Consider the following 48,775-nt stretch of genomic DNA (forward strand, 5'->3'; position numbering starts at 1 on the left):
CGTATACGCAAACAATAGAATCTTCATCATTAACCGTGGATCATAGGCTGGCCGCCCAGTGGCGGCAGTTGCGTTCATGACGTCTTTTAAAGGAATAGAGTCTACGAATCGGCTTAACACCGTGACCACATGATTTTCACTAGGCGTAAAATCTAAATTCACTGCCAAACTGGTTTGATTATTGTTATAATTCTTGTACATGGAGATAACCTCGCTTTCTAATTGTTTAGTCGCTGTTGGATGAGCAGAGAATTGTCTCTGTGCCTACATAATAGTACGAAAATAAGGTTCGAAATCAAAAAACGATTTCGAACCTTATTTTTTATTCAAGAGTTTTGTCCCAAACTCTTTTAATTACCATAGATTATTTTTTTGATAACGGGTTGGTCTTGGCAGCGCTATCATGATACGCTATGACTACCCTTAGAAAGGTGGTTTAACTCACTATGACTATTAAAATGATTGCGACTGACATCGACGGCACGTTTATTACTAATGATCATGAATTTGATCATATGCATTTCAAACGTGTACTAGATCAGCTTGAGCAACGTCACGTTTGCTTCGTCATTGCGAGCGGCAATCAGCTTAAACATCTAACCGATATGTTTGCCAATTACGACAATATTGCGTTTCTGGCTGAAAACGGTGGTCTTGTCAGCTTAAATGATCAGGTCATTTTTGCGGATACCGTGTCGACGGCCGATCTCAATCAAGCACTCACCATGATTCACACCGACCCAGTGTTGACCGGCGGTATGGTCATTCTTTCTGGTCAACATGGTGCTTATGTTGAACGTAATACAAACGCAGAATTGATGGCACAGGCCAACTATTTCTACAGTGGTCTCCAGTTGTGTGATCGTTTGACCGATGTTCATGATGATATGTTCAAACTGGATTTGGTGTGGCTGGACGATCAGGCAGGCCAGCGAGCTGATTATCTCAACCAACACTTGCCGAAAACGTTATCTGCGACAGCAAGTGGGTTTGGTGGTTTAGACATTATTCCCGCTCATATCAACAAACAGGTCGGCTTGCACGCACTTGAACAATACTGGCACATCAGCCCCGACGATGTGATGGCATTTGGCGATAATGATAACGATATCGCGATGCTGGATCACGCCGGCCACAGTTATGCTATGGCGAACGCGTCAGCCAAAGTTCAGCAAAGTGCCAAGGCCGTTACTAAATGGACCAACGACGATGACGGCGTGTTACGGACAATTGATATGGTCCTCGGTTTAGCCAATTAACGCTAAGACGCATTAACAACCGCAAACAACTCACTGGCACGCTTATTTAAGCGCGCTAAGGTGATCCTGGACAACCTGCACACAGGTGTTAATATACTGTTCTATTTGATCCAGCGACAGCATTACTAATTGACGTTTGGGAACCGGTTCGAAATCTTCCCGCAAGTCTCTGACTACCTGTGGCACGTCACCTTCACCAATTTCACGCACGCCCTGAGCACCTGCAAAATCGTGTTTGAAATCTGGAACTGGCAAGGGTTGCAGTGCGTAGCGCTCAGCAATCATGAGATTCAGTGTATGAAAATCAGCGTAGTAAGCAGCCAGTTTTTGCTCACGCTGTGTGCCTAATTGCGGTCTGATGACTGGATTGAATACGGTGTCCAACCACACCTTGTCCTCTAATAGATGTGCATAATAGCCACGAACAAACATATTCAGCAATAATTGTTGTTGATACTCTTCGGCAAACATCTCCGGATGAATCGAACGGGTTTTACCATCATCATTTAGGGTCATGTAGTGGGTCTGCGATTTAAAGTCAAAATTGTGACCACTTACATCTGGCGCCAAACTGCCAATCGAAAAAGCTGTACTTTCAGGTGCTAGTTGCTGTGCAATGGCATAATGCATCATTCTTGAACCCATTTTTTCTGCCACCTTTCTGGTCAATTGCATCGTTTCATGGTTAAATTAAAACACTAACCAACACAATGTCACTTTTCCTGTTTTAAATACAGTCTTTTCAAGTGACTTAATTTAGGCTTGATAAATATCAGCCAATCAAAATATTAAGGATATTATGAAAACAGATACGTACCACTATTTTTCACTACCTGCTACTGATAAAGCAGCGATAGCCGAACTCAGCCATCATTATTGGCCCAATGTCGAGGACGCTGACGAAAACGATTTGCGCTACTATCTTGAACAACAGATTGTCGTTGTCATGCATGACAAAAACGGGCAACTGGCGGGATCCCTGAAAATTCCAACCACGTCCGTCACGCTTAATGATCAACGCTATCAAGTTAGCGGCCTATCTGAAGTGATGATTGCCCCTCAATATCTTCATAAAGGGTTCGGCACGTCACTCATCATGACTGCCTTTGCCTTAATTCAACACGATGACGCCGACTTTAGTATCTTCACGTGTCCACCAGACTTAGTCCCATTTTATGAACTCGGTGGTTGGACAACTTCGCCTCAAACCGTTTTGATTGGCGGTTCATCAAGTAAGCCCATCAAAAGTGATAACATTGGCACCGTGTCAATGTTAAGTTGCTTTACGCCTGTCGCACTCGATCACCAAGAGCAAATTGCTAACTCAACCATTGCCCTAAACGTCGGTCCTAATGTGATGTGGTAATCACTAAAATCGCCGGTGACGAGAAATTCGTCCTTCTTCGCGATCTAAATTACGTTTTTTAAGAAGATCAGCATCCAATTGACGATGCTGATCTTCTTTTAGTTGGTCCATTCCTTGGCGAATGGCTGCTAATCGTGTTTGTGCCGTATCACTGAGCCGATCTGTTGGTAGCCAGTCAATTAATTCATCCAGCGCTACTAGACGTGGCGTCACCCTTTCACTAATCACCGCATCATAATCCCGCTGTGACCGGCTGTGCTTCTTTAACCGATTCGTTTCATTCAGCAATGACGTCACGCTTAACCACAAACCATCGATGATTTCGCTAATTGCGGCTGACGATAACATATTTAGCCTCCTCGAAATTTACCTTTATTAAATAACTAATATTGTCTTTACACAAATGATACATAATTAACACAAAAAACTGTAGTTAACCTTTACATTGTTTTGCCAAACTTAAGCCGTATAAAGTCGTTAGCAATACTTTCATTAGCATTTTCCTGTCGTTTAAACTCAGAATCATCACCAACATGGAGGGGTATTTGGGATGAAGAGAAATCATTGGTTAACCTGGTTACTTGCAGTACCGTTGTTAGTTGGCTTTGCAACAGCAATCAGACCGCAAGCGGCATCTGCCAGCCAAACAAAGAAGCGGGTCAACATCACTCTGTGGCATGCCATGACGGGGCCGTCAGAAAAGGCATTAGCAGATATGGTTACAGATTATAATCACGCTCAATCCAAAGTCCACGTCACTGCACTATATCAAGGAAACTATGGCGATCTCCAGAAGAAAATCATGGCCGCTGGCAAATCAAATACGTTACCTGCTCTTGGGCAATTAGGTTACTCTGCCGTCCCAGATTTGCAAAGCCACCAACTGATCCAACCCATTACTAAATTAGTGAATGGCAAGCAAGGTCTAACTAAGAAAGACTTTGCTGATTTATATCCCACATTCACTAAAAATATGACTTACAAAAAGAATTACTACACAACCCCACTCAACAAGTCACCACGGTTATTATTTTATAACAAGACGCTTCTCAAAAAGTATCATTTAGCTGTCCCCAAAACATGGCAGGACATCGCTAATGACGGAGCCAAAGTTAAGCAGGATAATATTGCGGCGCTGGGTATTGATGCTGGTTTTGACATCGAATTTGCCGGGATTGCTCAAGAATTTGGCAGTCCGATTATCAATAATCGTTTGAAACCACAAATGAACAGCAAAGGACCTAAGGCTGCCAGCGCCTACTTTGTTGATAACATCAAAAAAGGCTACATCAAGCCGGCTGGGTCTGACAAGTATTATTCTGGCGCATTCACGCAGGGAAAATCACTCTTTTACATCAGCTCCTCAAGTGCAATTCAAGCCATTCAGACGCATGCACCAAAGGATTTTAGCTGGGGAACGGCGGAAATGCCTGCTTATAAATCGACCCGTTTATCCGCAGTTGGCGGTGCGGATTTAATGATGTTTAAGGGTCTGTCCACGGCCAAACAAAAGGCCGCTTGGGACTTTATGAAATACTCCATGTCTACGAAGGCCAGTGCCAAATGGTCACAAGCATCTGGTTATGTACCAGTCAGAAAATCGTCAGTTAAATTGGCCAGTTACAAACAGTATCTGAAGCAAAATCCAAACCAGCAGACGGCCGTTGATTCCTTGAACATTGGTGTTCAGCAACCAACGTTCAAAGGATACTCTGCTTTCCGCCAAGACTATATCACTGCTATTGATGATATGTTTTCACTGCGTAAAACACCAAAACAAGTTTTACCAGATCTGCAAAACAAGGCGCTGGCAGCACAGAAAAATGGCGACTAACTTGCTTCTCTACAAACAGGTTTCCCACCAACATGGAAGTTTTGGACACTCTGTTCTCGTTAGCCAACTCAAAAATGCCGCTCCTGATTTTTAAGGAGCGGCATTTTTAAGGTAAGGATTCTTCATTACTGACAAATATTACTTAGTTGGTAATGCCCTCATGTGTGCCATTCAATATTGCTCTCATGCTCGTACCACATCGATACTTGGCAATCCGATGTTCTGGTACAGTTGCTGGCTGACCACTAATGTCACTGATGACACGTGTTTTATTTGTATGAACGACAAACGTGCCAAAGCGACGCAATTCAACGTCTCGCCCAGCAGCGAGCTCCTCACCGATGCAATCAAACAAAGCATCAATCACTTGTTGTGATGTGCTTTGCGAGACCTCCGCATGTTTGGCGACCATTTTAACTATTTCTTTTTTCGTTGTTTTCTCTTTCATTATTTTTATACCCCTTAAATTTTTGGCCTTGAAACGTGACTATAACATTTCGTGCTTGGCAAACTTGGCACTGTTTAATCCATGCGTGATTTCAATTTGAACGGTTACGTGACAAATATTGAACCGTTGCTGTAACAGCTGTGTTTCTTGAGCGGTAATCCACTCAATATCTTCAATCGCGTCAGGCGTAATGTTCACATGAGCGGAAAAGATGATGTCCTTCTCGTCTTCCATCCACGCGTGAAGGTGATGCACGTCGACCACTCCGGGCACCCGCGTCATCGCTTCAGTAATGGCGTCATAATCCAGTACCGGGGCGTTTTGTAGCAAGATTTTGGATGTTTGTTTCACGACATCAACGGTCTCATAAATAATGTAGAGCGAGACCACAATAGTTAACGCTGCATCGATCCAATAAATATGAAATGCCAACACCATCAAAGATCCAATGATCACCGCAATTGAAGCTAAGGCATCCGCCAATAGATGCAAATATGTCGCCTTAATATTCAAACTTCCCCGTGAATCCGCATGCATTAACAAAGCGGACCCCATATTAAAGCTGAAACTAATCAGTGCAGTCCAAAACATGACATATCCATTGATTGGTTGTTGGTGTAACAGTCGTTGAATCCCCTCCCACACCAACACAATGGAAATCAAAATCAGCACGAGACTGTTAACAAATGCTGTTAAAATTTCAACACGATGGTAGCCAAATGTCGCACGCTCGTCTTGGTCGCGTTGGCCAATCCGCTGTGCTGAATAACTCAACACAATGGACAATGAATCACCGAAATTGTGAATGGCGTCTGTGACCAGGGCCAACGAACCTGCTAATAAACCACCAACGATTTCAACAACCGTAATAGAGATGTTGAGCATCGTCACAAACGCAAATTTACCACCCGTAAGCGGCCGTTCATGTTCTTCCATAATCATCTATCTTTCTGTGCGTCACACGTTAAAGGGACAGTTTCAAGTAAATTCACACTATTATTACTAATTAATTTGATGCAAAAAGTTCCACTAAGTTTGTTTGCTTAACCCATGCTGGTTAAACCTATGTACACTGACCTACGCAATCAAACTTAATGTTGCTTTTTTATTATCGTCGAAAGTAATCCAAGCCATGATCCCAATATGAAAGGCATGGCGCCTTTACTAGCATGCCATCTCCATTTAACATCATCGATTCAGGAACCTGTTGCATAATTGCGCCAACCGTATCGCATCGTTTGTGTAATGTACGAACCTTGTCGCGGCCAAGTTGAGTCAATGTATACATTTTTCCGTCCCTAGTTTCGTTCAATAAACGACGCTTTTTCAATAATGAAACCGTTTTTATAAGTCTATTGTTATCCGCTCCTAAAAATAGTACTAGGTTCGTCTCACTTGTTTTGTGCCCCGATAGTGCCAAGATATCAACGGCTAGCAAAATTCTGTTTGATAGTAAAATGACTTCCGCATCCTTTCATTTAATTTTAGCCATCCCTTAAAAATAATATACCTAATTTTAAATTGAGTGTCCACAAATCTAAAAAAATGTTGTATTATATTCGGGTACCAAAATTATGTGAGGAGGTATTTGCTTTTGGACACAACAAGCAAAAAACCGAAAAAAGAGCATTTGATTCATTATGCTAACGGCCGTTCGCTCGAAGAAATTAACGGTACCGTTAAAGTTCCGATGGGAAAAGGATTCTGGAAAACCTTGCTTGCGTACTCTGGACCTGGTGCATTAGTTGCCGTGGGTTACATGGATCCCGGTAACTGGTCAACTTCTATCACCGGTGGTCAAAACTTCCAGTATCTGCTGATGTCCATTATCTTGATATCAAGTTTAATCGCAATGTTGTTACAAGCCATGGCGGCTAAACTGGGTATCGTGAGTCAAATGGACTTAGCACAAATGATTCGTGCCCGTACGAGTAAGGCACTTGGTATCGTGCTTTGGTTAATGACAGAATTTGCCATTATGGCAACGGATATTGCCGAAGTCATTGGTGCCGCAATCGCGTTATATCTTTTATTCCATATTCCACTGGTTATTTCAGTTTTCATTACCGTTTTTGATGTCTTGCTATTATTGTTATTAACTAAAATCGGTTTCCGTAAAATTGAAGCAATCGTTGTCGCATTGATCGTCGTTATTTTCGTCGTCTTTGCCTATCAAGTTGCCTTATCAAACCCTGACTGGGGTGCTGCTATTGTGGGCTTGATTCCTAGCGCCAAGACCATTTCAAAAGGCCCCGTTATTGGTGGTATTTCACCACTAACTGGTTCACTTGGAATTATCGGTGCCACGGTTATGCCACATAACCTATACTTGCACTCGGCCATTTCCCAAACGCGTCAGCTGGATCACAACGATGAAAACCAAGTTGCACAAACAGTTCGGTTCACCATGTGGGACTCAAACATTCAGTTAACGGTTGCCTTCTTCGTTAATGCATTGCTGTTAGTCATGGGTGTTGCCGTATTCAAGAGTGGTGCCGTTAAGGACCCGTCATTCTTCGGTTTGTACCAAGCCTTGAATGATACTTCCACCATGAGTAATGGTGTGCTTGCCAGTGTTGCTCGGACAGGAATCCTGTCCACACTGTTCGCTGTCGCTCTGTTAGCTTCTGGTCAAAACTCAACCATCACTGGTACCTTAACTGGTCAAGTTATCATGGAAGGTTTCATCCACATGAAGATGCCACTATGGATGCGTCGTTTAGTGACCCGTTTAATTTCCGTTGTTCCTGTTTTAATCTGTGTTGGTTTGACTAGCGGTCAATCAGCGGTTCATCAACATGAGGCGTTGAATGACTTGATGAATAACTCTCAAGTTTTCTTAGCCTTCGCCCTGCCATTTTCCATGCTGCCATTACTGATGTTCACCAACAGCAAAGTGGAAATGGGTAAGCGATTCACCAACCACTGGTACACTCAGATTGCAGGTTGGGTCGCCGTGCTTCTCTTAATCGGTTTGAACATTTACAACATGCCTGCTCAAATTCAAGCATTCTTCCCAGCAAAAGACGTCAACATCGCAAACGTTGTTGCCTACATCGTCATCGCTGCCATTGTTGCTTTACTCGTTTGGATGGTCATTGATCTCTATCACGGTAACAAACGGTACGAAGCACAGCTTGCCGCAGCAGCAAAAGAAAACGATGCCACTGCTGAAGCTAAGTAGTCGATTTCAAATCTAATTTGAGGAGAATGAATAGACATGTCAGAAGATGTAGATAAAGTTTTCAAACGAATTTTAGTCGGGGTCGATGACTCAGCCGATGCACAATTAGCCTTCAAGTATGCCGTTCGTCGTGCTGCTAAAGATGGCGCCACACTGATTATTACTTCCATTCTGGAAAGCGATGATATGAACGTCTATCAAGCACTCACTAAGGACTATGTTCATGGTGAGCATGATGAGTTAGTCGCCCACGTTCAAGGTTATAAAAAGATTGCCGAAGATGGTGGCGTTGAAAATGTTGAAGTCATTGTTGATGAAGGCGATCCAGGTGAAACAATCGTTAAAAATGTAATTCCTGAGGTCAGCGCTGACCTGCTGATCATTGGCTCGTTATCTAAAAAGGGGATTCGTAAGTACTTCGGTTCTCAAGCCGCATATATGGCAAAGTACTCGCCCATCTCCGTTATGATCCTGCGTTAATTTGAACCACCCCTGCTGTTTAAATGTACGCAAATAAGGTATCTAAGAAGTCTAATCACTTCTCAGATACCTTATTTTACTTTTATTCTGTGTAACGAAAGTTAGATGAAACTTGCTACTATTTAGCTGGAGGGCGTCAACATTGATACCGAGCCGTGAAAGTAACGTTAATTCGGTGGTTTATCCGAATTTAGGTTACGGACGGTCGCATAGACTCGGAACTTCACGAGGCTGTGCGGCGAGGTGAAAGACTCCGAACTTGGGAGGCTTGAACCGGTCCCACGGCGAGCGTGTCAATGTTGACAACCGCAAGCGAACTCTAACTCTAAGCCTCTATTTTCAGCAAACGTCACCAAGCAATGTTGAAGTTAGTTGACCCAAGCTTGATTGGCATGGTGAATCTCAGCCAACTGTGACTTCCGAACCAGCCACAATCCAATCAGAAGAACTGGCAAATAATGAACCGCGTCACTGATCAAAGAAAACACCAACTCCTCCCCTGGCATCGAACCACTCAGAATGTTGGCGTGTTCTGCAAACTCAAGGTAGAACGATGGTAAATCAAACGTTGCATGCATCACCATCGTCCAAAATAATGAGCCGGTGCGCAGTGTCACCGCAGAGAAGTACACCCCCAAACAAATGGCATAACCAATCTGAAGCGTTGTGTTAATCCCACTTTGACCAAAGTTATCGAAAAAGTGACCGGCATGCATAAGTCCAAAGAGAACACTGCTGACCAAAACGGCATTCACAATGCGATAACGGCCCTTAAAGTTATGCACGAGCTGACCTAAAATAATGCCCCGAAAGAAACTTTCTTCATAAAAGCCGACGAGCAATGACATGACAACTGCTTCAATCCCTGGCACAAATTTTGTATTAACAAAGTAACTACCAATGAATACCCCACCGTTAATAAAAACGAGGAGTAATCCCAGCCAACAAACGTTCCAAAACAAGCCATGCGTTTGCCAACGGTAAGATAACGGCACGTGGAGCCAATATTTATTTATAACCACAATGGCAATTACAGCAATCAGCTCAACGCTTAACTCCCACGCCGTCTTATCCATAAACTGACCAAACAAGCGTCGAAGAACGATTAAACCAATCATCATCGCCACCGTAATGCCTGTCAGAATGCTAATTGTTTGGCCTGCAGACCATTTTTTCATTGCAACATCTCCAAGGACAAATTTCACCCATTTTTTTAGTTCACGTTTACAATATTCTCAATACAGTAATAGTAATGGAGGCGTTTGTGATGCAAAAACAAGCCATCAATACTGCGACAAATAACTGGTGGGTGCTCGTCGCCATTGGCATTTTCGCATTTATGTCCAATCTGGACGCCAGCATCGTTAATATCGCCATCCCCGTTATGGGACGTCAGTTAAACATTCCCCTAAATCAAGCGGAGTGGGTAGTTTCACTTTACCTCATTTTCATGTGCGCGTTACTACTTTTCTTTGGCCGTCTTGGCGATATGTATGGAAAAGTGCGTATTTTCCGCATTGGTACAGGGGTGTTCATTCTTGGGTCCCTTTTAGCAGCCGTCAGCACAACATTTTGGTTGCTACTGTTGGCACGCATCGTCCAAGCGTTTGGTGGTGCTTTAACCCTTTCCAACACGTATGGCATTGTAACCAGTACGTTTGATATCAACCGGCGAGGCCGAGCAATGGGATTTGTCGGTACATTTGTCGCGCTTGGTTCGGTCGCCGGACCAGCACTAGGCGGACTTATCTTAGCGACGGGGTCTTGGCACGACATTTTCTGGATCAACGTTCCAATTGGCTTGATTGCCATCATAATCGGTGTCTTTGCACTGCCTAAAACCGAATCACGGCCAGGTGGTGAGATTGACTGGTTTGGCTTGATTAGTTGGTCAATCTTCATTATCGGTCTGTTCGGCGGTGTATTCATCGGCCAACAAGTTGGTTTCACCACCGCCGTACCGATTATCGGTTTTATTTTGGCACTAATTGCCATCGTGATTTTTCTTCAGCGAGAATGGCACACATCAGCGCCAATGATGTCGCTGCACATTTTCAGTAATCGGCCATTTACACTAGGCGTGAGTGCTGCCGTCTTGATTTTCTTATCAAACTTTTTTAGCGTCGTCCTCATGCCATTTTACCTGGAAAACGCTCGTCGATTCACACCTGGACAAGCCGGAATTTTACTGATGGTCTTCCCAATCACGCTGGTTATCGCCGGACCAATTGGCGGTTTTCTGGCGGACAAACTGTCACAGGCGACTGTCGCCAGCACTGGTCTCGGCATTATTGCACTGTCGCAATTAGGCTTCGTTTTGTTTTTGAACGGAACTACGCCAATTTGGCAGTACATTTTGATCACAATTGTCATGGGATTAGGAACTGGTCTGTTTCAGTCGCCCAACGGCGATATCGTCATGTCGGTTGTCGATAAATCGGAACTTGGCATCGCAGGCAGTATTAATTCGTTAGCCCGTAACTTAGGTATGGTTACTGGCACAGCGGCCGCAACCACGACCTTATTTGGGGCAATGAGCCACTTCATGGGCTATCATGTCACCACTTATTTGCCAGCCCATCCAGAAGCATTTTACTACGGCCTGCGTGTTTCATTTGTTGTATCTTTCATCATGATTGTCCTCGCGTTGTTGACCTCACTGCGTTTATCTCACGTACTACGTGGTCGCAAATTAAAGTAGATCCTGTAATTGTTGACTCTTGGCAATTTTGACGCGCAATAAAGTTTTCCGTTTGTCTTCGGCCACCCGTCGAAAATCAGACAGGTAAATCTCTTTGTGCGCTTTTTCTGTGCGTTCATAACCTTCGTTGTGAAGAAAATAGTCGAGCCGCTCGAAATCTTCCTGTTCAGTGTCAAACGAACCAACGTGTAACAGCATCCCCACGAGACCTTCAGTAACCGTTGTGAGTTTCATCTCTGACAATAATGCTGCAGACACCTTATCCTTAACCATCGTCTTCGCTTGCGCCAACACCTGTTCGTCCACAAAGGCTGGTTGTTTGATCATGATCGTATACAATAATTGTGTTTTATCAATTGTCGGTTGATTATAACCCTCTGGCAGAGTCCAGCGGCCTTCAAGCGGATAAACGGTGTAATCAAACGCACCGGGGAAAACAACGTCCTTTTTAGGTGCCATTTTAATGGCGTAACTGATCGCGTACAGTGCAGCCACCTTATCGCCAAACGGCGCGGTGTTTGGATCTCCTTGCCCGGTTAAAGTAATAAACGTTTGTGCCGGGATAGTCGTAATCGTTGGTCGCTTCATGGTTGGATAAATTTCTCGCTCAGATTTACGCCATTCATATTTGTCTGCCATTCTTAGGCCTCCACAAAATTCAAACTCGGATTATTTGGTAATGTCACGCTACTTTCATTATACTGTTGCTAGAGTGTCGTAAACCACACGACAGTACAAATTGTAAACGAGGAGTAATTTCACATTATGAAAATTGGCATTATCGGGGCTACAAACCGAACGGGTAACGTTATCTTACAGGAAGCACAGTCACGAGACATCGACGTTGAGGTAATCTTACGCGACCACCGTAGAGTATCTTCAGACGCCGAGGTATTGGAAATTGAACCTACGTTATTAACCAGTGATGATATTGAAGATTTGGACGTGCTCGTTTGCGCGTTCGGCACAGGTAAATTAAATGATAGTAGTCGTTTATATCCAGCCTTGATTAAACATTTAATTGAAATCACGAAGCAATCTAGCGTTCGGTTGATGGTCGTGGGCAGTTCCAGTTGTTTGTACACGGATGCCGAGCGCTCACAGCGGTTGTTTGACGAGCCAGGATTCCCAGAAGCTGCCAAAAATTCAGCAAATAGTTTAAATGACGTCCTCAAACTTCTGCGGGCTAGCGATGGCGTTGATTGGACTTATATTTCACCAGCAGAAAAGTTTGTCTTTCGAGCACCTCGCACCGGTCACTATCAACTGGGAACTGATTTCCGCAGTTATAATGCCGCCGGTCTAAGTGAAGTCAGTTACGCAGATTATGCGATTGCATTCGTCGATGAGATTCAGAATCACCAACATATCAACGAACACATTTCTGTCGTTTCACGTTAGTTTTCAAAAATACGCCTTTTACCTGTTTCGTTTGCGAAATTACTCGTACACTGGCCACTCAGCCTGCGTTACAATCTTAAGTGACGCAAAAAAATCTGAGGAGGCCTTTTTATGTCTAAAGCTTTTGAAATTGAACCCGCATTCTGGAACCTATTTCCTGATACAACGATTGGCATTGCCACGTTGCACAACTTCGACAACCACGGTGAATTTCCCCAGGCTGTGCTGGATGACGCTAATCAGCAAGCACAACAGTTAGTTCCCGAAACACCCATCGCTCAAAACGGTGTGGTTGCCGATTGGCGAGAGGCCTACCGCAAGTTCAAAACGAAAAAAGGTGCCCGTTCATCCATCGAAAACCTGCTCAAACGTGCGCAACAGGGCAAACCAGTTAGCAGCATCAACCCACTAGTTGATCTGTACAACGTGATTTCACTGCGGCACGCCCTCCCTTGTGGTGGCGAAAACATCGATGCTATGGTTGGTGACATCAAACTGACCGTGGCCGATGGTGGTGAACCTTTCCACCCACTGGGTGAAGATGACGAAGAACCTGCGCTGCCAGGCGAAGTGGTGTACAAAGATGACGCTGGTATCATCTGCCGCTGCTGGAACTGGCGTGATGGTGAGCGAACCATGCTTACTGAGGACACGACTAATGCTTTTCTATGCTTAGAATGTGTCAATCCAGAGCGGAAAGACGTACTGGAAGCGGCATTAGCCGACTTAAAAGAATTGACCAAAACCTACCTCAACGCCGATGCTGAAACCAGTATTTTAACAATCGATCAGCCACGAGTAGCCATTAACTAACATGTTTGTTGGCCAATTGGCTTTTACAACATATCAATTTGATTGAAATAAAGCGGAACTGTGGATGCGTTGGGCATCAACTGTTCCGCTTTATTGTGTTGGAGAAAAATTGATTATTTACATAACATTGAATTATGCCTTCAGTTGTCGACATTGACACACTCACCGTGGGACCGATTCAAGCCCGAAGCTCACGGTCTTTCACCTCGCCGCACAGCCTCGTGAAGTTCCGAGTCTCCGCGACCGTCCGTGTTGTAAATCCGAGAGAACCATTCGGATTAACAACACCTTCACGGCTTGGTATCAATGTCGACGCCCTCCAATCGGTATAGTAGACGCTTTTGTGTAAACATCATGTAACGCTTACATTTTTTATGGTTCCACCTATACTCGGCCAAGCCTGCTGAAATCAAAGTCAACAGGTTTATTCCTTTTAAATGAATAACCTTTAAATTTGTAGCAATTAAATGATCCGTTTTATCTTCAAATTAAAAAAGGCGGCTTCAATGCCGTCTTCATCGCTTATGCCAAATACAGTTGTTTTAACATTTCAATTTTATCCGACGTCAGTCCGATCTTATCAGTTAGATAATGTTTCATGTCACCTGACTGAATCTTGACCTCTTCCATGGCAGCATCGAAGTAGTCTTCGCTAACGGTCCACAAAGCAGTCACGTTATCTTTTACCGCCTGTGATGCCCCTTCGTCTTCCAAACGTTGTTGGTTTTCTGCCAGCATTGCTTTTGAGGCCAACCGAGTCAGCAAATAATCTTCTAGAATCGTTTCCTGAGGGACGTCTAAAGCAGATAGCAGCATGATTGCGCCTAAACCAGTTCGGTCTTTTCCTGCCGTACAGTGGAACAGCACGGCACCACTTTGATTGGCCAATAAGTAATCAAAGAACATGCGGTAGGCATTTTGTGAAAAGTCGTCGGCAACCATCTCATGATACGTTTGGACCATTTGGCGATGGCCGTATCCCGGTTCGCTCAAGTCATCACGTAATTCTTCACGTGAGGCGGAACTGCGCGTATCATCAACGGCCAGAATCGGCGTATGGTAATCCTTGGCGCCGCCGGGAACACGATCCGGTGCGCTGAGCAATTCTTTGTTCGTTCGAAAATCAAGAATGGTGTGAACACCATAGTCAGAGAGTACTTGAAGATCTGCTCGATCAAGTGTGTTTAACTTAGCCGACCGAACAACGCGCTGCCAAGCGGTCGTACGACCATCGTTTGTCTGATAACCACCCAAATCCCGGAAGTTGTGCCCATTCTTAATTGGTAATATGCGTTCGATAGTTGCCGCCTCCTAAAGTTTTTCATTTGCTTTACCATTATACCTTTTCGGACGGAACCTTGTACAACCACAAACGTGGCAACTTTCAATTAAACTGCGACTTAATCAACACATTTGGTCAGCAAGCGTCTTCATTCATTAGAAAATGTTCATAATGTGCGAAAGCGTTTTCTTTTTGGCCGATTTTTTAGTATGATGAAAGAGAACCGTCGGTAGCGTCAGTGAGCGTTACGCCACGGAAGAATATACTGGAGGAATCATATTATGACTTATAAAGTAATTATGGACACTGACCCAGGTATTGATGACGCAGCTGCTTTATCAATGGCTTTAAACGACCCACAAATCGACCTGCAACTCATCACTGCTGTGGCCGGTAACGTTACGGTTGATAAAACGACGAAAAACGCACTGACCATCGATAACTTCTATGGCAAACACGTTCCTGTTGCGGGTGGTGCCAAGACACCATTGATTAAAGAATTCGAAGATGCTGCTCGCATCCACGGTGCTTCAGGAATGGCCGGATACGACTTCCCTGAACCAACTGACAAAGCAATCGACAAGTCTGCCGTAGAAGCTTTGCACGATGCCATTATGGCTAGCGATGAAAAAATTATCCTTGTGCCAACGGGTTCATATACAAACACTGCGCTATTGTTTATCCAATACCCAGAAGTTAAGGATCACATTGAAAAAATCATCGCCATGGGTGGTTCGTTAGGTCACGGTAACATGACCAGTGCCGCAGAATTCAACGTCTTCACTGACCCACACGCTGCCAAAATCATGTACGATTCTGGTGTGCCAATTGTGATGGTTGGTTTGGACGTTACCATGAAGGCCTTGATTACCGACGAAACGTTGGAAACCATCGACAAGTTTGGCCGCGCAGGTCACATGTTGCACGAAATCATCAGTCATGACTTCGATCACAACGAAAACGGAACCGCCGTTCATGATGCCAACACCATCTTCTACCTCCTGCACCCCGAAGCCTACACAACCAAGGATTACTGGGTTGATGTTGTGACAGATGGTCCAGCAAACGGTGAAACAGTTGCCGATGTCCGTGGCGCCTACCACGATGGTAAGACTAACGCCAGCGTCTGTGTCGACGTTGATGCAGCTGCCTTTAACAAGTGGTTTATTGACGAAGTTAAAAACTTTAAAAATTAATTTGAAACACAGTTTCTGTAAAAGGGTCGTCCAATCGGGACGGCCTTTTTTGATTCAACAAACGGTGGCTAAAAATACAATATTATCTGCTATGAGGATGACTAGAAACTTATTTTTATTTTCCTGCTGATAACCTATCGATACTGTCATCACGAAATCACTAAGTGAGCTGAAGGGCGTCAATATTGATACCGAGCCGTGAAGGTGTTGTTAATCCGAGAGAACCATTCGGATTTACAACACGGACGGTCGTAAAGACCCGGGTTTCCACGGGGCTTTGCGGCGAGGTGAGAAACTCCGGTCCTCAGGAGAGTCGAACCGGTCCCACGGCGAGCGTGTCAATATTGACAACCGTAAGCGGCATTTAGATCCACATCCTACATCCCAATTGATACCAAAGTTTGAAATCGCTCTAATGATAAATCCATGCACTTTCACCCACGAAGAAATATACTAGTGGCAGTTACTTTATTGTGTTGGAGGCAGAACTATGGACATTGACTTAATTGGAGCTGGACCCCGCGGACTGGTAGCCGCCGAACGCTTAATTGAATGGCAGCGTCAGACAAACCAGTATGACCACCTGAATTTAACATTTATCGATCCATATGGTATCGGCGGTCGGGTATGGCCAGTTGGTCAGCCCCACGAATTGCTCATGAATACGAATCCAGATTACATCACGCTGTTTACAGATGACAGTGTCCAAATGGAAGGTCCAATCGTCACCGGCCCAAATTTATACGAATGGGCACATAAGCAGGCACCAGCCTTTCTGTTTAGTCACCAATTACCTAACCGAGCTGACCTACTTACCGAAGCAGCGGCGTTAGTGCACAACGGCTACGCATCCCGTAGCCTCTTTGGTGCTTATCAACTGTGGTTCTACGATTATCTACAACAACGTTTGCCCGAATCAGTTTCACTAATTCTCAGAAAAGAGCAGGTCCTGTCAATTCGTCATATCGAAACCACGAATCGCTACCTGTTAAAAACAGCTGTTGATCGTTTTCAAACGAACGCCGTCATCATGGCACTTGGTCATTATGAGGATGCGCTGACCGATGAACAACAGTCGCTGTTGAACTTTGCAGACGAAAACGACTTGCACTACACGACGCCGACACAGCCACAAGAATATGATTTCACTAATTTAAAAGCCGGTGAAAACATTATTTTGCGCGGGTTGGGACTGAGTTTCTTCGATGCGGTGACGATGCTCACACAAGGTCGTGGCGGCCATTTCAATCAGGGCCAAGAGGGCGAACTCACCTATCAGCCATCTGGCATCGAGCCTCATATTATTGCCGGATCGCGCCGTGGTTTTCCCCTGCGAGCCAAGGGACGTAATGAAAAGGGTTATGGTGAACTGGATCGGCCACATTTTTTAACTCCAGATTGGTTCTCCCACTATCAAACGACCGGATCCTTAATTGGCTCTCGCTTTATCGAACAATTTCACCATGAGGCGGAGTACGTTTACTATCAACGTTTGCTTGCCTTAAAGTATCCACAGGTGGATGCTGATGAGTTCCTGCGTGAATTCGTTGCGGCCAAGGAACCATCAGCTATCGTCTTTCGCTCACCAATCGTCGAAAGCGACTATCTCAATTGGAACCAACTATTGAACCCAGCTGAATTTGTTACCAACAGCGACGATCCTAAAACCATGGCGAACTACTTGCAAACGGACGTCGAGGAAGCTCTTCTCGGTACTAAAACAGGTCCCCTAACTTCCGCACTCGAAATGTTTCGCGATTTACGTGATGTGGTTCGCAAGGTTGTTGACAACCAATTGTTACGACCAGAAGATTACCGCAACACCTTCCTCGGCCAATTTAACAACGAAAATTCATATCTGTCTGTTGGGCCACCCGAAACTCGCATTGCCGAATTGCGAGCGTTGATTCAAGCCGGTATTGTGACACTTCTCGGACCCAGCATGATGGCCGAAGCTGATTCGCAAACCCATCAGTTTGCCACGTGGTCAAAAGCAAAGCCTGAGGATCGCTACGAAGCCAGTTGGCTAATTGAGGCCCGTCTACCTGCCGTGTCTGCCAGCCATACACTGAACCCACTAATTCAAAATCTGATCAAAGAAGGTCTGGGCCGACCAGAACGCGTTACCATGGAAGACGGAAGCACCTTTGAACCTGGTGGCGTTGATGTCGACATGAGTCGCAATGAACTCATCGATAGTAACGGTCAGCATCGGACCGGTCTTTACTTTTGGGGTGTCCCGACAGAAGGCCGGCACTGGTTTACAACAGCCAGCCCACGGCCCGGAGTGAATGACAATCTCCTGCGAACCGCGGACGCCACCGTCGCTGATTTATTTCACACATTCACAGGTGTTCAATGATTCTTTGATTAAGGAAGCGTAACTCATTATGGCAACAACGTACATTACGGCAGCACAGTCACAAGCATTTGACGCATACACGATGAATCAAATTGGTATCCCTTCAATGGTTCTGATGGAACGGGCAGCGCTTGCTGTCGCCCATCAAATAGTAAACAGTACCAGTTTTGATTTAAACAATGTATTAGTGGTTGCAGGCACGGGTAACAACGGCGGTGATGGCGTGGCCGTTGCCAGATTGCTACACCTAAATCACATTCCAGTGACGATTTGGTTGCTCGGTAATCGTGACCATGCTTCTGAACAAACGCAACAACAGCTGACGATTGCCGATCATTACAACATCCCCGTTATCGCTGATCAACCTGACATGGCAAATTACACAACAGTCGTGGACGCTATCTTTGGCGTCGGTCTCTCACGTGACATTACTGGTAAGTTTGCTGACGTGGTCGATGCCATTAACGCCGCCAAGGCTAATGTGATGGCAATTGACATGCCCACTGGCCTCGGTACAGACGACGGCCAAATAATGGGCACCGTTGTTGAAGCCACAGAAACAGTGACGATGAGTTATAACAAACTTGGTTTGGCAACCGATAACGGCCGTCGTTTTGGCGGCATTGTGACAGTTGCCGATATTGGCATTTACGACCCAGCAACACTGACTGAAAGGAAGTCTTGAATCATGGCAGAAAAGAATAAAACGCTAGATGATTTTGAAACGAACGTTCCTGAAGTAGCAAATTTGTTGGCTAACGACCGTGAGATGCAAACCTTCTTTAGAAAGCTGACCCCGGGATACCAACGTGAATGGGCGCGCTACATTTTCGATGTTAAATCGGAAACAACTAAAGAAGCCCACATTGCCACCATGAAAACAGTGTTCAAAGCTGGTTATAAATCCAAACGTGCATACGATCAACGTGAGGTTGAATAAAGAAAAGAAACTGGGACATAACGCCTCAATTCAATTTCTAATGAAACGTCAACAGGCAATTTTTCTTCAACCGCAAAGGGTCATGCGGATGAAAAATTGCCGCAAAGGGTCATGCGGATGAAAAATTGCCGCAAACGCGGGACATAACACTGACTTTTTCTCATCTAACGCGAATAAGGCATTCATGGGAAAAACACCCATGAACGCCTTATTCGCGTTACCTGAGAAAGCCAAAACGTGTTATGTCCCGCTCTCTTTTAATTCAAAAACTATATTTTGTGATTATCTTTTTTGATTCGACTAACCGCATTGTGATAAACAATATCATCCTGCCGCCGACCGATTGCAACGATATCAATGATTGCAATCGTATCCTTCTCTTGACCAAACACGATTCGCAAGCCCATCTTGCGATTTTTCAATTTGCGATATCCTATGAGATCCCCTAGCAATGGTTGACCACAGTTAAGTCCTAAAATTTGAATTCTGGAGATTGCTTTATCAACAAAAGCCTTTTGTGAGCCGTCAAGTTTTTGATAATCCCGTACAGCATCCTTCAGATAACGAACACTAAATTTCTTTGCCATTATTACTCCCAACCATCATCTGGATCTAGTTGATCGGGAATACTATTTTTGGATACTTTATCGGCCGAAATTCTAGTACCATCATCATTATTAATTGCTTCTCGTGCCTTTTCCTCGGCTTCAATATCTAAAAGCCTTTCTTGTGCTTCAACTAATTGTTGATACTGTTTCGGAGTTAAGGTCACGCTAACAGCTTTACCTCGATTTAACACATATACACCTGTGTTGAGATCGGCGGCCATTTTGGCAATTTTAGCTGGACTTTTTTTAACATCAGTCGTGCTGACGGTTGGAACATCCAAAATTTTCATAGTAGCCATCCTCCTTTTCTTTAGTTTATTATATCGCATCATTAAAAGTCTATAAATAAGCTTTAATTAGACCTTTTAAAATTTCTTTGAAGTAAAAAAAGATATCCAATGTATTGTCCATTGGATATCCTACTCTCGGCTCTTCTTATTTTACAGCTTTCGCAACGGCAGCATTGACCTTGGCTTGTTCAGCTTCAATCAGTGCAACCCGACTTTCGATAACCTTAGTATCCATTTGGATTTCGCGAGTTAAGCCAGGTGTGTTGAGTTTTGGTTCAAAGAAGGCTTTGAATTCAGCTAAGCGTTCTGGTGTCTTGAAGACATCAGCAGTTCGTGTGATAAATGTTGCAAATTCCATATCACCACCAACAGTCTTTTCAAGCCATGACCATTCGTCACGAATCCAGTCCCATGCAGCTTGCTGACCATCTTTATTCAGCAATAGTTCATAGTACCAACCGCGAAGGTCTTGTGGCTTAATGACATCAGCATTTTCAAACTGTGCAATGGTCTTTTTCACCAAAGCAGCGTCCTTAGTTGCTGTGATTCCTTCCAACAGAGATGTCTTGTAGCTAGCGTCAGAAGTCTTCTGATAAGCTGTCAAGAACTTGTTGAAGAGTTCCTCACTACCAAACTCACGCATTTCATTGATCAAAATGTATGGACGTAAGGTTGCATTCAACGTTTCCAACTTGTCCGCATTGGCTTGGTATAAGTCGTGAGCAGCCGCAATTGAATCAGCATTTTTGGCAAACATTGAGGCACCCAAAACGATTGGCCGTGTCATCTGGTCATCATTGGACTCACCATCCTTGGCTTCCCAACCCAAACGAGCAACCTGCTTTGCACTCAGTTTGCCATACAATTGACGCAATTGCGTTTCTTCTGGTGTGTCAGGCAACGTAAATTTACGTAAGTTTCCTGCAACCGTGTATAAAGCAGTGTTGACGATTGTTGATTTACTGTCAGCAAACTGTGTCAGCAATGGCACGATTGCTGCATATGACAGTTGTCGACCATCGGCCAGCATCCGCATGTCTTGCAACAATTGCAACTCATCAATACTGTCTAACTCATCTTTATGAGCTAAAATATCCTGCATCAAGGTGTCATCGTATTCCACAATGAAGTGAGAGTTATTGCCAACGTTCAAACGGAATGGTTTTCCATTTGATTGACGTAAAGCATCGTAATCGCCTAAGACAATCTGCTTATCTTTCATGATGGTTGGTGTTTCTTTGAAGTTACCGTTCAACGGAATCTGCCATTCACGACCGGCATCCTTACCATCACCAACAAAGAATTGTTTCTGAGACAATGTCAGTTTGCCATCCACCACAGCGGCATTAACCACTGGATAACCTGGCTGTTCCAACCATGAGTTCATGACTGCACCAACATCCATGCCAGAAGCTTCACCCAAGGCTGCCCATAAGTCAGCGCCAGTGGCATTGCCATAATGATGCGCGGCGAAGTAAGCCTTCAAGCCAGCGCGCAACTTATCATCACCAAGCAATGCACGTACCATAACCAGCATCCGCGCACCCTTAGCATAAACGATATCTGGGTCAAACAACGAATCAATTTCAGCTGGATTGTTAACCTGCACGTGAACAGGTTGAACACCATCCGTCGCGTCACGGTTCAACGCACCAGGAACGTCGGAAGTTTGGAACATTTCCCAAACGTGCCAATCTGGCTCTAAAGCATCGACAGCCACGTATTCCATCATGTTGGCAAAACTTTCGTTCAACCACAGATCGTCCCACCACTTCATGGTTACAAGGTCACCGAACCATTGATGGGCCAGTTCATGGGCAACAACGGTCGCAACCAGTTGTTTCATCCGTAATGAGGTGTTATTCGGATCCAACACCAGGTAAGCTTCACGGTATGTAACTAAGCCCCAGTTTTCCATCGCACCAGCCGAGAAATCAGGCAGTGCCAATTGCCATGAATGTGGTAGTGGATATGGTGTTTGATAGAAGTCTTCGTAGAATTCAATTGAGCGTTTGGCAATGTCCAACGCAAAGTTCAGTTCGTTAGCCTTGTGGGCCTTGGTTGCAAATACACCGACTTTCACGCCACTCTCCGTGGTTGTCTGCTTGCTTTGTAAATCACCAAAGGCAAAGGCAATCAGATATGTCGACATCCGTACAGTTGTGTCGAAGTAGTGCACGCCGTTTTCAGTGCGTACTTCTGGCATGTTAGCTAACACTGTTTCGCCAGGTTGTTCATCAAACTTCAATGCTAGGTCAAAGGTAGCTTTGGCTTCTGGTTCATCGACAGATGGGAACGCCTGGCGAGCAAACGTTGTTTCAAACTGAGTTCCGATGATTTGCTTCTTTTCACCGTTTAACTCGTAGTATGACGGGTAAATGCCCATCATGCTGTCCGTTAGTGGCGCCGAGTACTCAATCGCTACCGTCACTTCGCCGGTCTTAGGCAGCGTAATGTTAACTACCTCAGCAGCATCATCCGTCGTGAATGGAACGTCCTGACTGTCAACTTTAACGCTGGCAATGGTCATGCCCTTCTGGTTCACTTGAATGTCTGTGGTCTTGGCATCCCCGGTAATGGTAGATGTCCCACTAATTTTCTTCGTATCACGTTCAACATCAATAAATAAGTTGTAGTGACTTGGTTGAAATTTCTGATAAATTCGTGTTATTTCGGCCATAATTTCCCCTCGATTACATTAGAATACTCTAATTATACGCCATTCCATTTGTCTTTTGTGGTCCAACTAGGATTACCGTTGCGCAATAATTTTGTTGGCTTCGCTTTCCAAACGGAATAAAGTGCCTTCTGGACTTTGCCGATAATCGTTAGCGAATGTGGCACTCATCGGCTTCACACGCCCCACCCGTTTGCCCATAATGTCTTCAATGACGAGATCTTCGCCATCCCAGAGCACATCATCATAGTGACCATCAAGCAAATAGTCGGCCCAATACTGCAACGTATCGTGAACAGCGTCTTTCATGACTTTCTCTTCAGTCACAACATCAGCACCATGACGTGTTTCGTTCAATTCTTGCACCTTTAAAACGACCTCATGCATGTTTTCTGGTATTTCTTGACTCATTTTTTCACCTCATTGATAAATCTACATATTAAAAATAACAAACCCAAACGTGCATGTGTGACTGCCACATAGTGGAAATCCATAGCAGTTAACGTCAGCTCTAATTATACCGTTTACCATCGCTTTCGCATAAAGGTTTGCACCACAACTTTGGACGCTTGCGGACGCTCACGGTCGTCAAAATTGACTACAAACATTCATTTTATTTAATCCAAATCAAGCACTGTTATGTGCCATGGCCTTAATATAAATACTGTAATTAAATCAAACTAACAAATTTATTGTCACACACCAATCCGGGCAAACACGCCTAAAGTACAAAAAAATGCGTAATTGCTAAAAATTTGGTAACCTTGCGTCGTAGTGAAAAAGATTTACTAACATGTGCTTAGCTTAGGAGGTTACACTTATGGCAAATATTGGTATTAACGGTTTTGGACGAATCGGCCGGGACTCCTTCCGGCGGATGTTGGCGCTTAACGATCCTGATTTAAACGTGGTCGCCATTAATGATTTGACGAGTCCAGCAATGCTGGCCTACTTACTTAAATACGACTCAACGTTTGGTATCTTTGATGCTGACGTAAGCTCCACAGATGATTCGTTGATCGTTAACGGTAAAAAAATTCGGGTATACGCTGAACGTAATGCCGCCCAAATTCCGTGGGTCGCAAACGACGGTGTTGACATCGTCCTTGAATGTACAGGCTTCTATACATCGAAAGAGAAGTCCCAAGCACATTTAGACGCTGGCGCCAAGAAAGTAGTCATTTCTGCACCAGCTGGGCCGATTAAGACACTTGTTGAAGATGTTAACGATGATTTGATTGCCCATGATGACCAAATTGTTTCAGTCGGTTCCTGCACAACTAACGCCTTAGCACCGATGGCTTACTTCTTAAATAAGGAATTCGGCTTGGAAGTTGGCACAATCACCGCGATTCACGCTTTCACCAGCTCACAAAATCTACTCGACGGTCCTAAGGGCAAAAAATTCCGGCCAAACCGGACCGCATCGTCGAACACCATTCCTCATTCAACCGGCGCGGCTAGCGCAATTGGCTTGGTTATCCCCGAGCTTGAAGGCCGTCCAAACGGTCACGCACAACGGGTTGCTGTTATTGATGGTTCCATTTGTGAACTCGTTTCTATTTTGGACAAAAAGGTAACTGCCGACGAAGTCAACGCAGCCATCAAACCGTACACAGAAAACAATCCAGCATTTGGTTGGAACGAGGATGAAATCGTTTCTAGCGATATCATTGGCGACACCCACGGTGCAGTCTTTGACCCAACGCAAACGGAAGTCACTGGAAATGGGGACTTCCAAGTTGTTAAGACGCACACTTGGTTCGACAATGAATTCGGTTTTGTCTGCAACATGATTCGGATTCTGAAAAAAGAAGCTGTGGCATAAATAACATTTAGTGGAAAAAAAGTGATAGACTCCCGTGCAACTGGGGGTCTATCACTTTTTAGTATCGCAAATCTCCTAAGCTTCCTTTAAAGACTTGTGATGATTCAGAACTTTCTCTACTTTCCTACCGCGCTCACTGTTGGCCGCATCACGATAGGCTGCTTTTTCTTCTTCAGTTGCATTCTTTTCAAATACGAAAACATCATTATTGTATTTTGCTCGCAATGTTTTCATGAATTTTTGAGCATCATTTTCCATTTGTAATATCCTCCAAACGTTGTTGATCTATATCATCGGGTAAGTTTTTAAGTACATCAGCTGTGCCATGAAATGTTTTACGATTCTTCGGCAAGCCGACATACAAATTAATTTCAATTTGATCACCATATGCGTTCAGCACTTCATTGATTTGTTTGGGAATGCCTAGAAATGCCCTTTTAAACGCTTCTTTGGGAACAGTGCGACCAGTTTCTTCGGCACGTGCCAACACAAATTTCCACGCAATTTCTGGTTCCAAATAAGTATACTCGATTCTGGTGGCATATTCATGTGATACGGCCCGTCTCACATCGTCAATCGAACTTTTGGCATTGAAGGTTCCCTCCAAGATAAACGAACGACTTTCTTTAAGCGCTCGTTTGAAGGCTCGATCAACTAACCAGTTAGCTCCTTTCTGATAAACGGCCGCGTTGCTACCATTATAATCTGGAAAGTGAGTCCTAAAATCATCAGCATCAATATGAACAAATTGATCGAACCATTCTTCATACAATGAGTCAATAAGCTCTGATTTACCCGACCCAGGGGTACCTGCCGTAAAAATCGCCAGTTTTCCTTGTTCCTTTTTAGGTTTCAAAACAGAAATAGAATCCCATTCACTGGTAGACGAACTATCGAATAGTGGATCAATGAACTCCGTCACGTGCCCACTCGCGTATTCCCGCCAATGCTGTTTTAATTCATCCTCGCTCATGAAATGAATATCCTTCTCTTCCGCCATCGCTCCGAATCCTCCTACGACCTCGTAACGTAGTAACCAACATTTGACACCAACTGCCAAGAGATCAAATGGCATCATGCCCTCTATGCAACTAACATAGCAAAATGAATTCCAGAAGTAAATTAGGGACGCCTAGAAATTAAAAATGGATATTTTCGACTAATAATAAACACTTTATACACAAATTTTGTAATAATGACCATTTTTGATCGATCTCCACAAAGTTTTGTCCCCCATAAGCAACAAGCATTTTACGTGATCGCTGGTTCAAACAAAATAACCCACACGCTAGCAAACGCCAGTATGTGGGTCATTTTAAATCAATACACAATTCTACAAGTTAATGTCAAAATCAAATGTCAGTTTGGAACGGTTCAATCCTTCAGTAACAAAGTGACCGATGATTGCCATTGTCTTGTCGCGCATGACATCAACGATGTGGTGGTTTTGCTCCGTCAGATAGGCTGTCAAAGCGTCGCCTGTCAGGCCCTTAGCCTGTGCCTCTTTATCAATTCCGTCCATTAAGCGACGTAACTCTTCACGGCAGTCCTTAAGATAGTCAACATCGTCTTGGACGAAGTGACTATAGTGACTTTCTGTCAGCATGGAAACTGTCCGGTACATCCAGTAAGCATCCTTAACGTTGTAAGTCATGGATGTGTTGCTGTAACTAGGATCCGTATCCGTTGCGTTGGCATAGAATGGTAAATATGGCGTAAAGGCAGGAATACCGATACAAATCCACATAACGGCAGACAATGCTTCTGGCACATCGTTACGGATTTGCAAAACGTGACTTTGCTGTGTCCGGTTCAATGAAATTGCTCGGTAACGCAGCTTGTCTTCATCGGAACCATGACCGAGTGGATCATATTTCGTTTCGTTATAGTGTGAGCCTTCGATATATTCAACATCTTCAACGCTAATCAACCGGTTGGCATGATTAATGAATGGCAAATCACTGGATTCTGGATCCTGTTCGATTTCTGGGTTCAGGTAGCGTTGTGCAAACCAAACCCGTGGTGTGTTGTAGTAACGATCCTTTTCGGTATCCGTTCCAAAAATATGCCGGAAGTTCCAACCAGTCTTATCAGGGTTCAAATGATGTTCATCAACAAACTCACGAATACCGTCAGACCACATAAAGTTGTCCGGGTCATCGAAATCAATTTGTTCCTGACCAACCTGGTTAGCCGCAACAACATAGGCATCATCGGGAATTCGTGAAGCAACCCAGTGATGACCAGTAACGATTTCCATGTACCAAATATCGTTTTTATCAGCGAAGATAACCCCGTTACCTTCTGGTGAGCCGTACTTGGCAACCAACTTGCCTAAATACTCAACCCCTTCTTTAGCGGAGTTGATGAATGGCAGAACCATCGTTTGCATAGTGTCTTCGGCCATGCCATCAGGCAACAATGGGTCATAAGCCAAAACTTTTTCGTTGGCGTAAACACTTTCGGTAGCAGACATGGCAACATTCTTCTCATTGAAGCCACTTTCGTCGTAGATACCTTCACTTTGAACGTCCACGTTTGGCGTTGCTTGATAACGATAACCACTTTCTGGTAGTGGTGCCTTAAAACCGTTCTGAGTAGATGCTAATTCCTCATGGCGCCCATTAGCAGCTGGTTTCATTTCAAACTTTTGTGGTGTGATTGGCAAGAATGTGTCGTCGTTACGCGCTACCATTACGGAGCCATCAACGGACGCTTTTTTCCCAACTAAAACGGTTGTACAAGCTTTATCCCATTTCATGTGTTTACTCAATCCTTCCAGTACATTTTTAATTACTTAACTGCCATTTTAACGCACCCGGTCAGGTTTCTACAACAGCGGACGGAACTAGAAAATTCTGTCATAAACATCAGTCTGCTATAATGATGGTAAATTCCGTTTATATTCTAGTATGGAGGATTATTTATGCAAAACTTTGTGTTTGATGTGGATGGTACACTGATTGATTCCGAAAAAATGTACATGTTGTCCATGCAGCGTGCACTAGCCGCTAGCGGCCGCCAATTCGATTATGACCAACTCTCCCCGACGTTTGGCACAACTGGCAAAATCGCCTTACAAGAAATTGGCATTCCTGACAACGAAATCGATGGATTGCTTGATACGTGGCAAACATACACAAAGGATACATATGATACCATGCGTGTCTACCCAGGAATAACGTCTGCACTTGCACAATTACATGAAAACCCGCGTCTAAAGACAGCCATCGTGACATCCAAGGCCGCACCAGAGTATCAGCGCGACCTTGTCGAAAACTTTCCCCTAGATCAATACATGGATGATCACGTTACCGCTGACGAAGTGGAACGCGGTAAACCAGCGCCAGACTCCCTGTTTGCCATCATTCATAAGATGAAACTCGATCCAACACAAACCATTTATGTTGGCGACACCATTTACGATCTACAGGCAGCCCACACCGCTGGCCTAGCGTTTGCCTTGGCTACTTGGGGCGGCCCCAAGGATCAAAAACTCATTCGTGACAGTGAAGAAGTGCTAGATAAACCACATGATTTACTTAATTTAATTTAGATATGAGATCAGTACCGTTCAATCCTGACATTCAGGAAATGGACGGTACTTTTGTTTTTGAAGACATCCGTTATGTTAGCTGCCAGTCGTCCATATTGATACCGAGCCGTGAAAGTGATGTAAATTCGAAGGATCTTTTCGAATTTACATCACGGACGGTCGCATGGACTCGGAACTTCACGAGGCTGTGTGGCGCGGTGAAAGACTCTGGTTTCAGGAAGCTTGAACCGGTCCCACGGCGAGTGTGTCAATATTGACAACCGTAAGCGTCATCCTTGCTATAAAGACGACAAAGAAGTCACATTTTTAAGCCAAAAATAAAAGGAAAGAGCCAAGGCATGTGAAAAATCACACTGCTTTGATTCTTTCCTTTTTCGAAGTAGAAATCACTCAATCCAATCCCAAAACGCGCATATTAAATGTCAGGACTTGTGTTTCAAAATCACAGCCGTTTGCCACATACGTCCCCGATTTTAGCAACTCCCCACCATGCGACTGGTAAAATCCAAGTGCTGGAACGTTGCTGCTAAGACAATCAATGGTAAATGGTAGCAAACGTTCATTAAGCAGTTCCGCCCGTTTGCTATAAAACAACCGCGTCCCGATACCATGATGCTCTAATTTAGGATCGACATATAAGCCGTAAATTTCGCCTGGATAATCTGTCATCTCCGGATGCGAACGTTGCGGCCCACCGGTAATGAAGCCTAACAAACGCCCGCTGTGTTCATCAATGGCAACTAACGTGCGGTCTGACTGATAAATCTTTTCCCACAGAGCCAAACGGTCCGGATATGAATGCTGATCGATCACTTTGCGTGGCAACAAGCCTGAGTATGTTTGTTGCCAACTGTCAACGTGAATTCTGGCAATTACTGGAACATCACTGGCCCGTGCTAACCGAATTTCCACGTTGCGTCGCCCCCTCAAATATTACTTACACTTTAAGTATCGAACGCAATGTGTAAAACCGTCAATTGAAAACTATTATAAACAGGAAACTTTTATCGTAACCCAACCAAGGTTGCAAAAATCGGCACTACTAGATCAACTACAATGCCAATAATAACCACCGCAATGGCTCCCATCGAGCCTTCGATGGTGCCTAACTCCAAAGCAAACGCCGACCCAATGGTGTGACCAGAAGTTCCTAATCCCAAACCAGTACCGATTGGATCTGACTTTAAACGGAAAACTTTAACGAGCCAGTTACCCAGTGCGTAAATGATTACGGCATTTAAGATACATGCCATCGCTGTAACTGCCGCGTTACCGCCAATAGCTGTCGAGATTGGTAACGCAATCGCGGTCGTTGCAGCTTGTGGCAACATGGATGCCAGGCCAACTTTGCTGAGACCAAATCCTTTGGCAACTAAGAAAATCAACGATAGTGCAATGAAAACACCAACAATCAATGATAATAAAATTTCCAGCCAGAACTTTTTCACGATGTCGTTACGCTTGTATAGCGGAATCGCAAAGGCTATCGTCGCTGGATTCAAGAACCAGAAAATGATATCACCACCGGGTTTGTAAGCTTGCGTATAAAAAGCAGCAGTGTCCATCCCTAGCCACTTTGCAAGAATTGCTAACGCCAAAATACCCATTACCATACCAACAAATAATGGCTGAAATAAAAAGAAACCGTTTGAAATTTTAAATAACCACTGACCCAATAAATAAACAGCAATTGATAGTACAATTCCAAAGAACGGTGTCACAAAATAAGCAAGTGGTCCCTTAATGACTGGTGCAGCTGCACCTAAAATGAATGTACTTGTCATGTTCGCCACCTACCCTTCATCCTTGGTATCCGCATCCACCTGCGCATCCTTGTGCAAAACATGCACGCGGAGCCAAATAAAGAAGCGGGTACAATAGGCGACGGAAACCAGTAAAATCACGGTTGAGATAATGATAACTAAGATTAACTTCCAGCCTTCGTTTTCCAAAATATTGAGCGTTCCTGCCAGCTGGATTCCAGAAGGCACAAACAGAAATCCAATAATACTAATTAAAAAAGCGCCTAAATCCTCGACCCACTCTACCTTAATAATGTGTAGGGTTAAGGCCAGATACATGAGAACTAATCCCACAACTGGTGTCGGTAGCGGAAATTTAGGAAATGTCTTGTTACCCCACTCGGAAATAAGCCACGATATAAACAGAATTGTTGCGTAGATCCCAATTTGAATCAAAATTGGTGCACGGTTCGATGTCTTCTGTGGATGCTTACCATGTGTTGCCATCTTTAATCGCCTCCAAAAAGTTTACCTATGCTTGTGAACAAAACTCTTCTTGAGCAAAATTATAACGGATTATTTATGCTATGAACACCAATACCGTAGCTATTGTAACCGTTTTCTTAGAGGACGACACAATCGTTAAGTTTGTTCACAAAGTAAGTCTTTTTGGTAGTAATGTTGGTGTTTTGGCGCATAAAAAACGTCACCAACATATTCGTTTGGCGACGTTCATAAAATCATTTTAAATTAACCGAGACCAACTAAGGCAGCGAAGATTGGCACAACGATATCGATAACGATACTGATGATAACCACCGCAATGGCAGCCATAGAGCCTTGAGCGGAACCTAACTGTAAAGCAAATGCTGAACCAACGGTGTGTCCGGAAGTCCCTAAACCAAGCCCAGTCCCAATTGGATCTGAGTTCAAACGGAAGACTTTAACAAGCCAGCCACCCAATGCGTAAATAATAACCGCATTCAGGATACATGCCATTGCCGTTACGGCAGCGTTACCACCGACAGCTGTTGAAATTGGTAACGCAATCGCAGTCGTTGCAGCTTGTGGCAACATGGACGCAATCCCGACGTTGCTGAGACCGAATAGTTTGGAAATACCGAAGATGACAAACAGTGAGACGAATGCCCCAACAATCAGTGACAACAGAATTTCCAACCAGAACTTTTTGACAATATCGTTACGTTTGTACAACGGAACGGCAAACGCAATCGTTGCTGGGTTTAAGAACCAGAAGATAATGTCACCACCGGGCTTGTAAGCCGTGGTGTAGAACTTAGCTGTGTCCATGCCCAACATTTTGGCCATGATAACCAACACGATGATCCCAAGGACCATCCCAACAAATAATGGCTGAAATAAGAAGAACCCGTTAAATTTCTTGAATAACCATTGGCCCAATAAATATACAGCGATGGACAAGAAGATTCCGAAGAATGGTGTCGCAAAGTAAGCCAGTGGTCCTTTAATGACCGGTGCCGCAGCAGCCGCTAAAATTGAAACAGACATAAAGCAATCCTCCTTTTACTTTTGATCATCCTGATTAACAGTTGCATCGCCGTGGAACCAGTGAACCCGGATCCAGATAAAGAGCCGCGCGGTGTAAGCCACAACAACCAGCAATACGATAGTGGATAGAATAATAACAATAACTAACTTCCAGCCTTCGTTTTGCAGGATACCAAGCGTACCTGCTAATTGAATACCAGAAGGAACAAAAAGGAAACCAATGAGACTGATCATAAAGCTACCGAAGGAATCAACCCACTCTACTTTAATAATTTTGAACGTCAATGCTAAGTAGAGTAATACCAGCCCAATAACCGGCGTTGGTAATGGGAACTTTGGAAAAGTCTTTGCAACAAACTCAGAAATGAGCCAGGAAATAAATAGTACCGTGGCATAAATACCGATTTGAACCAGAATGGGCGCATCTTTTTTAGTTGATGTCGCCGTCTTAGATTTATTATTTTCTGCCATGACAAACGTCCTTTCCAATATTGTGAATAGTGTCACTAGTGACGGCAAAGATTGCCGTGCCAGCACTTTCTAACAGTTAAAGTGTAGTCGCCAATTCACAAAAAAACGTGATTCACTTGTCAAACGCACAATTTGCCAGCTGAAATACCCTGCTCGGGAACTGATTTACTGCCAGACATTTGTTAACTTACTTCACTAAGTTCACGATTGTTCAATCCACGCTCATACACCTGTTTTGGGTAAACAAAAAAGCACTCGTCTAGTTGCGAATGCTTTGAAAACAACAGTTTTTATGCCGTTCCATTGACCAGAAACGCCGTTCCATGGGGACCGGTCTCAGCCTCCAAAACCAGGAGTCTTTAACCTTGATTATGAGCCGAAGTACACGTCTCATAAGTCATCCCGCAACACTAAGCGGCCAAGTTCCCGCCGCTAAATGTTGCCGACACGGAACTATGTTTCTAGTCAACTCCACTACTGTAACAGGTAAACGCCTTGCCGCCATCTTACCGTTAGACATATAAGTAACGTTTGCATGAAGCTAACTACTATATAGCTGGAGGGCGTCAACATTGATACCGAGCCGTGAAGGTGTTGTTAATCCGAATGCTTCTCTCGGATTTACAACACGGACGGTCGCATAGACTCGGAACTTCACGAGGCTGTGCGGCGAGGTGAAAGACTCCGAACTTGGGAGGCTCGAACCGGTCCCACGGCGAGTGTGTCAATGTTGACAACCGCAAGTGGCATACAGAATGCTTACATATTCAATCGATCTTTCATCGACTTAACAAAGGAACGGCTAACCGGCACCTTGTCGCCGTTGGTCAGCTTAATTTGATAGGTGTGGTTAAACCACGGTTCGACCTCAGAAATGGCGGTGATATTAACGACAATACTGCGATGTACCTGCATAAACTGATCTTCAGACAATCGTGTCATCAGCCAGCTTAACGTCTGGTGCGTGTGGAAGCGACCCTCGTTGGTCGTCAATATTAGCTCACCATTTTCAACGAAGCCAGCGAGAATGTCCCCCTGCTTAAGAACACGTGTCTTTTCGTTTTCGGTTATTGAAATCATCCCCAGTTGCTTACGCGGCTTGGCTTTGGCAACTGGATTGGCTTCTTCACGAAGCTGAAGCACCTCGTCAACTCTTGATAACGCCTGATTGATTCGTTGTTGCTCAAATGGTTTAAGCACGTAATCGACCGCATTGATGTTAAATGCACGAACCGCATAATCATCATAGGCTGTTGCCACGACCACTAACGGTGGATTCGCTAACTGATCAAGTTTGTTCGCCAAATCAAAACCGTTTTCGTTGTTCAAAGAAATATCGAGAAAAACGAGGTCGCTGGGAGTAGTTAATAATTGTGTCAACGCCTGGCTGATTGATTCTGCTTGAGACACCTGATCAACCAGTGAATTCTGCTTAAGCAAGTATTCTAGCTCGTTACGCGCGAGCGGTTCATCATCAACGATTAAGACTTTCATGAATTGCCTCCTGCTTATTTGGAATTGTTAAACTTACCGTCGTGCCAGTTGAAGATGTTTTAAAATGTAGCTGACTGTTTGGACCATAAAGCCCCACCAGCCGCGCATTCAAGTTTTCCAACGCTGTACCACTACCATTCGTAGAAGTTACCACTTGATGACCAAGTTGCGGTAAAACATCTTGGTCAATCCCGAAACCATTATCGCTGACACTAATCTCAGTCGCATAGCGCTGGGCTTCAACCTTGACCCACACCCGATTACCGTATCGTCGATCATCAAACGCATGTCGAATCGCGTTTTCAACCAACACTTGAATGGTAAACGGTGGAATCAATACTTCATCATCCGATGGCGTATCAAACGTAATATCGTATTTATCTGGAAATCGCGTTTGTTCCAGCGATAGGTATGCATCAACATGTTCGCGTTCCTGCCGCAATGGTATTTCCGTTTGACGGACACCTTGCAGGTTTGTTCGGAAGTACGTCGATAATTGCAATAACAGAGTGCGTGCCTTGTCAGCATCTGTTCGCATCAACGCAGATATCGTATTGATTGCATTAAAGAAGAAGTGAGGATTGACTTGAGCTTGTAAGGACTTAATTTCGGCATCCTTGACGAGCTTAGATTGTTCCTCAGCAGCCCCTAATGCCAATTGGCTAGAAAAAATTGAGGCTAGCCCCGTTGCCAACTGTTCCTCAACCGGCGTTAAATCTTTCGGATTGGTAAAGTACATCTTCAGCGTACCCACAACGTGGTTTTGGACGACTAGTGGAATCACCACTGCGGCCGCCAACGGACATCCTGGATGCGGACAGCCAATTTCGGCCTTAGAATGAGCAATTCGCATCTGACCGGTCGCAATGACCCGTTTGGATAAATCTGTCTTGATTTCTTTTTCGGGAATATGGTGGTCACTCCCCGGCCCCACATGAGCCAAAACATCCGTCGTATCCGTAATGCCGATTGCATCAAAGTTCGTATACTTACGAATGATGCTTGCGACCTGTTGTGCATTGGCTTCGGTTAAACCGGAACTAAAAAATGGCAATGTCCGGTCTGCCAGTTCCAACACATCGTGCGTTTGCACGGCCCGCAACTGCTCTTCCTGCCTAATGTAAGCTGAAATGACTGACATAAAGATAGCCGTTCCGGCACTATTTAAAATCATCATGGGGAAAAAGATGAGTTTTACTAAACTGAATCCAGAGGCACTAAAAATGAAAATAAAAAGCATCTGGACTGATTCCATCATCAACCCAATCAGTGCCGACGTCGTCATGCTTGGATATCGGCTCTCGTTGAGATAACGTTTGCCAATCATCCCAGAAAGAAAACCAACAATAATCGAACTGAAAATATAAAACAGATCGGATCCGTTTCCCTGAATCACACGGTGCACACCGGCAATCAACCCAACCACCGTTCCGACCAGTGGTCCACCAACTAAGCCGGACACCGTAATCGCTAAGGTTCTCGTGTTAGCGATTGAATCAGTAGCTGGTAGACCGGTTAGCCAAGTTGTTGACACCAACGTGTTGTGGGAAGTAATTTCAACCCCCGTTAAGTTTGAAATAATCGCAAAAACAGCGAAAATGAGAATCAACATTCCCTTCGCTGTCCATGTATCGTCAGCCTTTACTAATTGTCTGAAATAACTGACATTCACCAAAAGAAAGGCGAGGATAATGATCAGTCCAACCCGCTGCATCAGTAACAAAAATAGCGTTAACATGATTTCTCCTTGTCTCTTAAACCTTCATCATTATTGTTACTCATTTGTGTCCCATTAAATTATACCCGCGCAAAAACTTGTGAAACAGAGGCAACTTTAAAAACGTTTGTGTGTCGGGCTTAAAGAGCATATATTAATATTATTCGATTGGTGGTGAGCAAATTGACCCAAAGTACTCCAAAAAATCCGGCAAGTGTGCAGGCTCTTTTCACTCGCATTGCGCCGGATTATGACCGCATGAACAACATTATTTCCCTCGGGTTACAACACACATGGCGGCGATATACCATGCGCCAAGCCCACTTTTTACCTGGCGACACGGTCCTCGACTTATGTTGTGGGACAGGTGATTGGACGGTTTCGATAGCCAATAGCATTGGCCGCAATGGTCAAGTCATTGGTGTTGACTTCAGTCAGGCAATGGTTAAGCTGGCTCAACAAAAAATTGCCGATAATAATTTAACGAATGAGGCGACCGTTTCTTTTGGTGACGCACTTCACTTGCCCTTTCCCGACAACAGCTTTGACCTGATTACAATCGGTTTTGGTATGCGTAATTTAGCAGACTTAAACGCCGGTTTAACGGAGATGCTACGCGTCTTACGTCCTGGTGGTCAGCTCGTGTGCTTGGAAAGTTCTCAACCAACCGCGCCAATTATCAAGCCCGTTTGGCAATGGTATTTCGGCACCGTCATGCCGTGGTTAGGGGCCGTATTTGCCCATGCTCATGATGACTACGATTATCTTCAGCGGACTACTCAGGCATTTGCCAATTATCAAACGTTGGCCGAAGCATTTGAGACAGCCGGCTTTGAAGAAGTCCATTACCGTCGCTTTACGTTTGGCGCGGCGGCTTGTCATACTGGAATCAAACCAACTAAGTAGTCGTTTACTAATGTGACAAATTTCGTTAAACTGAAGCCATTGTATTAATAGAAAGGATGGCGCTCGTGTCAGAAGATCGGTATTATCAGCCCAAAGATAGCAAGGATGCAATGCGGTACATTGAACGGTTATTCAACCGTTACAAGGATGCCCCGATTACGCAAGAACTCGTTGATTATAATCACAATTTAACGGCTGCCTTACGCAGTGATATTGCTCAAGCAGCCTTGGCTGAAAATGCACCACAACGTCATGACGCGGCCATCAACATGGCAGATGAAATGGACAAGTGGGCCCGTACGCGAGCAGCTGGGCAGCCATTTCATGGACAGTTAAAACACTTCAAGTTCGTCGGCGAAGCGGCAACGCCACGGTTCAAAGCACATACAGTCAAAAACCATCAACGTGGCAACTTGCGGGCGTCACGCCATTAACGTATTCACATAAAAATCCTGTCGATTAGTTCTCACTAATTAACAGGATTTTTTGATTATCGATTTTTTTGAAAATGATTGCGATTTCGCCCGCTTTCGGTTGTCCATTTTTGAACCCTGCTGTGGGGACCGGATTAAGCCTGAAAAGCACAGTCTTATTCCTCGACTTCAAGCCGCACAACCCACGTCTTGAAGCTCGTCCCGTGCTGTAAATTCGGCAAAAGCAACCAAATTAACACCACCGACACAGCAGGATTCAACACTACCAACCTACAGCTTCTTAAACATTTCCTTTCAGCATCATCAAGCAAGATTCTTAACGAAGGAGCGAATCGGCAAATCACGGCCAGTTGACTATATAATTTAGACGAACCATAGCCAAAAACAGCAATGCATCATCGTCTAAACCAAGGAAGAGATACTTAAAACTTCTATGTGAGCCGAAGGGCGGCAGCATTGATACCGAGCCGTGAAAGTAACGTTAATTCGGTGGTTTTCCCGAATTTAGGTTACGGACGGGCGTTAAGACTCGGCACTCCACGAGGCTTGACGACGAGGTGAAAGACCGTGAACTTCGGGCTTGAGCCGGTCCCACGGCGAGTGTGTCAATGCTGCCAACCGTAGGTGTACGCGCAATGGCTAACTTAATTGTAAGATTAAGGTTTACTACCTGGTTTACCAAAAAGCAAGTTGGTGACTAGCTTGTAGCTACGAATTGTGGTGTGAATTTGGTGATGATTGGTATTGTTCATCAAAATCTCGTGATACTGCGGCACAATGCCGCGAACAAGATAGCGCAAAGCCTGTGCCTGCACAATAGGCACTGAATTGTCCGTATCTTCGCCATTAGCGGAACCATAAACATTAAAGATTTGTGCCTGACTATTGGCCCACAAATTGTTGCGATCTGCGATCAACTGACGATAACTGTGTGATGAACGTTTAGGCTTTCCGCTAGGCAAAACATCTTTAGGCCGATCAATACTTTCATCGACCGGTGCACTCAACAATACCATCTTATGCAACTTTGGCAATCGCTTATCGTTACCATAGCGGATCAGTTGAGTAACCATCGCACTACCGCCCCATGAATGGCCAACGGCATTGTATTCGTTAACGTGATAACGACGTTTGAGCAACATCAGAATTTGATTGAGCCACTTTGCCTGTGGTTGATAACTATTCCCTAGATTGCGGTCAAACGTAACTTGAATGAGCGGATTAATATCCGTTTTTTTAAGGTGACCGATCACGTGAATGCGGCCAAAGAAGTCGACATTGATTCGCATCACTTTGCCTGCAGTACGTTCACCCTGCATATAACCGATCATAGCGTTAAACGAGTTAGCCGAAGTGGCCCAGCCAGGCATGAAGATGGTCGGCGTGTGCGTTTGGATAACACTCTTGTTAACTTCGCTACTCTCCAGTGGTTCGGCAGTCACGCCAATGCTGGTTACTTTATGGAACAACACAAAACTTGCGCCCAGCATTAAAACGAGCGCACTGGTAATTGTCCAAATCCGTCGGTGCACGTGCAAACCTCCCCATCGCTGATGTTTCCCACTCAGCCGTTTATTTCTAATTAACTTTAACGCTTTCGAATCCTTGTGACCAGTCGCAACGCGTGACTTAACAGCAAATTAAGTTTGCCACAGTGAGAATAACCAGCTCGTTTACAAACCGTCAGCTAACAACTATTCTGTTTTTTCGAAATAGCGAGCATTATTTTCTGAGTTTTTCTGATCAATCATCTATACTGTTGCCAAACATATATTGAGATTGAATTGGAGGGGATCATTATGACACAACCCGTTGTTGCAATCGTTGGTGTTGGTAAAACTGGCTTGGCTCAAGCCCAGGCCGCACTTTTTGGTCGGCAAGGTTTCCAAATTGTGCTGCTATCCCGCGATGAAAATATCCTAAAACAAACTGCTGACGATCTTCAACATCAGCAGATCAACGCTACTATTTTTCCAGTTGATCTGACAAAGGCGGACACTATTGACGAAGCGTTTGATCAAGTCAAACAGTTGGGTCAACTGACGGCCGTCATCTTTAACGCCACATTCCGTCCTGGCATTAAGCCACGAGCACTCACGGCTGAGACAGCTGAAACTGGCATGCTGATCGGTGCAGTTGCGCCGGTAGCGGTAGCCCACGCAGCCATTCCTGCCCTACTTGAAAGTTCACAACCAACGGCCTTGCTATTCACTAACAGTATTGCAGCCACCAAACCATCAACTGGTGCGCCTCTGCAAAGCATGGAAAAAGCGGCAATGAAGAATTTTGTCTTAGCCCTCAATCAAGATTTGGCAAAAACTAACATCTTTGCCGGCCAAGTGACCATCAATACCTACGTTCGTGAAGGTCACCGTGAAAATCAGGATCCCGTTAACATTGCGAAGGCTTACTACAAACTATTTACAGAGCGTGAACCCGTTGATTTGGCCTATCACGACCTCATTAAAGAAGATTATTAATTTGTACCGTTACACAAAAAAGGTTCAAACGCAGATTATTGTGTTTGAACCTTTTTCGTTTATTTAATTTTTTCGGTGCGTAACAAATACAAGTCGAATCAAAAGCCAAACGTCAATAACAACTGCAAAAATATAAACTAAGCCATACAGCGTAAATGTCACCAGCGCTGAGCCACCATTTGGCGAGCCATGTGAAGCCCACGCGCTGTTGTATTCCGTTTGCGCAAAAGATTCGCCGTTTTCATCATAGGCACGGCGGATAAATGTTCGGTTATCAACAGTTTTGCCTTGCCGTCGCAGTTGGCGCCAGCGACTGACACTCGCGCGGGCAAACGGATAAAGTAATAACCAATTCACAAGATTGCCATAATCAAATGCGGTAATCGCGTAAAATAATCCACCGGCTGGTTTCAAATGCGCTACCAAGGTAAAAAAGGCAAAGAAGATCAGTCCCAATGTATAGGAAATTACGAGCTGTAGCCACTTATTCATACCCGTCACCTGTCTCTAAAAGTCTTAAAATAAATTCATTTGTTCAGAATCATCTGACGCCGCATTACCAGAGTCATCAACAGCCACCGTTTGATCTGCAACTGTCGCTAACGGGTTCACCTCGGACCGTTTGCCGATCGGATTTTCCTCACTCATGGCATCCATTGTTTGATTCAACAGTTCATCCACAAACACGTTACCAGAATTATCAGCGTGACCCTTCGTCCACTCAAAACGTAGATGTGGAAAGGCTGTCAACTGGTCGCTCATCGCTTGCCACAGCTCTTTGTTGGCCAGTGGCGCACCGTTACTGCGTGCCCATCCCCGTCGTTTCCAACCGGCTAACCAACGTTTAGTAATCGCATCCAGGACATATTTTGAATCCAACACGGCCAAAATTGGTTCTCTGTTCAAACCCGACTGTTGTAACGCCTGTAGCGCCCGCAATAAGCCAGTGATCTCCATTTTATTGTTAGTCGCACCAAACTCACCCAGTGAATCGTAATATTGCATGCCGTCTTTTTTAATCAGGTAAGCCCAAGCAGCCTTATCACCTTGACGCACGTGACCACCAGCAACATTACCCGTGTTCCGAGAACCACCGTCAGAATACATGACGATTTTTTCTGTTACTGATTGACTGGTTGTCGGACGTTGCCGTGTAGAGGCTGCCGCTGACTTGTGGCCTGACGCGGTGTATTGTCCGCCAGCGTTCAACCATTGTTGAGCAGCATCGCGTGTTGGAAAACTCTTGTATCGTGCTCCAGCCATCCCGTCGACTTGCTGTTTGGCTGCTGCCCAAGTCGTGAAAATCCCCGTCTTGCGGCCATGTGCTACTGCATAAAACTTTTTTCCTGCCATAATTACCTCACTTTTTTGATGCAGCTTGCCAACGTCGCCACAGTTTTTGTTGGACAACTGGCATTGGATAATGATCAAACGCCGATTCAGCCACAATTTCACCTGCAAACAAACTGATGTCTGGCACGGCCGATAACTCTGCAGAGACCAGTCGAATTTGCCACTTTAGATGGGTAAACGTGTGTGTCACGGCGCGACCACCAATCAATGCCAATGAAACCGGAATTTCAGTTTCCGTTTCGAACGCCTGCTCAGCTCGTGACACAACATCGGGGTCCATCAGGTCTGTTTCCTGCTCATCATCCTTCAACAAATCGCTGACCTTAATCAGTGGAAAGGTCCATAAGTTTGCCAGTAATCCCATCGATGATCGTTTGGTCATTAAATACCCAGCAGGTGTGTGAATGACTAGTGCAACATAATCGACTGGCACTGGCCGTGGCTTGGCCGTTTTAACCGGGTAGTCAAGTACGTGCCCTGTTTCGTATGAACGGTCAAACGCCTTTACCGGTGAGTGCGTAACATCCGGATTCTTCGCTGTCATGTAGCTACTGCCCAAGTCCATAATTGCTTGGTTAAAATCCCCAGGTCGCTGTGGATCAATAATTCGATCAATCGTCTCAGCAAAAATTGAGCGAGTTGCCGGCTTGGTGATATCGGCATCAATCATCAGCAAACGCCCAAATACTCGAAAGGCGTTTCCATCGACTGCAGCCACCGGTTCACCAAACGCAATGCTAGCAATCGCGCCCGCTGTGTATGGACCAATGCCAGTCAGTTCCTGCAAACCCGCTGCCGTTGTCGGCCATTCGCCATGCCGGTCGTTGACGATTTCCTGTGCCGCCCGTTGCAGATTGCGCGCCCGAGAATAGTAGCCAAGGCCCTCCCATGCTTTCAACAATTGCTCCGGTTTGGCCGCAGCCAAATCATTAATTGTGGGAAACATGCTCATGAAGCGTTCATAGTAAGGAATAACCGTATTCACTTGCGTCTGTTGCAACATAATTTCCGATACCCACACGTGATACGGATCATGATCTCGCCGCCATGGTAAATCCCGTTTATTTTCGTCATACCAGTTTAATAATGTTTTTCGAAACGCTGCAATCGTTTCTTCTGACCACTGTTCCATTGCTGCGCTCCCATCCGTTTGTTAGTGCTGTTATCTTAGCATATTTCAGCTAACTGATGTGCATTCCTAATCGCCATTATCATTCGAATCCACGCTATCAGAATCGACACTGACACTATTATTGCTATCTTGAGAACTACTGTCATCTTCACTCGATTGAGAATCTGAAGTATCATCGTTTGAATCACTATCATCGTTGCTTTGCGAATCATCACTCACTGAATCTGACGAGTCATCATCGGTCGAATCTGCATCGCTTTGACTGTCGCTATTCGCTTGGTCATCGTTAGAAACATCAATGCCAAAATACGCAAACATGTTATCGTAGCCAGAAAGTTGCTGAGTACTTAATATGTGCCCACTTTTAGCATCGACGACCAGTTTTTCAAACGGTTCGGACATTGCACCAGACCCTTCGATAATCGTGACAGTTCTATCGGAATTTTTGGTCAGCACAAAGCCGCCGTCTCCTGCGCCACTTTTATTATTTTCTGAAATGTAAATACTGTTTCCTGGTAACTTATTAATCGGGCTATTAGCCGATGAATCAACAGCTTGCCTCAGATCAATTCGATCTAGTCCAATATGTTCGCTCCCCTCTGGCGTGGCACTATAAACCTTTTGTAGGAACGATGAAGCTGTCGAAAATGTCCATGGTGCCTGAATAAATGCGTCAGTTTGGTCATTATCATTCGCCGATTCATCGTTTTGATTTGAGTCTTGACTAGTATCACTAGTTGACGAATCAGCGTGAGAACTCAAATTTGTTTTGGAATGTTTAACAACCTTCTCGCTTTTATTAGTCGCAGCTCTAGAATTCTGTCCATTGCTTGAATTACCACAAGCAGTCAACATGAGTAACGAAGCTGTTGATATCAGCAGCACAACAGTCTTTTTCATACTTAAATATCTCCCCTGAATATGTATTTCCCCTTAACTCTCCATATAAAATTATAAGTCAAACGTTTGAAAACAAACGGTTTACTTTTAGCACTGTTAATATCAGTTTTGTCAGACTTCCGAATGGTATTAGGAGTGTAGCCAGGCAGGGACATAGTTCTGTGATAGCAATTCTTAGCGGCGCTTCACGGCCGCTTAGTATTGCAGGGAGACTTCAGAGACGGTTTCTGGCTCTGAATCGAGGTCGAAGACCGCAAAGTGGGCTGAGACCGTTCCCACAGAACGGCCGTCCCTGTCTGGCGGAACGGTTAGCCAAAAAGTTTAACGTTTTTCATCTCTCAAGCATAAAAAAAGACGCTCAAATTAGAAGCGTCTTTGGATAGCTATCATATTAAAGCACAACAGTTGCCACTTCTAATTCGTCGTTAGCCTGATTTACCGCCCGACGAATCTGCGCATGATCGTGATGGTCTGACCCCATCACCAATACATCAAACGAAAAATCAGTGCAATACACTTCTTCCGTTAACCGGGCCAGATTGCTGCCCCGCTTGATGGAAACTTTCACGTTCTTGGCACCCATCGCCTTAGCAACATCACTTAAATCTGTTGCAAACTTATCGGCCTGATTGTGTTGTTTGCGAACGTATCTTGGGTTCAATGCATTAAAAACACTTAAATTATCATCATCTATCCATACAATAATGTTGAGACTGGCATTATCATGAACTGCCGTCTGTAAAGCATAATCAAACGCGTCAATATTTTCTGTGGCCGCGTTTACCACAACAGAAACCATGTCGAAACGAGTTGCTTCTGCTAAATCCATAGGATCACTTCCGTTTAAAAAATGATTGTTTCTCTTGGAAACAAAAATGAGTATAGCACCTATTGTTTCCAAAAGAAACATTTCGCGGTAAAATAAATATATTAATTCAAATGGAGGCATGGATATGGACCATTCACGTGCACAAGAAATCAACGACCTTTATACAGGTCTGCTCAATTTTGAAACGGCCAACCACCCGTTTGACATGCGTTTTCAGCAAGCAATGATGATGCACAAACGTTTTGGTGGCGGGCCAAGAGAGATGGGCCATCATAATCATCATGAACAACATAATATGCAAGACTGGGCCAATCATATCGACCAGCACTTCCGCGGACCCCTTCGCGATGTCATGGAAACAATTCAAGCACATCCCCAAATCAATGCACATGGGATCAGTGACGCCCTCGACATTTTACCAGGCACACTATCCAAATATTTAAAACGCCTAATCTCACGACGCTTGGTCGATGAGCAAACCAATCCAGAAAATCGACGAGAAAAGTTTTATAGCTTAACGGATGCCGGCACATGGCTACTGTCCTTAGCACATGGAATTCAGGACGATGACAAAGAAGCAAAAGAAAATGTGGCCGACGAGTTTTCACCAGAGGAACAAGATGTTATTGTCCGTTTCTTGGTGGCCATGCGTCACCGCAACGATAATGCTGACTCAAACCGAGCCACTGACGACGGCAATGCAAACAAATAACCATCAACAGTTAAGCGAACCTAACCTGTTGATGGTTATCGACACAAAATAATTTTTTTAGTCGGCATAAAGTGGCGTTGAAAGGTAACGTTCACCATTATCAGCGGCTAACGCCAGCACTTTATGGCCTGTGCCTAACGTCTTAGCCCTCTCAATGGCCGCCCAAACGGCAGCGCCTCCAGAGAAGCCCAACATAATGCCTTCTTGACGTGCAATTGACCGAGCAGTAGCAACAGCGTCATCACCAGTTACGTCTGTCACGCTATCGTACACGTGGGTGTCCAAAACATCAGGCACAAAGCCAGTTCCGATTCCTTGAATTGGGTGTTTGCCTGGCTGACCACCGTTCAAAACAGCTGACGTAGCAGGTTCAACCCCAATAATTTCAACATCTTTGTTAGTCTCACGTAAGAATCGTCCAGCACCTGAAATTGTGCCGTCAGTACCAATTCCGGCAACAAAAACATCCGGCGTGCCATCGAAATAGTCAACGATTTCAGGACCAGTCGTCTCGTAATGTGCCTGTGGGTTCAACTCATTAATGAATTGTCCCAAACGGAAGTAGCCGCCTTCCTTGAGCTTGTCGTTCACCAAGTTAATGGCACCAGTAATGCCTTCGCTACCAGGTGTTTCAATCAATTCGGCGCCGTAAGCTTTCATAATTTGCTTTCGTTCCTTACTAGCAGTATCTGGCATTACTAAAACTGCATGATAACCCTTAGCGGCCGCTACCGCAGCAATGCCAATCCCTGTGTTTCCAGAAGTAGGTTCGATTAGCGTCATATCTGGTGTCAAAGTGCCAGCTGTTTCTGCTGCTTCGATCATTTTTAGAGCCACCCGGTCCTTCACTGAACCAGCCTCGTTAAAAAATTCCAACTTCACATAAACATCAGCGGCACCATCTGGCACCGAACGTTGGAGCTTAACAATGGGTGTGTGACCGATATAATCTAAAATATTTTCTTTTTTAATCATGTTGATGACCTACCTTTGTATTTGTTTGAGTATCTTCTAAATGCGTAACCGGTTCATTGGGATGCCATGTGCGGACAACCTTTGCGGGATTACCGGCAACGGTACTGCCTGTGCCAACGTCGTGGAGCACAACAGCGCCAGCACCAACTTTAGCGAAGTCATGAATCTTAATGTCGCCCAACAATAATGCGTTTGCGCCAAGGAGCACATGACTGCCAACTGTTGGATGTCGTTTGCCCGGCTGATCATGACGTGACCCTAATGTGACACCATGAAGCATTGTAACGTCATCGCCAATCACTGCCGTGGCACCAATCACAACACCCATGCCGTGGTCAATAAATAGTCGCTCGCCAATGGTTGCTGCTGGATGGATATCCACACCAGTATGATGGCGCGTCCAATGACTAACTAGCTCAGCAAGCAATAAATGTTGTCTGATCCACAGCCAATGCGACAATCGATAGCCGACCAATGCCTGATATCCTGAATAAGTCAGCACCACCTGCCAACGCGTTCGTGCCGCCGGATCTTCCTTGATAATACGGTCAACCGTTTTAAACATGGCAACCTCCCTTCCGTTACTGATAATTATGCGTTCCTATGGGGCGCAGATGAACAAAAAAGCATTCACCACACCTGTCCTGGCCCTAGAACCAAGCAGATGGGTGAATGCTAACAAAATTTTCTTGATGACGATTGTCGAATGCCAATTACGGCATAAGCAATCCAGAGGTGTTAGCGGTTTCTAGACTTCCCCATAAACTTGGTCGGTTGATCAATCCGCTACAACAGTTCATGTTCATCATCGCTAACACCTCTTCCATGAATTTTATAATAGTAGTATACGTGCTTATCTTTTGTAAGTCAACGATTTGCATATTTCCCGTCAAACGTCCTGGCTAACGTTTTAGCATCCCTGGCGCGTATAATAAAGCCAAATTCAATGTAAGGTTTGTGAACAAATATGAGCTTAGCTTTCTTTATTGGTATTTTGATCTTAGCCGTTATTGCCGCTGAAATCATTTATAACCAATACCCCGCAATTCCACTCGCGTTCTATCAAATCGCGGCGGGGATTGCGTTATCATTTGTCACTTTTTATCATCATTATCAATTTGATCCAAAGCTTTTTCTATTTGCGATTATTGCACCCATTATGTTTAATGACGCGCAGGAAACGTCAAATAGTCGGCTACGGCGCAACTTTTCTGACACGCTGTCACTCGCAATCCTCCTCGTGATTACTACAGTCATTGTCGTTGGTTTCGGTGTCCACTGGATTTACCCAGCGTTTGCCTTACCACTCGCGTTCATGTTAATTTCGATTGTCAGTCCAACCGACGCCACGGCGGTCAGCTCAATCACCAAGAACTTGCAACTGCCATCCGGGTTAATGGAAACGCTGAAAAGTGAGTCACTATTCAACGATGCTTCTGGTATTGTGGCCTTTGACTTAGCATTAACAGCCTTTTCGTCCGGTAACTTTTCACCTGCAAGTGGTGTGCTGACGTTTTTGGAAACCTTCTTCGGTGGAATCATAGTTGGTTTGATCCTTGGCTGGGCGATTGTTGGCTTAAGAATTGGATTAATTCGGTGGAATGTTGATAATGCATCTACTAGCGTGCCCATTCAGCTATTGACACCGTTTTTGATTTATTACGTTGCTGAAGAACTTGGCGTTTCCGGCATCTTAGCCGTCGTTGCAGCAGGTTTAATTCATGGTATTGAACGCAATCAGTTGCACCTGACCTCTACAAAAATGCAGGTCGTTAGTTCAAGTGTCTGGGGACTGCTCACCGATATTTTAAACGGATTTGTGTTTGTCCTGCTTGGCGTGAGTCTACCAACCATCATCGACAACTTGTTCGCTAAACACCAAGTTTCGATCCTAATTTTGCTTGGTTTAGCTGTCGGGATTTACCTGCTGATGATTGCGATCCGATTCCTCTGGATCCGGCGTTTTCTCAACTTACCATTCCGCAAGGACCCCAACCAGTCCGCAGCTTTACTAGCATTGAGTGGCGTTCACGGCACCGTCACATTAGCGATGGCTTTCTCATTGCCATTAACACTACACGGTGCGTCCTTCCCGATGCGTAATGAACTTATCTTCATCTCTGCCATCATCATCTTGATCAGTCTAGTCGTTCCTTTATTCACAATTCCGTTCATTTTGCCTAAACAGGATGACGATAATAAAGAGGACTTCCAGGTTTCACACCAAAACATGCTGGACTATGCGATTGCCTGGCTGAAGAATAACGTGCCAAACAACTCCGCCCGTCACACCGTCATCGAAACATTGGTTGATGAGAAAGGCACCTTACATCGACCTGACAGAAAGACCGTTTCGGCCCTCTTTGACGGTGCTGCTCAAGCGGAAGCAGACGCCATCAACAATGAAATTGAAAATGGTAATCTCAACACCAGCGAACAACAAATATACCGTAAATACCTGTTAATGATCACCAGTCGGCGAGCCAACGCCACCGTCAGCACCCAGGTTAAATTACGATTGAAGTTTGTATTGATGCGTCTACTTCACCCTGGCAAACAACGCCAGATTCGTAAGCGAGGCCGACAAATGTACAAGCAACACCTAGCCTCCTATCAAAGCGAATCAGATCAAACGACTACGGTCATTGACGCGCCCGTTGATACGATTAAGGACATTACGCCCAAGACACAAATTACGACTGAATCGGCAGCGACTAGTGACGCGGCGGCTATGAGTAACAAGTCCTCAGAACCTGCTAGTGCGGCAAAGAGTGTTTCCTCTGCTACGGTAACCGTTCGTTCAGCGAACGATTTGCCGGCCAGTCTTAGCGGTGAAGAGGCCGTCTCTAGTGCCACTGCTGAAGCACTGACGAAGAATGACACGGCCTCCACCAATGCCCTCATTCAGGTTCTCCACGATAATCCTCATGCGGCTCGTTCCTACACCCGCCGTTTGATGCAAACTATCGAAAAAATAGGTAACGATGCGGCAATGGAATGGCTCTTCAACCAAGACATTACGCGTGACCCGGCGGCCATCAACGCTGTTCGTGATTCATATATCAAACGATCACAACGATTCCGCCGTGATCAAACAGATCAAAATGAAGCTGTCAACTCACTCTTCTTGTCCGCTTTTCAGGCCGAATATCAGTACATTCAAGACGCACTCAGCGCCGACGAAATCTCAATGGATATGGCCAAAATATTGCGGGAACAAGTGTCTTACGATCAAATGGTCTATATGAAAAACGCGGAAAGCGACAGTTAACTTTTCCTTCAAAACCTTCGAATAACAAAGAAACAGCCAATCTACTGATGTGATTTCAGCAGGTTGGCTGTTCTTTTTAAATGGCTCACGGCCGTTACACTGACCGAAAACGCCGTTCCATGCGGACCGGTCTCAGCCTCCTGAAACCCGGAGTCTTTAACCTTGATTATGAGCCGAAGTACACGTCTCATAAGTCATCCTGCACCACTAAGCGGCAAAGTTCCCGCCGCCAAATGGTGCCGACACGGAACTTTGTCTTCGGTCAGCTCCACTATTGTAGCAAGTAAACACATGAGTGCTTACAAGGTAGATTGCAAATTTAATCCGAATTTTTGGACAAATTTGTCAGCATAACCTGATACGGTGTTTGCCAGTCGAGTATTTTAAGCGGTCGCTGGTTAATTTGGAGTAACGTCGTCGTTAAATCTTGAGCACTAATGTGCTCAAAACGAGTCCCTTTAGGATAAAAATAACGTAAATTCCGATTAAAGCGTTCATTACTACCACGTTCAGCTGGAGTATAAGCATGGCAGTAATAGGTCTTAATACCATATTGTGATTCAAGTGATACTAGCCCACTAAACTCAGTGCCACGGTCCACAGT

At 44.7% G+C, this 48,775-nt stretch carries 50 protein-coding genes and 1 pseudogene; 19 read left to right on the top strand and 32 right to left on the bottom strand.

Features of this window, described 5'->3' with window-relative positions; genetic code table 11:
• A pseudogene (locus G400_RS15115) lies at window positions 1–201 on the bottom strand (IS5/IS1182 family transposase); the annotation flags it as partial.
• A 245-nt stretch (window positions 202–446) separates the two neighbouring features.
• Here G400_RS15115 and G400_RS0110545 point away from each other — a divergent pair.
• A complete protein-coding gene (locus G400_RS0110545; RefSeq protein WP_017260780.1) occupies window positions 447–1,259 on the top strand; it encodes a Cof-type HAD-IIB family hydrolase in 813 nt (270 codons plus the stop codon).
• A gap of 42 nt (window positions 1,260–1,301) precedes the next feature.
• On the opposite strand, the gene G400_RS0110550 is transcribed toward G400_RS0110545, so the two are convergent.
• Window positions 1,302–1,904, bottom strand: coding sequence for a hypothetical protein (locus G400_RS0110550; RefSeq protein WP_017260779.1), 603 nt, complete (start codon window positions 1,902–1,904; stop codon window positions 1,302–1,304).
• Between the two features lie 154 nt (window positions 1,905–2,058).
• Between G400_RS0110550 and G400_RS15825 the strand changes: the two genes are divergently transcribed.
• Window positions 2,059–2,625 (top strand): GNAT family N-acetyltransferase, encoded by a 567-nt coding sequence (locus tag G400_RS15825; RefSeq protein WP_017260778.1) that lies wholly within the window; start codon window positions 2,059–2,061, stop codon window positions 2,623–2,625.
• A gap of 3 nt (window positions 2,626–2,628) precedes the next feature.
• On the opposite strand, the gene G400_RS0110560 is transcribed toward G400_RS15825, so the two are convergent.
• Window positions 2,629–2,973, bottom strand: coding sequence for a hypothetical protein (locus tag G400_RS0110560; protein WP_017260777.1), 345 nt, complete (start codon window positions 2,971–2,973; stop codon window positions 2,629–2,631).
• Between the two features lie 202 nt (window positions 2,974–3,175).
• Here G400_RS0110560 and G400_RS0110565 point away from each other — a divergent pair, with 202 nt between their 5' ends.
• Window positions 3,176–4,459 (top strand): ABC transporter substrate-binding protein, encoded by a 1,284-nt coding sequence (locus G400_RS0110565; RefSeq protein WP_017260776.1) that lies wholly within the window; start codon window positions 3,176–3,178, stop codon window positions 4,457–4,459.
• A 142-nt stretch (window positions 4,460–4,601) separates the two neighbouring features.
• Here the strand turns inward: G400_RS0110565 and G400_RS15125 are convergent, their stop codons facing one another.
• The 3 genes from G400_RS15125 to G400_RS0110580 all read right to left on the bottom strand — a co-directional run bounded on the left by G400_RS15125 (window position 4,602) and on the right by G400_RS0110580 (window position 6,195).
• Window positions 4,602–4,907, bottom strand: coding sequence for an HU family DNA-binding protein (locus tag G400_RS15125; RefSeq protein WP_017260775.1), 306 nt, complete (start codon window positions 4,905–4,907; stop codon window positions 4,602–4,604).
• Between the two features lie 39 nt (window positions 4,908–4,946).
• Window positions 4,947–5,843, bottom strand: coding sequence for a cation diffusion facilitator family transporter (locus tag G400_RS0110575; protein WP_017260774.1), 897 nt, complete (start codon window positions 5,841–5,843; stop codon window positions 4,947–4,949).
• 172 nt (window positions 5,844–6,015) lie between these two features.
• On the bottom strand, window positions 6,016–6,195 hold the full coding sequence (locus G400_RS0110580; protein ID WP_017260773.1) for a hypothetical protein: 180 nt from the start codon (window positions 6,193–6,195) through the stop codon (window positions 6,016–6,018).
• A 306-nt stretch (window positions 6,196–6,501) separates the two neighbouring features.
• Between G400_RS0110580 and G400_RS0110585 the strand changes: the two genes are divergently transcribed.
• Window positions 6,502–8,091 carry an Nramp family divalent metal transporter gene (locus G400_RS0110585; protein WP_017260772.1) on the top strand — a complete coding sequence of 530 codons (1,590 nt, stop codon included), beginning with the start codon at window positions 6,502–6,504 and terminating at the stop codon, window positions 8,089–8,091.
• Between the two features lie 36 nt (window positions 8,092–8,127).
• Window positions 8,128–8,571, top strand: a complete 444-nt coding sequence (locus G400_RS0110590; protein WP_017260771.1) for a universal stress protein — start codon at window positions 8,128–8,130, stop codon at window positions 8,569–8,571.
• 368 nt (window positions 8,572–8,939) lie between these two features.
• Here G400_RS0110590 and G400_RS0110595 read toward each other — a convergent pair whose 3' ends face one another.
• Window positions 8,940–9,749: a CPBP family intramembrane glutamic endopeptidase gene (locus tag G400_RS0110595; protein WP_017260770.1), complete on the bottom strand. Its 810-nt coding sequence runs from the start codon at window positions 9,747–9,749 to the stop codon at window positions 8,940–8,942.
• Window positions 9,750–9,838: 89 nt separating this feature from the next.
• Here G400_RS0110595 and G400_RS0110600 point away from each other — a divergent pair, with 89 nt between their 5' ends.
• Window positions 9,839–11,272 carry an MFS transporter gene (locus tag G400_RS0110600; RefSeq protein WP_017260769.1) on the top strand — a complete coding sequence of 478 codons (1,434 nt, stop codon included), beginning with the start codon at window positions 9,839–9,841 and terminating at the stop codon, window positions 11,270–11,272.
• Here the strand turns inward: G400_RS0110600 and G400_RS0110605 are convergent.
• Window positions 11,264–11,911: a GyrI-like domain-containing protein gene (locus G400_RS0110605; protein WP_017260768.1), complete on the bottom strand. Its 648-nt coding sequence runs from the start codon at window positions 11,909–11,911 to the stop codon at window positions 11,264–11,266. The genes G400_RS0110600 and G400_RS0110605 overlap by 9 nt on opposite strands.
• Window positions 11,912–12,037: 126 nt before the next feature.
• Here G400_RS0110605 and G400_RS0110610 point away from each other — a divergent pair, with 126 nt between their 5' ends.
• Window positions 12,038–12,673 carry an NAD(P)-dependent oxidoreductase gene (locus G400_RS0110610; protein ID WP_017260767.1) on the top strand — a complete coding sequence of 212 codons (636 nt, stop codon included), beginning with the start codon at window positions 12,038–12,040 and terminating at the stop codon, window positions 12,671–12,673.
• Between the two features lie 111 nt (window positions 12,674–12,784).
• Window positions 12,785–13,486: a B3/B4 domain-containing protein gene (locus G400_RS0110615; protein WP_017260766.1), complete on the top strand. Its 702-nt coding sequence runs from the start codon at window positions 12,785–12,787 to the stop codon at window positions 13,484–13,486.
• A gap of 522 nt (window positions 13,487–14,008) precedes the next feature.
• Here the strand turns inward: G400_RS0110615 and G400_RS0110620 are convergent.
• The gene (locus tag G400_RS0110620) at window positions 14,009–14,785 is read right to left on the bottom strand and encodes a tyrosine-protein phosphatase (RefSeq protein WP_026017034.1); all 777 of its coding nucleotides are present in this window, start codon (window positions 14,783–14,785) and stop codon (window positions 14,009–14,011) included.
• Window positions 14,786–15,049: 264 nt separating this feature from the next.
• Between G400_RS0110620 and rihC the strand changes: the two genes are divergently transcribed.
• The 4 genes from rihC (at window position 15,050) to G400_RS0110640 (ending at window position 19,266) form a co-directional block, all read left to right on the top strand.
• Window positions 15,050–15,964: a ribonucleoside hydrolase RihC gene (rihC, locus tag G400_RS0110625; protein ID WP_017260764.1), complete on the top strand. Its 915-nt coding sequence runs from the start codon at window positions 15,050–15,052 to the stop codon at window positions 15,962–15,964.
• Window positions 15,965–16,454: 490 nt separating this feature from the next.
• The gene (locus G400_RS0110630) at window positions 16,455–18,326 is read left to right on the top strand and encodes an FAD/NAD(P)-binding protein (RefSeq protein ID WP_017260763.1); all 1,872 of its coding nucleotides are present in this window, start codon (window positions 16,455–16,457) and stop codon (window positions 18,324–18,326) included.
• A 28-nt stretch (window positions 18,327–18,354) separates the two neighbouring features.
• Window positions 18,355–19,011 carry an NAD(P)H-hydrate epimerase gene (locus tag G400_RS0110635; protein ID WP_017260762.1) on the top strand — a complete coding sequence of 219 codons (657 nt, stop codon included), beginning with the start codon at window positions 18,355–18,357 and terminating at the stop codon, window positions 19,009–19,011.
• Window positions 19,012–19,014: 3 nt separating this feature from the next.
• Window positions 19,015–19,266 carry a YdeI/OmpD-associated family protein gene (locus G400_RS0110640; RefSeq protein ID WP_017260761.1) on the top strand — a complete coding sequence of 84 codons (252 nt, stop codon included), beginning with the start codon at window positions 19,015–19,017 and terminating at the stop codon, window positions 19,264–19,266.
• A 269-nt stretch (window positions 19,267–19,535) separates the two neighbouring features.
• Here the strand turns inward: G400_RS0110640 and G400_RS0110645 are convergent, their stop codons facing one another.
• The 4 genes from G400_RS0110645 to G400_RS0110660 all read right to left on the bottom strand — a co-directional run bounded on the left by G400_RS0110645 (window position 19,536) and on the right by G400_RS0110660 (window position 23,252).
• The gene (locus G400_RS0110645; protein ID WP_017260760.1) at window positions 19,536–19,853 is read right to left on the bottom strand and encodes a type II toxin-antitoxin system RelE family toxin; all 318 of its coding nucleotides are present in this window, start codon (window positions 19,851–19,853) and stop codon (window positions 19,536–19,538) included.
• Between the two features lie 2 nt (window positions 19,854–19,855).
• Window positions 19,856–20,164 carry a type II toxin-antitoxin system Phd/YefM family antitoxin gene (locus G400_RS0110650; protein WP_017260759.1) on the bottom strand — a complete coding sequence of 103 codons (309 nt, stop codon included), beginning with the start codon at window positions 20,162–20,164 and terminating at the stop codon, window positions 19,856–19,858.
• Window positions 20,165–20,309: 145 nt separating this feature from the next.
• Complete coding sequence (locus G400_RS0110655; protein WP_017260758.1) at window positions 20,310–22,844, bottom strand: M1 family metallopeptidase; 2,535 nt, start codon at window positions 22,842–22,844, stop codon at window positions 20,310–20,312.
• Window positions 22,845–22,916: 72 nt separating this feature from the next.
• Window positions 22,917–23,252, bottom strand: coding sequence for a hypothetical protein (locus G400_RS0110660; protein WP_017260757.1), 336 nt, complete (start codon window positions 23,250–23,252; stop codon window positions 22,917–22,919).
• Window positions 23,253–23,661: 409 nt separating this feature from the next.
• On the opposite strand from G400_RS0110660, the gene gap reads away from it, so the two are divergent.
• The gene (gene gap / locus G400_RS0110665; RefSeq protein WP_017260756.1) at window positions 23,662–24,669 is read left to right on the top strand and encodes a type I glyceraldehyde-3-phosphate dehydrogenase; all 1,008 of its coding nucleotides are present in this window, start codon (window positions 23,662–23,664) and stop codon (window positions 24,667–24,669) included.
• A 75-nt stretch (window positions 24,670–24,744) separates the two neighbouring features.
• On the opposite strand, the gene G400_RS0110670 is transcribed toward gap, so the two are convergent.
• From G400_RS0110670 to G400_RS0110680, 3 genes are all read right to left on the bottom strand, one after another.
• Window positions 24,745–24,927 (bottom strand): hypothetical protein, encoded by a 183-nt coding sequence (locus G400_RS0110670; RefSeq protein WP_017260755.1) that lies wholly within the window; start codon window positions 24,925–24,927, stop codon window positions 24,745–24,747.
• The gene (locus G400_RS15830; protein ID WP_017260754.1) at window positions 24,917–25,669 is read right to left on the bottom strand and encodes a zeta toxin family protein; all 753 of its coding nucleotides are present in this window, start codon (window positions 25,667–25,669) and stop codon (window positions 24,917–24,919) included. Before G400_RS15830 ends, G400_RS0110670 begins: the two co-directional genes overlap by 11 nt.
• A gap of 333 nt (window positions 25,670–26,002) precedes the next feature.
• Window positions 26,003–27,430, bottom strand: a complete 1,428-nt coding sequence (locus tag G400_RS0110680; RefSeq protein WP_017260753.1) for a C69 family dipeptidase — start codon at window positions 27,428–27,430, stop codon at window positions 26,003–26,005.
• Window positions 27,431–27,595: 165 nt separating this feature from the next.
• Here G400_RS0110680 and G400_RS0110685 point away from each other — a divergent pair, with 165 nt between their 5' ends.
• Window positions 27,596–28,225, top strand: a complete 630-nt coding sequence (locus G400_RS0110685; protein ID WP_017260752.1) for an HAD family hydrolase — start codon at window positions 27,596–27,598, stop codon at window positions 28,223–28,225.
• Between the two features lie 390 nt (window positions 28,226–28,615).
• On the opposite strand, the gene G400_RS0110690 is transcribed toward G400_RS0110685, so the two are convergent.
• The 7 genes from G400_RS0110690 to G400_RS0110720 form a co-directional block, all read right to left on the bottom strand.
• Window positions 28,616–29,137, bottom strand: coding sequence for a GNAT family N-acetyltransferase (locus G400_RS0110690; protein WP_017260751.1), 522 nt, complete (start codon window positions 29,135–29,137; stop codon window positions 28,616–28,618).
• A gap of 92 nt (window positions 29,138–29,229) precedes the next feature.
• Window positions 29,230–30,009 (bottom strand): antiholin-like protein LrgB, encoded by a 780-nt coding sequence (gene lrgB / locus G400_RS0110695; protein WP_017260750.1) that lies wholly within the window; start codon window positions 30,007–30,009, stop codon window positions 29,230–29,232.
• Between the two features lie 9 nt (window positions 30,010–30,018).
• A complete protein-coding gene (locus tag G400_RS0110700) occupies window positions 30,019–30,474 on the bottom strand; it encodes a CidA/LrgA family protein (RefSeq protein ID WP_017260749.1) in 456 nt (151 codons plus the stop codon).
• A 243-nt stretch (window positions 30,475–30,717) separates the two neighbouring features.
• Window positions 30,718–31,497, bottom strand: coding sequence for an antiholin-like protein LrgB (gene lrgB, locus G400_RS0110705; RefSeq protein WP_017260748.1), 780 nt, complete (start codon window positions 31,495–31,497; stop codon window positions 30,718–30,720).
• A 15-nt stretch (window positions 31,498–31,512) separates the two neighbouring features.
• Window positions 31,513–31,968: a CidA/LrgA family protein gene (locus tag G400_RS0110710; protein ID WP_017260747.1), complete on the bottom strand. Its 456-nt coding sequence runs from the start codon at window positions 31,966–31,968 to the stop codon at window positions 31,513–31,515.
• 759 nt (window positions 31,969–32,727) lie between these two features.
• Window positions 32,728–33,462 (bottom strand): LytTR family transcriptional regulator DNA-binding domain-containing protein, encoded by a 735-nt coding sequence (locus G400_RS0110715; protein ID WP_017260746.1) that lies wholly within the window; start codon window positions 33,460–33,462, stop codon window positions 32,728–32,730.
• The gene (locus G400_RS0110720) at window positions 33,443–35,200 is read right to left on the bottom strand and encodes a sensor histidine kinase (RefSeq protein ID WP_017260745.1); all 1,758 of its coding nucleotides are present in this window, start codon (window positions 35,198–35,200) and stop codon (window positions 33,443–33,445) included. The genes G400_RS0110715 and G400_RS0110720 overlap by 20 nt, the downstream gene beginning before the upstream one ends.
• 153 nt (window positions 35,201–35,353) lie before the next feature.
• On the opposite strand from G400_RS0110720, the gene G400_RS0110725 reads away from it, so the two are divergent.
• Together G400_RS0110725 and G400_RS0110730 are read left to right on the top strand one after the other, a co-directional pair.
• Complete coding sequence (locus G400_RS0110725) at window positions 35,354–36,085, top strand: demethylmenaquinone methyltransferase (protein ID WP_404825506.1); 732 nt, start codon at window positions 35,354–35,356, stop codon at window positions 36,083–36,085.
• Between the two features lie 56 nt (window positions 36,086–36,141).
• Window positions 36,142–36,519, top strand: coding sequence for a hypothetical protein (locus G400_RS0110730; RefSeq protein ID WP_035143922.1), 378 nt, complete (start codon window positions 36,142–36,144; stop codon window positions 36,517–36,519).
• Window positions 36,520–37,175: 656 nt separating this feature from the next.
• On the opposite strand, the gene G400_RS15135 is transcribed toward G400_RS0110730, so the two are convergent.
• Entirely contained in the window at window positions 37,176–38,051 is an 876-nt protein-coding gene (locus tag G400_RS15135) for an alpha/beta hydrolase (protein ID WP_017260741.1), read from the bottom strand.
• 267 nt (window positions 38,052–38,318) lie between these two features.
• Here G400_RS15135 and G400_RS0110745 point away from each other — a divergent pair, with 267 nt between their 5' ends.
• Window positions 38,319–38,999: an SDR family NAD(P)-dependent oxidoreductase gene (locus G400_RS0110745; protein ID WP_017260740.1), complete on the top strand. Its 681-nt coding sequence runs from the start codon at window positions 38,319–38,321 to the stop codon at window positions 38,997–38,999.
• A 63-nt stretch (window positions 39,000–39,062) separates the two neighbouring features.
• Here G400_RS0110745 and G400_RS0110750 read toward each other — a convergent pair whose 3' ends face one another.
• From G400_RS0110750 to G400_RS0110770, 5 genes are all read right to left on the bottom strand, one after another.
• A complete protein-coding gene (locus tag G400_RS0110750) occupies window positions 39,063–39,491 on the bottom strand; it encodes a hypothetical protein (protein ID WP_017260739.1) in 429 nt (142 codons plus the stop codon).
• A gap of 24 nt (window positions 39,492–39,515) precedes the next feature.
• Entirely contained in the window at window positions 39,516–40,352 is an 837-nt protein-coding gene (locus tag G400_RS0110755) for a ribonuclease H family protein (protein WP_017260738.1), read from the bottom strand.
• Window positions 40,353–40,359: 7 nt separating this feature from the next.
• Window positions 40,360–41,484, bottom strand: a complete 1,125-nt coding sequence (gene mutY, locus G400_RS0110760; RefSeq protein WP_017260737.1) for an A/G-specific adenine glycosylase — start codon at window positions 41,482–41,484, stop codon at window positions 40,360–40,362.
• Between the two features lie 66 nt (window positions 41,485–41,550).
• On the bottom strand, window positions 41,551–42,384 hold the full coding sequence (locus tag G400_RS0110765; RefSeq protein WP_017260736.1) for a hypothetical protein: 834 nt from the start codon (window positions 42,382–42,384) through the stop codon (window positions 41,551–41,553).
• A 391-nt stretch (window positions 42,385–42,775) separates the two neighbouring features.
• Window positions 42,776–43,213, bottom strand: coding sequence for a hypothetical protein (locus tag G400_RS0110770; RefSeq protein ID WP_017260735.1), 438 nt, complete (start codon window positions 43,211–43,213; stop codon window positions 42,776–42,778).
• A gap of 124 nt (window positions 43,214–43,337) precedes the next feature.
• On the opposite strand from G400_RS0110770, the gene G400_RS0110775 reads away from it, so the two are divergent.
• A complete protein-coding gene (locus tag G400_RS0110775) occupies window positions 43,338–43,925 on the top strand; it encodes a MarR family winged helix-turn-helix transcriptional regulator (RefSeq protein WP_017260734.1) in 588 nt (195 codons plus the stop codon).
• A gap of 57 nt (window positions 43,926–43,982) precedes the next feature.
• On the opposite strand, the gene cysK is transcribed toward G400_RS0110775, so the two are convergent.
• A complete protein-coding gene (gene cysK, locus G400_RS0110780) occupies window positions 43,983–44,900 on the bottom strand; it encodes a cysteine synthase A (protein ID WP_017260733.1) in 918 nt (305 codons plus the stop codon).
• Window positions 44,893–45,465: a serine O-acetyltransferase gene (gene cysE, locus G400_RS0110785; protein WP_017260732.1), complete on the bottom strand. Its 573-nt coding sequence runs from the start codon at window positions 45,463–45,465 to the stop codon at window positions 44,893–44,895. The genes cysK and cysE overlap by 8 nt, the downstream gene beginning before the upstream one ends.
• A 402-nt stretch (window positions 45,466–45,867) precedes the next feature.
• Between cysE and G400_RS15140 the strand changes: the two genes are divergently transcribed.
• Window positions 45,868–48,171, top strand: a complete 2,304-nt coding sequence (locus tag G400_RS15140; protein ID WP_017260731.1) for a cation:proton antiporter — start codon at window positions 45,868–45,870, stop codon at window positions 48,169–48,171.
• A gap of 319 nt (window positions 48,172–48,490) precedes the next feature.
• Here G400_RS15140 and G400_RS0110795 read toward each other — a convergent pair.
• Window positions 48,491–48,775, bottom strand: a 285-nt coding sequence (locus G400_RS0110795) for an IS30 family transposase (RefSeq protein ID WP_143444632.1), incomplete at its 5' end; no start/stop codon positions are given.

The sequence above is a fragment of the Furfurilactobacillus rossiae DSM 15814 genome, assembly GCF_000428925.1.
GTDB lineage: Bacteria > Bacillota > Bacilli > Lactobacillales > Lactobacillaceae > Furfurilactobacillus > Furfurilactobacillus rossiae.

Bases quoted from the DNA above. Each gene is read 5' to 3' on its own strand.
- G400_RS0110545 (WP_017260780.1), top strand. From the start codon at position 447: ATGACTATTAAAATGATTGCGACTGACATCGACGGCACGTTTATTACT.
- G400_RS0110550 (WP_017260779.1), bottom strand. From the start codon at position 1,904: ATGGGTTCAAGAATGATGCATTATGCCATTGCACAGCAACTAGCACCT.
- G400_RS15825 (WP_017260778.1), top strand. From the start codon at position 2,059: ATGAAAACAGATACGTACCACTATTTTTCACTACCTGCTACTGATAAA.
- G400_RS0110560 (WP_017260777.1), bottom strand. From the start codon at position 2,973: ATGTTATCGTCAGCCGCAATTAGCGAAATCATCGATGGTTTGTGGTTA.
- G400_RS0110565 (WP_017260776.1), top strand. From the start codon at position 3,176: ATGAAGAGAAATCATTGGTTAACCTGGTTACTTGCAGTACCGTTGTTA.
- G400_RS15125 (WP_017260775.1), bottom strand. From the start codon at position 4,907: ATGAAAGAGAAAACAACGAAAAAAGAAATAGTTAAAATGGTCGCCAAA.
- G400_RS0110575 (WP_017260774.1), bottom strand. From the start codon at position 5,843: ATGGAAGAACATGAACGGCCGCTTACGGGTGGTAAATTTGCGTTTGTG.
- G400_RS0110580 (WP_017260773.1), bottom strand. From the start codon at position 6,195: ATGTATACATTGACTCAACTTGGCCGCGACAAGGTTCGTACATTACAC.
- G400_RS0110590 (WP_017260771.1), top strand. From the start codon at position 8,128: ATGTCAGAAGATGTAGATAAAGTTTTCAAACGAATTTTAGTCGGGGTC.
- G400_RS0110595 (WP_017260770.1), bottom strand. From the start codon at position 9,749: ATGAAAAAATGGTCTGCAGGCCAAACAATTAGCATTCTGACAGGCATT.
- G400_RS0110600 (WP_017260769.1), top strand. From the start codon at position 9,839: ATGCAAAAACAAGCCATCAATACTGCGACAAATAACTGGTGGGTGCTC.
- G400_RS0110605 (WP_017260768.1), bottom strand. From the start codon at position 11,911: ATGGCAGACAAATATGAATGGCGTAAATCTGAGCGAGAAATTTATCCA.
- G400_RS0110610 (WP_017260767.1), top strand. From the start codon at position 12,038: ATGAAAATTGGCATTATCGGGGCTACAAACCGAACGGGTAACGTTATC.
- G400_RS0110615 (WP_017260766.1), top strand. From the start codon at position 12,785: ATGTCTAAAGCTTTTGAAATTGAACCCGCATTCTGGAACCTATTTCCT.
- rihC (WP_017260764.1), top strand. From the start codon at position 15,050: ATGACTTATAAAGTAATTATGGACACTGACCCAGGTATTGATGACGCA.
- G400_RS0110630 (WP_017260763.1), top strand. From the start codon at position 16,455: ATGGACATTGACTTAATTGGAGCTGGACCCCGCGGACTGGTAGCCGCC.
- G400_RS0110635 (WP_017260762.1), top strand. From the start codon at position 18,355: ATGGCAACAACGTACATTACGGCAGCACAGTCACAAGCATTTGACGCA.
- G400_RS0110640 (WP_017260761.1), top strand. From the start codon at position 19,015: ATGGCAGAAAAGAATAAAACGCTAGATGATTTTGAAACGAACGTTCCT.
- G400_RS0110645 (WP_017260760.1), bottom strand. From the start codon at position 19,853: ATGGCAAAGAAATTTAGTGTTCGTTATCTGAAGGATGCTGTACGGGAT.
- G400_RS0110650 (WP_017260759.1), bottom strand. From the start codon at position 20,164: ATGAAAATTTTGGATGTTCCAACCGTCAGCACGACTGATGTTAAAAAA.
- G400_RS0110655 (WP_017260758.1), bottom strand. From the start codon at position 22,844: ATGGCCGAAATAACACGAATTTATCAGAAATTTCAACCAAGTCACTAC.
- G400_RS0110660 (WP_017260757.1), bottom strand. From the start codon at position 23,252: ATGAGTCAAGAAATACCAGAAAACATGCATGAGGTCGTTTTAAAGGTG.
- gap (WP_017260756.1), top strand. From the start codon at position 23,662: ATGGCAAATATTGGTATTAACGGTTTTGGACGAATCGGCCGGGACTCC.
- G400_RS0110670 (WP_017260755.1), bottom strand. From the start codon at position 24,927: ATGGAAAATGATGCTCAAAAATTCATGAAAACATTGCGAGCAAAATAC.
- G400_RS15830 (WP_017260754.1), bottom strand. From the start codon at position 25,669: ATGGCGGAAGAGAAGGATATTCATTTCATGAGCGAGGATGAATTAAAA.
- G400_RS0110680 (WP_017260753.1), bottom strand. From the start codon at position 27,430: ATGAAATGGGATAAAGCTTGTACAACCGTTTTAGTTGGGAAAAAAGCG.
- G400_RS0110685 (WP_017260752.1), top strand. From the start codon at position 27,596: ATGCAAAACTTTGTGTTTGATGTGGATGGTACACTGATTGATTCCGAA.
- lrgB (WP_017260750.1), bottom strand. From the start codon at position 30,009: ATGACAAGTACATTCATTTTAGGTGCAGCTGCACCAGTCATTAAGGGA.
- G400_RS0110700 (WP_017260749.1), bottom strand. From the start codon at position 30,474: ATGGCAACACATGGTAAGCATCCACAGAAGACATCGAACCGTGCACCA.
- lrgB (WP_017260748.1), bottom strand. From the start codon at position 31,497: ATGTCTGTTTCAATTTTAGCGGCTGCTGCGGCACCGGTCATTAAAGGA.
- G400_RS0110710 (WP_017260747.1), bottom strand. From the start codon at position 31,968: ATGGCAGAAAATAATAAATCTAAGACGGCGACATCAACTAAAAAAGAT.
- G400_RS0110715 (WP_017260746.1), bottom strand. From the start codon at position 33,462: ATGAAAGTCTTAATCGTTGATGATGAACCGCTCGCGCGTAACGAGCTA.
- G400_RS0110720 (WP_017260745.1), bottom strand. From the start codon at position 35,200: ATGTTAACGCTATTTTTGTTACTGATGCAGCGGGTTGGACTGATCATT.
- G400_RS0110730 (WP_035143922.1), top strand. From the start codon at position 36,142: ATGGCGCTCGTGTCAGAAGATCGGTATTATCAGCCCAAAGATAGCAAG.
- G400_RS0110745 (WP_017260740.1), top strand. From the start codon at position 38,319: ATGACACAACCCGTTGTTGCAATCGTTGGTGTTGGTAAAACTGGCTTG.
- G400_RS0110750 (WP_017260739.1), bottom strand. From the start codon at position 39,491: ATGAATAAGTGGCTACAGCTCGTAATTTCCTATACATTGGGACTGATC.
- G400_RS0110755 (WP_017260738.1), bottom strand. From the start codon at position 40,352: ATGGCAGGAAAAAAGTTTTATGCAGTAGCACATGGCCGCAAGACGGGG.
- mutY (WP_017260737.1), bottom strand. From the start codon at position 41,484: ATGGAACAGTGGTCAGAAGAAACGATTGCAGCGTTTCGAAAAACATTA.
- G400_RS0110765 (WP_017260736.1), bottom strand. From the start codon at position 42,384: ATGAAAAAGACTGTTGTGCTGCTGATATCAACAGCTTCGTTACTCATG.
- G400_RS0110770 (WP_017260735.1), bottom strand. From the start codon at position 43,213: ATGGATTTAGCAGAAGCAACTCGTTTCGACATGGTTTCTGTTGTGGTA.
- G400_RS0110775 (WP_017260734.1), top strand. From the start codon at position 43,338: ATGGACCATTCACGTGCACAAGAAATCAACGACCTTTATACAGGTCTG.
- cysK (WP_017260733.1), bottom strand. From the start codon at position 44,900: ATGATTAAAAAAGAAAATATTTTAGATTATATCGGTCACACACCCATT.
- cysE (WP_017260732.1), bottom strand. From the start codon at position 45,465: ATGTTTAAAACGGTTGACCGTATTATCAAGGAAGATCCGGCGGCACGA.
- G400_RS15140 (WP_017260731.1), top strand. From the start codon at position 45,868: ATGAGCTTAGCTTTCTTTATTGGTATTTTGATCTTAGCCGTTATTGCC.